General features: G+C 64.2%; 53 protein-coding genes and 1 pseudogene. 27 read left to right on the top strand and 27 right to left on the bottom strand.

The genetic code is table 11. From position 1 onward, the window contains the following. Window positions 1-438, top strand: a pseudogene (locus EV686_RS17985) (hypothetical protein); the annotation flags it as partial. Between the two features lie 3 nt (window positions 439-441). On the opposite strand, the gene EV686_RS17980 reads toward EV686_RS17985, so the two are convergent. The 5 genes from EV686_RS17980 to EV686_RS17960 are packed head-to-tail and all read right to left on the bottom strand — an operon-like array spanning window position 442 to window position 5,059. Next, window positions 442-1,179: an ABC transporter substrate-binding protein gene (locus EV686_RS17980; RefSeq protein ID WP_132478342.1), complete on the bottom strand. Its 738-nt coding sequence runs from the start codon at window positions 1,177-1,179 to the stop codon at window positions 442-444. Between the two features lie 28 nt (window positions 1,180-1,207). Then, window positions 1,208-1,978: an MBL fold metallo-hydrolase gene (locus tag EV686_RS17975; protein ID WP_132478341.1), complete on the bottom strand. Its 771-nt coding sequence runs from the start codon at window positions 1,976-1,978 to the stop codon at window positions 1,208-1,210. A 3-nt stretch (window positions 1,979-1,981) separates the two neighbouring features. Beyond that, window positions 1,982-2,959, bottom strand: a complete 978-nt coding sequence (locus EV686_RS17970) for a Bug family tripartite tricarboxylate transporter substrate binding protein (protein WP_243650952.1) — start codon at window positions 2,957-2,959, stop codon at window positions 1,982-1,984. 34 nt (window positions 2,960-2,993) lie between these two features. Then, entirely contained in the window at window positions 2,994-4,043 is a 1,050-nt protein-coding gene (locus tag EV686_RS17965; protein WP_132478340.1) for an Ldh family oxidoreductase, read from the bottom strand. A 26-nt stretch (window positions 4,044-4,069) separates the two neighbouring features. After that, window positions 4,070-5,059, bottom strand: a complete 990-nt coding sequence (locus tag EV686_RS17960; protein WP_132478339.1) for a Bug family tripartite tricarboxylate transporter substrate binding protein — start codon at window positions 5,057-5,059, stop codon at window positions 4,070-4,072. Window positions 5,060-5,169: 110 nt separating this feature from the next. Here EV686_RS17960 and EV686_RS17955 point away from each other — a divergent pair, with 110 nt between their 5' ends. Further along, the gene (locus EV686_RS17955) at window positions 5,170-6,063 is read left to right on the top strand and encodes a LysR family transcriptional regulator (RefSeq protein ID WP_132478338.1); all 894 of its coding nucleotides are present in this window, start codon (window positions 5,170-5,172) and stop codon (window positions 6,061-6,063) included. Window positions 6,064-6,175: 112 nt separating this feature from the next. Here EV686_RS17955 and EV686_RS17950 read toward each other — a convergent pair whose 3' ends face one another. The 7 genes from EV686_RS17950 to EV686_RS17920 form a co-directional block, all read right to left on the bottom strand. Beyond that, window positions 6,176-6,457, bottom strand: a complete 282-nt coding sequence (locus EV686_RS17950) for a peptidylprolyl isomerase (protein ID WP_132478337.1) — start codon at window positions 6,455-6,457, stop codon at window positions 6,176-6,178. A 73-nt stretch (window positions 6,458-6,530) separates the two neighbouring features. Further along, entirely contained in the window at window positions 6,531-6,947 is a 417-nt protein-coding gene (locus tag EV686_RS17945; RefSeq protein WP_132478336.1) for an HIT domain-containing protein, read from the bottom strand. Between the two features lie 101 nt (window positions 6,948-7,048). After that, entirely contained in the window at window positions 7,049-7,915 is an 867-nt protein-coding gene (locus EV686_RS17940) for an amidohydrolase family protein (protein WP_132478335.1), read from the bottom strand. Window positions 7,916-7,946: 31 nt separating this feature from the next. After that, window positions 7,947-9,005: an isocitrate/isopropylmalate dehydrogenase family protein gene (locus tag EV686_RS17935; RefSeq protein ID WP_132478334.1), complete on the bottom strand. Its 1,059-nt coding sequence runs from the start codon at window positions 9,003-9,005 to the stop codon at window positions 7,947-7,949. Window positions 9,006-9,055: 50 nt separating this feature from the next. Beyond that, on the bottom strand, window positions 9,056-10,060 hold the full coding sequence (locus EV686_RS17930; RefSeq protein ID WP_132478333.1) for a Bug family tripartite tricarboxylate transporter substrate binding protein: 1,005 nt from the start codon (window positions 10,058-10,060) through the stop codon (window positions 9,056-9,058). 75 nt (window positions 10,061-10,135) lie between these two features. After that, window positions 10,136-10,807 carry a GntR family transcriptional regulator gene (locus tag EV686_RS17925; RefSeq protein ID WP_132478332.1) on the bottom strand — a complete coding sequence of 224 codons (672 nt, stop codon included), beginning with the start codon at window positions 10,805-10,807 and terminating at the stop codon, window positions 10,136-10,138. 12 nt (window positions 10,808-10,819) lie between these two features. Then, window positions 10,820-11,794 (bottom strand): tripartite tricarboxylate transporter substrate binding protein, encoded by a 975-nt coding sequence (locus EV686_RS17920; protein WP_132478331.1) that lies wholly within the window; start codon window positions 11,792-11,794, stop codon window positions 10,820-10,822. Window positions 11,795-12,063: 269 nt separating this feature from the next. On the opposite strand from EV686_RS17920, the gene EV686_RS17915 reads away from it, so the two are divergent. The 4 genes from EV686_RS17915 to argG all read left to right on the top strand — a co-directional run bounded on the left by EV686_RS17915 (window position 12,064) and on the right by argG (window position 16,523). Continuing rightward, the gene (locus EV686_RS17915) at window positions 12,064-13,020 is read left to right on the top strand and encodes a Bug family tripartite tricarboxylate transporter substrate binding protein (RefSeq protein WP_132478330.1); all 957 of its coding nucleotides are present in this window, start codon (window positions 12,064-12,066) and stop codon (window positions 13,018-13,020) included. A 19-nt stretch (window positions 13,021-13,039) separates the two neighbouring features. After that, on the top strand, window positions 13,040-13,591 hold the full coding sequence (locus EV686_RS17910; RefSeq protein WP_243650951.1) for a tripartite tricarboxylate transporter TctB family protein: 552 nt from the start codon (window positions 13,040-13,042) through the stop codon (window positions 13,589-13,591). Then, window positions 13,591-15,075, top strand: a complete 1,485-nt coding sequence (locus EV686_RS17905) for a tripartite tricarboxylate transporter permease (RefSeq protein WP_132478329.1) — start codon at window positions 13,591-13,593, stop codon at window positions 15,073-15,075. Before EV686_RS17910 ends, EV686_RS17905 begins: the two co-directional genes overlap by 1 nt. A 107-nt stretch (window positions 15,076-15,182) precedes the next feature. Continuing rightward, window positions 15,183-16,523, top strand: a complete 1,341-nt coding sequence (gene argG / locus EV686_RS17900; protein WP_132478328.1) for an argininosuccinate synthase — start codon at window positions 15,183-15,185, stop codon at window positions 16,521-16,523. Between the two features lie 149 nt (window positions 16,524-16,672). On the opposite strand, the gene EV686_RS17895 is transcribed toward argG, so the two are convergent. The 5 genes from EV686_RS17895 to argF form a co-directional block, all read right to left on the bottom strand. Further along, the gene (locus EV686_RS17895; protein WP_243650950.1) at window positions 16,673-18,283 is read right to left on the bottom strand and encodes a DHA2 family efflux MFS transporter permease subunit; all 1,611 of its coding nucleotides are present in this window, start codon (window positions 18,281-18,283) and stop codon (window positions 16,673-16,675) included. 10 nt (window positions 18,284-18,293) lie between these two features. Then, window positions 18,294-19,517 (bottom strand): HlyD/EmrA/EmrK family protein, encoded by a 1,224-nt coding sequence (locus EV686_RS17890; RefSeq protein ID WP_132478327.1) that lies wholly within the window; start codon window positions 19,515-19,517, stop codon window positions 18,294-18,296. A 20-nt stretch (window positions 19,518-19,537) separates the two neighbouring features. Beyond that, complete coding sequence (locus tag EV686_RS17885) at window positions 19,538-20,950, bottom strand: efflux transporter outer membrane subunit (RefSeq protein ID WP_132478326.1); 1,413 nt, start codon at window positions 20,948-20,950, stop codon at window positions 19,538-19,540. Between the two features lie 91 nt (window positions 20,951-21,041). Next, a complete protein-coding gene (locus EV686_RS17880) occupies window positions 21,042-21,545 on the bottom strand; it encodes a MarR family winged helix-turn-helix transcriptional regulator (protein ID WP_132478325.1) in 504 nt (167 codons plus the stop codon). An 83-nt stretch (window positions 21,546-21,628) separates the two neighbouring features. Then, window positions 21,629-22,570, bottom strand: coding sequence for an ornithine carbamoyltransferase (gene argF, locus EV686_RS17875; protein WP_132478324.1), 942 nt, complete (start codon window positions 22,568-22,570; stop codon window positions 21,629-21,631). A gap of 210 nt (window positions 22,571-22,780) precedes the next feature. On the opposite strand from argF, the gene EV686_RS17870 reads away from it, so the two are divergent. After that, window positions 22,781-23,083, top strand: a complete 303-nt coding sequence (locus tag EV686_RS17870; RefSeq protein ID WP_132478323.1) for a DUF3579 domain-containing protein — start codon at window positions 22,781-22,783, stop codon at window positions 23,081-23,083. A 69-nt stretch (window positions 23,084-23,152) separates the two neighbouring features. Here EV686_RS17870 and EV686_RS17865 read toward each other — a convergent pair whose 3' ends face one another. After that, window positions 23,153-23,905 carry a sulfite exporter TauE/SafE family protein gene (locus EV686_RS17865; protein WP_132478322.1) on the bottom strand — a complete coding sequence of 251 codons (753 nt, stop codon included), beginning with the start codon at window positions 23,903-23,905 and terminating at the stop codon, window positions 23,153-23,155. 189 nt (window positions 23,906-24,094) lie between these two features. Here EV686_RS17865 and EV686_RS17860 point away from each other — a divergent pair, with 189 nt between their 5' ends. The 4 genes from EV686_RS17860 to EV686_RS17845 all read left to right on the top strand — a co-directional run bounded on the left by EV686_RS17860 (window position 24,095) and on the right by EV686_RS17845 (window position 28,249). Beyond that, window positions 24,095-24,616, top strand: a complete 522-nt coding sequence (locus EV686_RS17860) for a gamma carbonic anhydrase family protein (protein WP_207901875.1) — start codon at window positions 24,095-24,097, stop codon at window positions 24,614-24,616. A 516-nt stretch (window positions 24,617-25,132) separates the two neighbouring features. After that, window positions 25,133-26,098: an ABC transporter substrate-binding protein gene (locus EV686_RS17855; protein WP_165972681.1), complete on the top strand. Its 966-nt coding sequence runs from the start codon at window positions 25,133-25,135 to the stop codon at window positions 26,096-26,098. 73 nt (window positions 26,099-26,171) lie between these two features. Next, entirely contained in the window at window positions 26,172-27,032 is an 861-nt protein-coding gene (locus tag EV686_RS17850) for an ABC transporter permease (RefSeq protein ID WP_132478319.1), read from the top strand. Next, on the top strand, window positions 27,029-28,249 hold the full coding sequence (locus tag EV686_RS17845; RefSeq protein WP_132478318.1) for a quaternary amine ABC transporter ATP-binding protein: 1,221 nt from the start codon (window positions 27,029-27,031) through the stop codon (window positions 28,247-28,249). Before EV686_RS17850 ends, EV686_RS17845 begins: the two co-directional genes overlap by 4 nt. Window positions 28,250-28,287: 38 nt before the next feature. Here EV686_RS17845 and EV686_RS17840 read toward each other — a convergent pair whose 3' ends face one another. The 3 genes from EV686_RS17840 to EV686_RS17830 form a co-directional block, all read right to left on the bottom strand. Further along, complete coding sequence (locus EV686_RS17840) at window positions 28,288-29,706, bottom strand: MATE family efflux transporter (protein ID WP_132478344.1); 1,419 nt, start codon at window positions 29,704-29,706, stop codon at window positions 28,288-28,290. A gap of 20 nt (window positions 29,707-29,726) precedes the next feature. Further along, window positions 29,727-31,481 (bottom strand): ArnT family glycosyltransferase, encoded by a 1,755-nt coding sequence (locus EV686_RS17835; RefSeq protein WP_132478317.1) that lies wholly within the window; start codon window positions 31,479-31,481, stop codon window positions 29,727-29,729. 135 nt (window positions 31,482-31,616) lie between these two features. Then, window positions 31,617-31,880, bottom strand: a complete 264-nt coding sequence (locus EV686_RS17830) for a type B 50S ribosomal protein L31 (protein ID WP_132478316.1) — start codon at window positions 31,878-31,880, stop codon at window positions 31,617-31,619. 279 nt (window positions 31,881-32,159) lie between these two features. Between EV686_RS17830 and EV686_RS17825 the strand changes: the two genes are divergently transcribed. Continuing rightward, window positions 32,160-32,777 (top strand): exopolysaccharide biosynthesis protein, encoded by a 618-nt coding sequence (locus EV686_RS17825; protein ID WP_132478315.1) that lies wholly within the window; start codon window positions 32,160-32,162, stop codon window positions 32,775-32,777. A gap of 138 nt (window positions 32,778-32,915) precedes the next feature. Here the strand turns inward: EV686_RS17825 and EV686_RS17820 are convergent, their stop codons facing one another. The 3 genes from EV686_RS17820 to EV686_RS17810 all read right to left on the bottom strand — a co-directional run bounded on the left by EV686_RS17820 (window position 32,916) and on the right by EV686_RS17810 (window position 35,789). Then, window positions 32,916-33,620 (bottom strand): Bax inhibitor-1/YccA family protein, encoded by a 705-nt coding sequence (locus tag EV686_RS17820; RefSeq protein WP_132478314.1) that lies wholly within the window; start codon window positions 33,618-33,620, stop codon window positions 32,916-32,918. 125 nt (window positions 33,621-33,745) lie between these two features. Continuing rightward, window positions 33,746-34,249 (bottom strand): DNA polymerase III subunit chi, encoded by a 504-nt coding sequence (locus EV686_RS17815; protein ID WP_132478313.1) that lies wholly within the window; start codon window positions 34,247-34,249, stop codon window positions 33,746-33,748. A 25-nt stretch (window positions 34,250-34,274) separates the two neighbouring features. Next, the gene (locus EV686_RS17810; protein ID WP_132478312.1) at window positions 34,275-35,789 is read right to left on the bottom strand and encodes a leucyl aminopeptidase; all 1,515 of its coding nucleotides are present in this window, start codon (window positions 35,787-35,789) and stop codon (window positions 34,275-34,277) included. Between the two features lie 114 nt (window positions 35,790-35,903). Here EV686_RS17810 and lptF point away from each other — a divergent pair, with 114 nt between their 5' ends. From lptF to EV686_RS17795, 3 genes are all read left to right on the top strand, one after another. Further along, entirely contained in the window at window positions 35,904-37,028 is a 1,125-nt protein-coding gene (gene lptF / locus EV686_RS17805) for an LPS export ABC transporter permease LptF (RefSeq protein ID WP_132478311.1), read from the top strand. A 111-nt stretch (window positions 37,029-37,139) separates the two neighbouring features. Then, window positions 37,140-38,096, top strand: coding sequence for a CysB family HTH-type transcriptional regulator (locus tag EV686_RS17800; RefSeq protein WP_132478310.1), 957 nt, complete (start codon window positions 37,140-37,142; stop codon window positions 38,094-38,096). 186 nt (window positions 38,097-38,282) lie between these two features. Further along, a complete protein-coding gene (locus EV686_RS17795; RefSeq protein WP_243650948.1) occupies window positions 38,283-38,693 on the top strand; it encodes a DUF2325 domain-containing protein in 411 nt (136 codons plus the stop codon). A 90-nt stretch (window positions 38,694-38,783) separates the two neighbouring features. Here the strand turns inward: EV686_RS17795 and EV686_RS17790 are convergent, their stop codons facing one another. Further along, a complete protein-coding gene (locus EV686_RS17790) occupies window positions 38,784-39,446 on the bottom strand; it encodes a C40 family peptidase (RefSeq protein ID WP_132478309.1) in 663 nt (220 codons plus the stop codon). Between the two features lie 227 nt (window positions 39,447-39,673). Between EV686_RS17790 and EV686_RS17785 the strand changes: the two genes are divergently transcribed. Genes EV686_RS17785 through EV686_RS17775 form a run of 3 tightly spaced genes read left to right on the top strand, consistent with a single transcriptional unit; the run spans window position 39,674 to window position 42,329 of the window. Then, the gene (locus tag EV686_RS17785) at window positions 39,674-40,081 is read left to right on the top strand and encodes a heme-binding protein (RefSeq protein ID WP_132478308.1); all 408 of its coding nucleotides are present in this window, start codon (window positions 39,674-39,676) and stop codon (window positions 40,079-40,081) included. Continuing rightward, window positions 40,081-41,427, top strand: coding sequence for an MFS transporter (locus EV686_RS17780; RefSeq protein ID WP_132478307.1), 1,347 nt, complete (start codon window positions 40,081-40,083; stop codon window positions 41,425-41,427). Before EV686_RS17785 ends, EV686_RS17780 begins: the two co-directional genes overlap by 1 nt. Beyond that, window positions 41,424-42,329 (top strand): DMT family transporter, encoded by a 906-nt coding sequence (locus tag EV686_RS17775; RefSeq protein WP_132478306.1) that lies wholly within the window; start codon window positions 41,424-41,426, stop codon window positions 42,327-42,329. The genes EV686_RS17780 and EV686_RS17775 overlap by 4 nt, the downstream gene beginning before the upstream one ends. A 20-nt stretch (window positions 42,330-42,349) precedes the next feature. Here the strand turns inward: EV686_RS17775 and EV686_RS17770 are convergent, their stop codons facing one another. Further along, on the bottom strand, window positions 42,350-43,996 hold the full coding sequence (locus EV686_RS17770; protein WP_165972679.1) for an electron transfer flavoprotein-ubiquinone oxidoreductase: 1,647 nt from the start codon (window positions 43,994-43,996) through the stop codon (window positions 42,350-42,352). A 272-nt stretch (window positions 43,997-44,268) separates the two neighbouring features. Between EV686_RS17770 and EV686_RS17765 the strand changes: the two genes are divergently transcribed. From EV686_RS17765 to EV686_RS17725, 9 genes are all read left to right on the top strand, one after another. Further along, a complete protein-coding gene (locus tag EV686_RS17765; RefSeq protein ID WP_132478305.1) occupies window positions 44,269-44,967 on the top strand; it encodes a CoA transferase subunit A in 699 nt (232 codons plus the stop codon). Window positions 44,968-44,980: 13 nt separating this feature from the next. After that, on the top strand, window positions 44,981-45,634 hold the full coding sequence (locus EV686_RS17760) for a 3-oxoacid CoA-transferase subunit B (protein WP_132478304.1): 654 nt from the start codon (window positions 44,981-44,983) through the stop codon (window positions 45,632-45,634). A gap of 7 nt (window positions 45,635-45,641) precedes the next feature. Further along, a complete protein-coding gene (locus EV686_RS17755) occupies window positions 45,642-47,435 on the top strand; it encodes an aminopeptidase P family protein (protein WP_279389505.1) in 1,794 nt (597 codons plus the stop codon). Window positions 47,436-47,484: 49 nt separating this feature from the next. Further along, entirely contained in the window at window positions 47,485-49,143 is a 1,659-nt protein-coding gene (locus EV686_RS17750; protein ID WP_132478302.1) for a CTP synthase, read from the top strand. 88 nt (window positions 49,144-49,231) lie between these two features. Then, complete coding sequence (kdsA, locus tag EV686_RS17745) at window positions 49,232-50,071, top strand: 3-deoxy-8-phosphooctulonate synthase (protein WP_132478301.1); 840 nt, start codon at window positions 49,232-49,234, stop codon at window positions 50,069-50,071. Window positions 50,072-50,279: 208 nt separating this feature from the next. Continuing rightward, a complete protein-coding gene (eno, locus tag EV686_RS17740) occupies window positions 50,280-51,566 on the top strand; it encodes a phosphopyruvate hydratase (RefSeq protein WP_132478300.1) in 1,287 nt (428 codons plus the stop codon). Between the two features lie 51 nt (window positions 51,567-51,617). Further along, entirely contained in the window at window positions 51,618-51,947 is a 330-nt protein-coding gene (ftsB, locus tag EV686_RS17735) for a cell division protein FtsB (protein WP_132478299.1), read from the top strand. 82 nt (window positions 51,948-52,029) lie between these two features. Then, window positions 52,030-53,226: an enoyl-ACP reductase FabV gene (gene fabV / locus EV686_RS17730; RefSeq protein WP_132478298.1), complete on the top strand. Its 1,197-nt coding sequence runs from the start codon at window positions 52,030-52,032 to the stop codon at window positions 53,224-53,226. Between the two features lie 51 nt (window positions 53,227-53,277). After that, a complete protein-coding gene (locus tag EV686_RS17725; protein ID WP_132478297.1) occupies window positions 53,278-54,051 on the top strand; it encodes an NRDE family protein in 774 nt (257 codons plus the stop codon). A gap of 201 nt (window positions 54,052-54,252) precedes the next feature. Here the strand turns inward: EV686_RS17725 and EV686_RS17720 are convergent, their stop codons facing one another. Beyond that, window positions 54,253-55,158 (bottom strand): pilus assembly protein, encoded by a 906-nt coding sequence (locus tag EV686_RS17720; protein WP_132478296.1) that lies wholly within the window; start codon window positions 55,156-55,158, stop codon window positions 54,253-54,255. Between the last annotated feature and the right edge of the window lie 299 nt (window positions 55,159-55,457).

Raw genomic sequence — 55,457 nt, 5'->3', positions numbered from 1 at the left:
CGTTCACGGACTTCGGGGGAAAACTTGTTCTGCTTGCTCATAGTGGCTCCATTCTCTCAAAGGTTGGAGCCTCCGCAAAACCCGGGGCGATTCATCCTGGATATTCGCCAGGAGACGGGGGGAAGCTTTGGTGAGTTCATCGCCGATTGGCCGGGCGCCGACATCATCGGCTTGTGGCGTGTGTTGGGCAAGCGCGGCACACGCCTGGGCGGACGTTCGGCTCCGGGCTTCCTGCGTCTGGCAGGGAAGGATACGTTTTTCCTGACCAGCGACGTGGTTGCGCGTCTGACGGCTGCGGGCGTCATCGACCATGAGCCCGGCAGCCAGCGTGACCTGCAGACCGTGCAGGACGCTTTCAATCAGTTGCAGCAGGATTCGGGAAGGCCCTTGTGCCAGCTGTCGTCGCTGCTGGCGTTGAGCATCAATCCGACGTTCTAGCCATCAGGCCCGCCGGCCAGGCGCCACGCTTGCGCCTTCGATGCCATGCCTGTCCATGGCGTCGAGGATGAATCCGCTGCGCTTCATGTCTTCCACGAATGCGGACAGGAATGCCGCCGCCTGTTCTCCCCGGCTGCGCGGCACACCCATCGCCTGGCGGATGGTCATGAAGCTGCCGGGGATCAGGCGCAGGCCTGGATGTTTCGATGCATCGGCCTCCAGTTGCTGGCGCACGCCCGCAGCGACTTCGGTATTCTCGCGCAGAAAGGTTTCGACGACGGCAGGCGACGTCGGCGCTCGCGTGATTTCGGCCTGCCTGATCTCGCGGCTGAGGAACAGATCGTATGCGCTGCCTTTGCCCACTGTGACGCGGATGCCGGGGCGGTCGACTTGCTCCAGCGCGTGTATGGGCGATGCCTCGCGCACGAGATAGGCGCCTTCGATGTGTATGTAGGCATCGGTGAATGCGATGTCGGCGGCCCGCAGAGGGTCTATGGCGAAAAAGCCGATGTCCGCCTTTTCGCCGGCGACGGTTTCGACGGAACGGCCTGCGCTTTCCAGGACGACGAGCTCCAGCGAAACGCCCAGGCGTTCGGCAAAGGCGCGGGCCAGATCGATGGAGACGCCGGCGGGATTGCCGTCGCCGTCGCGTCCGGCCAGGATGGGATTTCCAAGGTTGATGGAGGCGCGCAGATGGCCTGCGGGCGTGAATGCGGAGAGAATCGATGCGTCGGGTTTCATGATGAAGACGGAGCCGATGGCGTGAATGTCAGGCGCTTTGGCGGGCGGATCTTCCACCGCAGCACAGGTCGATGCGCGTGGGTTCCAGCGTATCGCCGAACCAGGCATTGATGGCGGCCAGCCGCTTGCCCAGATAGAAGGGCTGTCCGGACTCATCCAGTTTCATGCTCAGATCGTGGCCCGGAACCAGCAGGGTATCGGGAATGCGTTTCCAGATGTCCCAGATGAGTTCCAGGCTGGCCTTGCTGGTCTGCGCGTCATAGGTGTCGTTGACGCTGAGGGACAGGAGCTCCGCGCGGTTCTTGGCGGCATCGCCGGTAAAGAGGATCGCCTGTCCCGGAAGGTCGACGTGAAACAGCAGATGGCCGGGGGTATGCCCCGGAGAGGCGATGGCCGTCATGCCGGGCAGGAACGTCTCGCCGTCCGCAAGGCGCCTGACTTTCGGCGAAACCGCCAGCTCGCGCACGTACAGTTCAGGCAGGGGATTGAATCCCGGCGGCTGGGCGGCGGCCCACGACAGCTCGTCCGCGCCGATCCAGACAGTGGCGTTGGGGAACAGGGTGAAGTTGACGGCGTGGTCGTAGTGGGCGTGGGTGAGCACGACGTCCGTGATGTCCTCGGGCGAAACGCCGCAGTTCTTCAATTGCTGTTCGAGGAAATGGCGCACGCCGAATGCGCCGACGTCCACCAGTATGCTGTGCTGGCTGTCGCGCAGCAGCGTGGTCGTGCTCCAGCCCAGGCCGCCGTTGCAGACCGAGCGGCCTGGATAGCCTTGCACCAATACGTCGATCTTGTACATGATTCAGTCCGCCTTGACGTTGGCATCGATGATCAGCTTGCGGTACATTTCCAGATCCTCCTTGATCTGGCGGGCGAATTCCTCCGGCGTGCCGGCTATGAGCTCGTTGCCTCCTTCCTTGACCAGACGCTCGATGACATCGGGCTGTCTGGATGCATGGACGACGGCTTCGTGCAGTTTCGCGATGATTTCCGGCGGTGTTCCCGCAGGAGCCAGCAGCCCCTGGAATTGCGTGATATTGAAGCCTTTGTAGTCCAGTTCCTGCATGGTCGGGATGTCGGGCAGCGCCTCCGCCCGGACGGGACCGGTTACCGCGTATCCGCGCAGCTTGCCAGAGCGGATGTGCGGTGTGGCGGTGACGACTGTGTCGAAGGTGAATGACAGCTGTCCGCCCAGAATATCGGTGAGCGCCTGGGCATTGCCTTTGTAGGGAATGTGCGTCAGTTCCGTTTGCGTCATGACGGACAGCAACTCGCCGGCGAGGTGCCCGCCAGCGCCGATGCCGGCCGAGCCATAGGTGAACTCGCCGGGCTTCTCTTTTGCCTTTCGGATCAGGTCGTCGACGCCGGTGATGGGCGAGCGCTCCGGCACGACCAGGACGTACTGGTAGCGCGTGATCTGGCTGATGGGCGCCAGGTCGGCGATGGGGTCATAGGGCGTCTTGTTCTTGTACAGCGATGGATTGACCACGAGAGGGCCGCTGGCCGTCACCGTCAGCGTATAGCCGTCGGGTGCGGCCTTGGCGACAAAATCCGTGCCTATCATGCCGTTCGCCCCGGGCTTGTTCTCCACGACGAAGGATCCTCCCAGTTGCTCCGACATTTTCTGCGCGATCAGCCTGGCGGTGATGTCCGCGGCGCCGCCTGCGACGTACGGGACGATGACGCGTACTGGCTTGGAAGGATAGTCGCCGGCGGCGGTTGCCATCGAGGGAAGCAGGGCGGCCATGGCGAAGGCTGCGGCGGTCATCATTGTCTTCATGGTTTGTCTCCTTGGGTTTGGGCTGGGCAGTCGTTCAGGCAGTCTGGCCGGCGTGCTGCCGCAGCAGGTCCAGCACTTCGGCATCAATGGCGATGCCATGGGTCTTCTGGTGCGCCATCCTGGCCAGTTCGATTTCTCCGGGCTGGATGACGGGGCGCGCGGGATCGGCGGGCTGGCTGTCGTGCAGGATGGAGGCGAAGTCGTTCATGCGCTCCGTCAGCCATTGCGTTGATCCAAGCTTGCGGGTGTCGATCAGGATGAAGAAATGCCCCAGGTTCTGCGGCTCGTCCGGCGCATCGACCCAGGACTTGACATGGGTCAGGTAGGCCGCGTTGGACAGCAGACCGGCGAACAGGTCCACCATCAGCGCCAGGCCATAGCCCTTGTGCCCGCCGATGGGCAGCAGGAATCCGTCCAGCGCTTCCTTGGGATCGCTGGTGGGCTTGCCGGCGCTGTCGGTCGCCCAGGTGTCGGGAATCGATTGGCCGGCCTTCAGGGCATTGCGGATCTTGGCGCGAGCCACCACGCTCATGGCCATGTCGAGCAGGAAATGATTGCCCGAGGGATTGGGCACGGCAAAGCCGATGGGACTGTTGCCGACGCGCGCATCGGTGCCGCCCCAGGGAGCAATGGTCGTCGTCGCGTTGCTGCCGATAATGCTGGCGTAGCCAGCTTCGGCGGCCATCAGGCCGTAAGGGGAAATCGGTCCGAAGTGGTTGCTCTGGCGCGCGAAGGCCATGCCGATGCCGCACGCCTCGGCGGCTTCCATGGCGGCGCGCAGCGCATGCATGCCGACGAGCGGGCCGATGCCGTTGTCGCCGTCCACGAGGCGCAGGCCCGCCGCGGGCTTCTGGATGCTGATGTCGGCTTTTGCGTTGATGCCGCCCACTTGCAGGCGGGAGCCGTAGGACTCGATCCGGCTCAGGCCGTGCGTGGACAGCCCGAACAAGTCCGCCAGCACCAGGATCCTGGCGACATCCGCCGCATCCTGGGGGGGGAGTCCAAGGTTCTGGAAGGCGCGGACGCCGAGGGCGGTCAATTCTTCCTGGGGGACAAGTACCTTGTCGGTCGTTCGGGTGTTCATATGCGGTTTCCTTGGAGGATGGAGGACTATTCGACGGAAAGCCTGGCGCTGCGCACGACTGTGCCCCATCGGCGTTCTTCTGTGTCGATGAAAGTTGCGAATTCGGCGGGACCGGCGCCCGAGATTTCGCTCGAGTCGTATTCCAGGCGTGTGCGGACCGACTCCGATTCGAGGGCGGCCAGGGCGGATCGATGCAGGCGTTCGATGACGCCGGCCGGTGTTCCCGCAGGCGCCAGCAGCCCGAACCATTGAGAGCTTTCGAAGCCTGGATAGCCTTGTTCTTCTACGGTGGGAACGTCGGGTAGGACATCGAGGCGCTGCCTGGAACCGACGGCGATGAGCTTGATCTTGCCAGCCTGCGCGGATGGCAGCAGGCCGGGAGTGCCCGCCGAGGCGGCATCGATGAAGCCGCCGAGAAGATCACTGAGCGCCGCTCCGGTACCTTTGTACGGGACATGCGTAACATCGATTCCCGTGGCCGTCTTGAGCATTTCGAAGGCGAGATGGCCGGCGCTGCCGCTGCCAGCGGAGCCGTAGTTCAGGGCGCCGGGCCTGGATTTCGCGAGAGCTACGAACGACGGCAGGTCGTTCGCATCTACGCCTCCGCCGACGGCGAAGATCATCGGCAGCTTGGCCAGCAGCACGATGGGAGCAAAATCCCGCTTGGGATCGTACGACAGCTTGGCAACCATGGACGGGTTGACCGCCAGCGTGCCGACATGCCCCAGAATCAAGGTGTATCCGTCGGGCCTGGCGCGCGCGACCTCCGTCGTCGCTATCGTGCCTTGTGCGCCTCCCTTGTTCTCGACGATGACCTGCTGGCCCAGGTCTTTCGACATCTCGGCGGCAACGGCCCTGGCCACGACATCGGAGCTTCCTCCCGGCGCATAGGGGACCAGCAGGCGAATAGGGCGCTCAGGCCAGGTTTCCGCCTGCACTGCCGAAAACGGCAGCAAGAGCAGCGTACTGCACAATAGACGACTCAGGATCCGGCTGAGTGGAACTGCTTGCTTCATTGATGGCTCTCCTCATAGTTATTGCGCTCCGTGGCGACTTGCTGTGCATTATGAGAATGGCCAAAGATAGAGTAAAGTGCAAAAATTCGATGGATTTTTGACGAAAACGCATGAAATTCGATCTGGGCGATCTACGGGCATTCCTGGCCGTTGCCGATCTCGGCAGCTTCCGCGCCGCGTCCGAGGCGCTGCATTTGTCACAGTCGGCCCTGTCGCGCCGCGCGGACAAACTGGAGGAAGCCCTGGGGGTGCAGTTGCTGCTGCGCACGACGCGAAAAGTGGAGCTGACCACCGTAGGCCGTGGATTCGTGCCGCGTGCGCGCAGCGTGCTCAATGAACTCGAGAATGCGCTCGTCGGCATCCAGGAGGTGTCGGACCGCCTGTCGGGCCTGGTGACCATCGCCTGCGTGCCGTCGGCCGTCGCCTATTTCCTGCCGGGCGTGGTGCGCAAGTACCACGAGCAATACCCGCGCATCAGCATCCGTATCATCGACGAGTCATCTTCGCAGGTCCTGACGGCGGTGGCGCGGGGCGAGGCGGACTTCGGCCTGACCTATATCGGCGTGAACGATGCGGATATCGACTTCAAGCCTTTGCTGGAAGAGCCGTTCGTCGCGGCGGTCCGGCGCGATCATCCCCTGGCGCAAAGGGATGCCGTCGATTGGGCCGACCTGTGCGACCATGAATACATCAGCCTGGCGCAGGGCAGTGGAAACCGTTTCCTGATCGACCAGGCGCTGGCGCACAGCGGCATGCGGCCGCGTCATTTTTGCGAGGTGCAGCACGTGCCCGCGCTGGTGAGCATGGTGGAGGCGGGGCTCGGCGTAGGCGTGGTCCCCCGGCTCGCCATGCCGGACGAAGAGCATGCGTCGCTGGCGAGCGTGCCGCTGCGCAATCCCGAGGTCAGCCGCACCATAGGCCTGATCCACAGGCGGGGCAAGGCGCTCAACCCCGTTGTCAGGCTGCTCTACGACATGCTGGTGAGCAGCGCCAGCGAACGCTGAGAGCGTCGATACGAAACAGCGAAAGCAAAAGGCCTGCGATGCGGATCGCAGGCCTTTTGCGTTCGCCCGCCGGCGCGGACGCCGGAGGCCTTGCATGGGATCAGGATATGAATCAGTCCTGGCGGCTGGTGACTTCCAGCAGGTGATAGCCGAAGGCCGTCTTCACGGGACCCTGGACTTCGTTCAGCGGAGCGCTGAAGACGACGGTATCGAATTCACGCACCATTTCGCCGGGGCCGAAACTGCCGAGCTCGCCGCCCTGGCGGCCGGATGGGCAACTGGAGTGTTCGCGCGCCAGTTGAGCGAAGTCCGCGCCACCCTCGATGGCGGCCTTCAGTTCGTTGCATTTGTCTTCGGTGGATACCAGGATGTGGCGGGCGGTGGCTTGTGCCATTGATGTTCTCCATTCAGTCTCCAGGGAGGATTCCCTGCATCGGCGTTATGGTAACGCGCTTTGAGCTTTGAGATCAGGCGCGCCAGTGCTCTTCGAGCGCCTTGGCCAGTTGTCCGGTGACCGCCCGGGCCTGCTCGGGCGCATAGGGCAAGGCGGGGTGCCTGCCCCACACGGGGGCGGGCCAGGCATCGTCGTCCGTTTTCCTGGCGATGACGTGGATATGCAGTTGGCGTACGACGTTGCCCAGCGTGGCGATGTTCATCTTGTCGGCGTCGAACAGCCGCTGCATCACGCCGGCGACCAGCGTGGATTCGCTCCACATCTGTTGCTGCTCCTGCTGCGTCAGTTCGAAGACCTCGCCGATATCGTTCCGCTGCGGCACGAGAATGCACCAGGGATAGCGCGTGTCATTCATCAGCAGCACGCGGCAGAAGGAAAGATTGCCGATGAAGAGTGTATCGGCCTGCAGCCGGGCGTCTAGGGAGAACATGGGATGATCCGGATGAATGGCATGGGCGGCGTTTTGCCGGATGCCGCCGGCAAAGCGTATGAGCTGCAAGTATAAGGCCGAGGCGCCGGGCGTCCAGGCGGCTATGCCGGAAACCCGTAAAGCGCCTGTGGGTTCAGATGCAGGATCTGCCGGCGCGTGGCGGCGTCGGGCATCCAGGCCGGCCATTGCGCATGAAGGGTGTCGGACGGGATTTCCCGGAAGCGGCTGACCTCCAGGCGATGCAGGCCGGGCTCCCGGTTGGTGTGGGGCCAGTCGCTGCCCCACAGGCAGCGTTCCGGATTCGACTGGATCAGGCGCTGCGCCAGTTGCACGACCTGCTCGTGCGGCAGGTGCGTGCCTGCGATGCGGTAGGGGGCGGACAGCTTGACGTAGTACTGGCCGCCGGACAGCCGGTCGCAGATGGCGCGTATGCCTGGATGCGCATCCGGCGTATCCGCCGGGATCATGGCGAAGTGATCGAGCACGACGGGGATTCCCAGCTTGTCCAGCCAGGGCAAAGAAGCGACGATCGTTTCGAAGACCGCATACACCTGCAGGTGCATGCTCAACCGCCGCATGGCTGGCAGCCATGCCGCGACCTGCTGCCGGGCGCGGTCGGACTCGCGCTGGCCGCTGCTTTCCAGGTTCAGGCGCAGTCCGGCCACATTCCGCTCGGCCAGTTGCTCCAGCAGGCTGGCCGGACTGTCCTGCGCGATGACGGCAACGCCGCGAGCCGCGTCGCCCAGGATTTCCATGGCGTCCAGCATACAGCCGTTGTCCGTGCCGTAGACGCTGGGCTGCACCAGGACGACGCGCTGGATGCCGCAGGCCTGCATGTGCGCGCGCAGGGCCTGCGTATCCGCTTGCCCCGGCGTGTAGTGCCGGTTCTCCATCATGGGATATTCCCGGCGTTCGCCGAAGACATGCACGTGGCAGTCGGTGGCGTAGTCCTGTGCTGGTGTGTTCACGGTGTCCTCGCGATCGGTGGTTCAGTGCGGATCAGGCGGAAAGGCGCGCGACCAGGGCGTCTCCGGTTTCGCGGGTACCGAGGCGTCCGCCGACATCCTTGGTGGCTTCGCCGTTGGCGATGGCATCGGCGACCGCCTGGAAGATATCGTTGGCCGCGGCGCTGAAGGCGCTATTGCCGGTCTTTCGCCCATACCAGTTCAGCAGCATGGCGGCGGAAATCACCTGGGAGAACGGGTTGGCGATGTTCTGGTCGGCGATGTCCGGAGCCGAGCCGTGCGCCGCCTGGCCCATGGCGTATTGCGTACCGGCGTTCAGGGATCCGCCCAGGCCCAGGCTGCCCGAAAGCTCGGCCGTCAGGTCGGAAAGGATGTCGCCGAACATGTTCGTGGTGACGATCACGTCGAAGCGCTGGGGGGCGCGCACCACGTGGGCCATCATGGCGTCCACGATGAAGTCGTCGACCTGGACCTCGGGGAATTCCTGCGCAACCTTGCGGCACTCGTCCAGGAACATGCCGTCGCCGATCTTCAGCACATTGGCTTTGTGCACCAGGGTGACGTGCTTGCGGCGCGTCATCGCCAGCTCGAAGGCCGAGCGGGCGATGCGTTCGCAGCACTGGCGCGTGATGCGGCGCAGCGATACGGCGACGTCCGGCGTGATCAGCATTTCGCTGCCGCCGGATTCGATATTGCGGTCAGCGTAGAAGCCTTCGGTGTTCTCGCGCACCACGACAAGGTCGAACTCGCCCAGGCGCGCCGGCATGCCGGAATAGGTGCGGGCGGGGCGGATATTGGCGAAGAGGTCCAGGCTCTTGCGGAAGAACTTGGAGGGATTGATCTCGCCCTTGGCTTCATCCTTGAAGTCGTAGGTGGACATGGGGCCGAGCAGCAGGCCGTCGGCCGCCTTGACCTTTTCCAGCAGGGCCGGCGTGACGGTGGCGCCGTGCTGCTTCAGGCTGGCGTGGCCGGCGATATCGTGCTCCAGCACGATGTCCAGCTGGCGGCGCCGGGAGACGGTCTCCAGGACGCGGGTGGCGACTGCGACGGTCTCGGGGCCGATGCCGTCGCCGGGAAGGACAATGATTTTCATGATAGTGAATCTGTCGTGATGGATGAAAAGGGACGCGGGCGAGGACCGCTTCAGTCGATCGTGATGTTGTTTTGCTCGATCAGCGCGCGGTACTTGTCGACTTCGCCGCTGACGAAGGCGCGGAATTCGTCCGGAGTATTGCTTGCGACGGCGCTGCCATCGGCAATGAAGCGGTCGCGCAGTTCCGGCAGGGCAAGCGCTGCGTTGATCTGCTGGTTCAGTGTAGCAATGATGCCGGCATCGGTGCCCTTGGGTGCGAAGACGCCGCCCCAGAGGCTGTAGTTGAATTCGGGCAGGACGGTTTCGTGGATGGTGGGCAGGTCGGGCCAGGCCGGCAGGCGCTCCTTGGTGGTGATGGCGAGCGCGCGCACGGCGCCGGACTTGATGTGGCCGGCCGCGGCGGAAAGGCTGGAGAAGAAGAAGCCGACCTGGCCGCCCATGATATCCGTCATGGCCTGGCCCGCGCCCTTGTAGGGCACATGGATCATCTTGGTCTTGGTGCCGGACTCTAGCGCCACGGCCGCCAGGTGGCCGGGGGTTGCGGTGCCCGAAGAGGCGTAGGCGACATTCTCGGGCGACTGCCTGGCCGCGGCGATCAGTTCCTCGACTGTCTTGTAGGGGGATTGCGGACCGACCAGCAGCACCAGGGGAGAGTTGCCGACCAGGACGACCGGTTCCAGGTCCTTCAGTGTGTCATAGCCGGCGGCCTTGTTCACCAGCGGGATGACCACGGCTTCGCCGGTCTGGCCGAGCAGCAGGGTCAGGCCGTCCGGCTTGCTGCGGATGACCTGGCGCGTGCCGAGCAGGCCGGATGCGCCGGGACGGTTTTCCACCACCCATGTCTGGCCCAGGGAGTCGCCCATGGGCTGAGCCAGCAGGCGGGCGAATACGTCGCCCTGGCCGCCGGGAGCATAGGGCACGATGACGGTGACGGGGTGAGAGGGGTAGTCGTCCTTGGCATGGGCGGCGAAGGGCAGCAGGTTGAGCATCAGGCCGCCGGCGCTGGCGCCGAGAAATTGGCGCCGGCTGGAGCTGTTATGGGATGGGCGTTTCATAGTTTGATCTCCTTGTCGGATTTATGCTTCGAGGGACGAGGCGGACCAGGCCCATGCCTGATGACTGGCCATAGGTCAGTCCGCCTGTTGGATCGGGGGCGTGGGCGCACCGCTTTCGCGATACATCTTCAGCCGTTCCAGATAGGCCTGGCGGATGTGGTGGCGCGCGGCTCCGGCGGCTTCGGCAGGATCGTGCCGCGCAATGGCGGCCAGTATCTGCCGATGCTCCTGGACCGCCTGGGCGGCGCGCTGGTCGGTGCTCAGCGTGCTGCGTCCCAGCAGATAGGTCGTCTCGGTCAGGGACTGCAGCGACTTGATCAGGAACTGGTTGTGGGCCGCGCCGTAGATGGCTTCGTGGAAGGCCAGGTTCAGGGCTACGGCATCGGCGCCGGGCTGTTCCTGCTCCTGGAGGATGGCTTCCATGTTGAGGATCTCGGCCTCGGTCGCATGGCGCGCGGCGAATTCCGCCGCGGCGGCTTCCAGGATCTCGCGCATGGCGTAAAGCTCGCTGACGCTTTTGCGGTCGAGGCTGGTGACGACCAGGCCGCGCCTTGGCTCGTGCGTCAGCAAGCGTTCATCTTCCAGTCGCTTCAGTGCTTCGCGCACGGGAGTCCTTCCCAGTCCCAGCGTTTCCGCGACTTCGACTTCGCGCAGCCGGAGGTTGGCGGGGAAGGCGCCGGTCAGGATGCGATGCTTGATTTCCTGATAGGCGGTGATGAATTGCGTGCTGTTGCGAGCAATGGGCATGGCTGTGGTTTCCTATTGCGTGGGAATCGAAGCCACAACTTTATCCCACATGTCCATTTCCTTATCGAGGTGAGCCTGGAAGTCGGAGGCGGTGCCCGTGAACACATTGCCGCCTTCCGAGGCCAGGCGCTTGCTGATCAGCGGCCTTGCCGTGATTTCGTTGGCCAGTTTGTTGATCTTCTGGACGATCGCGTCGGGCGTGCCCGCCGGAGCCAGGATGCCCCACCAGGTGGAAATGTCGTAATCGGGGATGCCGGATTCCTCCAGCGTGGGAACATCGGGGAACAAGGCGGAGCGCTGCCTGGTCGTGACGGCGAGCAGGTCGACGTTGCCGGCCTTCACGTGCTCCAGCATGGTGGGCATGGTGGCGAAGAACAGTTGGACCCGGCCTGCGAGCAGGTCGAGCGTGGCGGGGCCGCTGCCGCGATAGGGAACGTGCTGGATGTCCAGGTTCGTGCGCTGCTGGAACAGGGCGCCGGACAGGTGGTTGATGCTGCCGGGGCCCGAGGAGCAGTAGTTCAGCGTGCCGGGCTCGGCCTTGGCCAGGGCCAGCAGATCGGGCACCTGCTTGAGCTTGAGCCCCTGTGTAGCGACGAGCATCAGCGGGCCGGTTCCCAGCAAAGCGACAGGCGCGAAGGCCTTGCGCGCGTCATAGGGCAGCGATTTTTCCCATGCGGCGTTGGTGGCGAAGGTGGACGTGGCGAACAGCAGGGTCAGGCCGTCGGGCGAGGCATTGGCGACGCGGGCCGCGCCGATGGATCCGCCGCCGCCTCCGCGATTCTCGACGACGATGGGCTGGTTCACGAGGGTGCCCAGTTCCTGGGCGAATTCGCGGGCGAGACTGTCGGTGCCTCCGCCAGCGGCGAACGGAACGACCAGCGTGATGGGGCGCTGCGGCCAGTTTTCGGATTGCGCCAGCACGGGACTGGCGCAAAACAGCAGGGCCGCGAAGGATGCAGCGGCATAGCGATGAAAGCGTTTGAGCATGATTGGATTCGTCTCCAGGATTTGGTGGAATCGGATATAGGTATTCTTGGATATATTTTTGCATACAAAAATATATCTTTAAAGCGGCAAATGTGGATGGGGAGAAAAAAAGTTATGAGAAATTGCAACGGAACGCCGACGGGATCGGGGAAATCCATAGGGAAGATGCCGCGTTGACAGGCCGGATGCCAGGTCTTAACCTGCCGTCGTGCATTGCGAAAACATGTGGAAATAGAAAGATTCGAATAAGTCCGTAAAGGAGACAGGCGATGAAGATCAGCGGGTTTTTGAAGACCTTTGCCGCAATGGCGGTACTGTGCGCGGGCGCCGCGCAGGCGAAGGTCAGCGTGATGCTGCCGGCCAATCCCGGCGGCGGCTGGGACTCCACGGGCCGGCAGGCGTTCCAGGCCCTGAACCAGGCGGGCATTTATACGGGCACCGTCAACTTCTCGAATCGCGGCGGCGCGGGCGGCACGATAGGCCTGGCGGAATTCCAGCGCTCGCAGAAAGGCAAGGCGGATGCCCTGGCGGTATTCGGCGCAATTACGGTGGGTGCGATCACGCTGAACAAATCACCGATAGACCTGAGCCAGTTCAAGCCCGTGGCGCGGCTCACGGCGGAATACCTGGTGCTGGCGGTCAAGGCGGATTCCCCGCACAAGACGCTGGGCGATTTCGTCAAGGCTCTCAAGGCCAATCCGGGCGCAACGCCTGTCGGAGGCGGTTCCGCCGGCGGCGTCGACCATATCGCGTTGGCGCTGCTGGCCCAGAGCGCGGGCGTGCCAGTGCCTTCGCTGAACTACATCCCGCAGGCGGGCGGCGCCGATACCGTCATCGGCATCGTCAACGGTACGCTGCAGGCCGGCATTTCGGGCATTTCCGAGTTCCAGCAGTTCGCGCAGGAGGGGCGCATCCGCATCCTGGGCGTCACCACGGCGGAGCGCCTGAAGGCGCTGGCCGATGTCCCCACGTTCAAGGAGTCCGGCTTCGATGTCGAGATCGCCAACTGGCGAGGCATCCTGGGTTCCATCGACATGCCGGAAGCCAATCGCCAGGAGTGGATCGAACGCTTCACCAAGCTGAGCGAAAGCGATGCCTGGAAGGCCGTGCTGGAAAAGCAAGGATGGGATCCCTATTTCCTGGCGGGCGACGCCTTCGGCGAATTCATCCAGAGCGAGAGCGGCAGGATCAACCAGATCCTGAAAGATGCCGGGCTGAGCAAGTAATGTGCTGCCGGAGCATGGCATGACCGCGCGTCAAAGCGCAAGCCTCGGCTCCCAGGCCGAGGCCGAGCGAGGCAGTACCCATATGGCTACATCGTGGCTGCGCAAGGGACCATGGTGGCTGGGCCTGGGCGTAATGCTTATGGGAGGCGTTTGCCTGTATGCCTCGTCGGAGCTGGCCGCGACCGCGCAGTACGCCGCCATCGGCCCTGGCATGTTCGTGTCCGGCGTCGGCATCGGGTTGCTAGGGCTGGGAGTGTTGCTGCTGATCCAGGTCGCCAGGGGCGAAGTGTTCGAAGCGCTGGAGGCCGAGAACGCCGCCTCGGACCAGCCCATGGACAAGCGGGCGTTCTGTACGGCCTTGCTGGCTGCGGCGCTGCCTTCCCTGGTCATTGAGATACTGGGGCTTCCCGCCACGGCCATGCTGTCGTTCATGCTGGTGGCGCGCGCCTTCGGCTCGCGGCGCACCGTACTGGACCTGGTCGCGGGGTTTGCGCTTGGCGGCGTCAGCTGGTTCCTGTTCGGCTGGCTGGGACTGCAATTGGGCGGATTCTTTCCGCTGGCGGGCGTGTGATGGATACCCTGGGTCTGCTGCTGCATGGATTCGAGGTAGCGCTGACGCCGGCCAACCTGATGTGGGCCCTGCTCGGGTCGATGCTGGGCACGGCGATCGGCATCCTTCCGGGGATCGGCCCGGCCCTGACCATCGCTTTGCTGCTGCCGGTCACGATTTCCGTCGGGCCGGTATCGGCGTTCATCATGTTCGCTGGGGTGCTGTATGGCGCCATGTACGGCGGATCGACGACTTCCATCCTGATCAATACGCCGGGCGAGGCCGGGTCGATGATGACGGCGCTCGAAGGCAACAAGATGGCCAAGGCCGGGCGGGGCGCCGCCGCGCTGGCGACGGCCGCCATCGGCTCGTTCGTGGCGGGCACCATCGCCACGCTGATGCTGACGTTCGCCGCGCCGGTGGTGGCGGAGCTGGCATTCCTGTTCAAGCCCGCGGATTATTTCGCATTGACCGTGCTGGCGTTCACTTCCGTCGCCGTGGTGATGGGCGCGTCGCGCGTGCGGGGATTCGTCTCGCTCTTCATCGGCCTTGCGCTGGGCGTGATCGGCATCGACGCCATGACGGGGCAGCCGCGCATGACGTTCGGCATCGCCGACCTGCTCGACGGGGTGGAGCTGACCGTAGTGCTGGTATCGGTCTTCGCCGTGGGAGAGATCCTGTACGTGGCCAGCCATTATTCGCATGCGCAGGACCAGATCATTCCGGTCAAGGGCAAGGCCTACATGAGCCGGGAGGACTGGAAGCGCTCATGGAAGCCCTGGCTGCGCGGCACGGTAATCGGCTTCCCGATGGGGGCGATTCCCGGTGGCGGCTCGGAAATTCCCACCATGTTGTCGTATACGCTGGAGAAGAAGCTGGCGAAGCAGCGCGACGAATTCGGCAAGGGCGCCATCGAGGGCGTGGCCGGACCCGAGGCCGCCAACAACGCCGCGGCCGCCGGCATCCTGGTGCCGCTGCTGACGCTGGGCCTGCCCACGTCGGCTACGGCGGCCATCCTGCTGGCGGCATTCCAGAACTATGGCTTGCAGCCCGGCCCCTTTCTGTTCACCAGCAATCCCGAGCTGGTCTGGGGGCTGATCGCGTCGCTCTATATCGGCAACGTCATGCTGCTGGTATTGAACCTGCCCCTGGTCGGCCTGTGGGTCAAGCTGTTGCGCATACCGCGTCCGCAGCTGTATGCGGGCATCCTGGTGTTCGCCATGATGGGTATCTGGGGTGTTTCCGGCTCGGTGTTCGACCTGGGGCTGATGGCGGTGCTGGGCGTGCTCAGCTATGTCATGCGCGCATATGGCTTTCCCATTCCGCCGCTGCTGATCGGCCTGATCCTGGTCCCGCTGGCCGAGAACCAGCTGCGCACGGCGCTGGCGGCGGGGCAGGGCAGCATCCGCGTGCTGTTCGAGACGCCGATTTCCATCGCCTTCCTGCTGATGGCCTTCCTGTTCCTTTTCGTGCCGCTAGTGCTCAGGCGGCTGCGGTCGGCATAGCGCCCGTCCGGGCGGCATGCGAGCGGTTATAATCGACGGCTTGACTTGGCACACTGCCGCATCAGGCATGTGTCCAAACCATCCAACGATCCGGGCAATTCTCAATCATGACCACGATTCTTCAGAACATTCCCGCAGGCCAGAAGGTCGGCATCGCATTTTCCGGCGGCCTGGACACCAGCGCCGCGCTACTCTGGATGCGTGAAAAGGGTGCGATCCCCTACGCCTACACCGCCAATCTGGGCCAGCCGGACGAAGACGACTACGAGGCCATTCCCCGGAAAGCCACCGCCTACGGCGCGGAAAAGGCCAGGCTGATCGACTGCCGCGCCCAACTGGCGGCCGAAGGCATCGCCGCCCTGCAGTCCGGCGCGTTCCACATCTCCACCGCCGGCATCACGTACTTCAATACCACGCCGATCGGACGCGCCGTCACGGGTACGATGCTGGTAGCCGCGATGAAAGAAGACGACGTCAACATCTGGGGCGACGGCAGCACCTACAAGGGCAACGACATCGAGCGCTTCTACCGCTACGGCCTGCTGACCAACCCGGCGCTGAAGATCTACAAGCCCTGGCTCGACCAGAACTTCATCGACGAGCTCGGCGGCCGCGCGGAAATGTCGCAGTACATGCAGAAGGCGGGTTTCGACTACAAGATGTCGGAAGAAAAGGCTTACTCCACCGATTCGAACATGCTGGGCGCCACGCACGAAGCCAAGGACCTGGAATACCTGAACGCAGGCATCAAGATCGTCAAGCCCATCATGGGCGTGGCGTTCTGGCGCGACGACGTCGAGGTCAAGGCCGAAGAAGTCACGGTTCGCTATGAAGAGGGCCGTCCCGTGGCGCTGAACGGCGTCGAGTACAGCGATAGCGTCGAGCTCATCCTGGAGGCCAACCGCATCGGCGGCCGGCATGGCCTGGGCATGAGCGACCAGATCGAGAACCGCATCATCGAAGCCAAGAGCCGCGGCATCTACGAGGCTCCGGGCCTGGCGCTGCTGCACATCGCCTACGAGCGCCTGGTGACCGGCATCCACAACGAAGATACCATCGAGCAGTACCGCATCAACGGCCTGAAGCTTGGCCGCCTGCTGTACCAGGGCCGCTGGTTCGATCCGCAGGCCATCATGCTGCGCGAATCCGCCCAGCGCTGGGTGGCGCGCGCCGTGACCGGCGAAGTGGTGCTGGAGCTGCGCCGCGGCAACGACTACTCCATCATGGATACGCGCTCTCCCAACCTCACCTACCAGGCCGAGCGCCTGACGATGGAAAAGGGCGAGTCCATGTTCTCGCCGCGCGATCGCATCGGCCAGTTGACCATGCGCAACCTCGACATCGTCGATACGCGCGACAAGCTGTTCACCTACACCAAGGCAGGCCTGCTGGCCCCGGCCGCCGGCGCTGCGCTGCCGCGCCTGAAGGACGGCAGCGAAGAGAAGTGAGGGAGTTTCAGCAAGCGGTTAGGAGTCAATACTGACCGACTTGCCGATACCGGCAGAAAACGCCGCGAGATTCACGTCTCGCGGCGTTTTCGTTTTGGGAACCCGGCAAGATCGAGCGGGGGCTCGGCTTGCAAGGCAGTGGGTGGCTTTCAGTGCGCCCCGGCGGCGGCTTCGGACGCACCGCCTCCGCTTCTTGCTGCGGACTTGGGGCGGGCCAGCCAGACCAGGCCGGTGAGCAGCAGGAAAATGACCGCCGAGGCATAGAACACATCGACCGCCGACATCGTGAACGCCTGGGCATTGATGAGGCCGTCGATGGCGCTGAGCGCTTGATGGTCCGACATGCCCAGGCCGTTCAGGGTCTGCAGCGTATGGTCGAACGCCTGCTGGCCCGGCCGCGCCGTTTCGGTGAGTTGCGCATGGTGCAGGGTCGCGCGGTTTTCCCAGAGGGTGGTGGCGATCGAGGTGCCGAAGGCGCCCGCGGTAAGGCGCAGGAAATTCGAAAGCCCGGAGGCGGCCGGTATGCGCCAGGGCTCGATGCTGGAGAGCGTGATGGAAGTCAGCGGCACGAAGAAGGCCGCCATGGCCGCACCCTGGATGATGGTCGGGATCATCAGCGTGCGCACGTCTGTCTGCGTGTTGAAGCCGGCGCGCATGAAGCAGACCAGCGCGAAGACGATGAAGGCGAACGTGACCAGGTAGCGCGGGTCGCGTGTGGCGAGCATCTTGCCGATGATGGGCGTGAGCAGGATCGCCAGCAGGCCGACGGGCGCCGTCACCAGGCCGGCATAGGTTGCGGTGTAGCCCATGTTGCTCTGCAGCCAGAGGGGCAGCAGCACCACATTGCCGAAGAATACGCCATAGGCCACGGCCAGCGTAATGGCTCCCACCGAGAAATTGCGTTCCTTGAAGAGACGCAGGTCCACGACCGGATGGGCGTCGGTGAGCTCCCAGATCAGGAAGAAGACGAACGCCACGACGGCCACGCAGGCCAGCAGAATGATGGTGGAACTGGCGAACCAGTCCAGTTCCTTGCCCTTGTCCAGCAGGATCTGCAGGGCGCCCACCCAGACCACCAGCAGCGCCAGCCCCACTTTGTCGATGGGCAGCTTGCGCGTGACGGATTCGCGCTTGCTGTAGATGCGCCAGCTGATCCAGGCGGCCAGCAGCCCAACGGGCACGTTGATGTAGAAAATCCACGGCCAGCTGTAGTTGTCGGAGATCCAGCCGCCCAGCAGCGGACCTGCTACCGGCGCGACCAGCGTGGTCATCGACCACACCGCGAGCGCCATGCCGGCCTTGGCTTTCGGAAAACTCGCCAGCATCAGCGCCTGGGAGAGCGGGATCATGGGGCCGGCCACCGCGCCTTGCAGCACGCGGAACACGATCAGAGCTTCGAGCGAAGGCGAAAAGCCGCAGAGCCAGGATGCCAGCACGAAAAGCAGGGTGGAGATCAGGAACAGCCGCACCTGCCCGAAGCGCTGCGTGAGCCAGCCCGTCAGCGGCACCGTGATGGCGTTGGCCACGGCGAACGAGGTAATGACCCAGGTGCCCTGGCTCGTGCTCACGCCCAGGTCGCCGGAGATGGTCGGAATGGACACATTGGCGATGGACGTGTCCAGCACGTTCATGAAGACTGCCGTGGACAGCGCCACCGATCCAATGATGCGGGTCGCGCCTTCCAGCGGCGGATAGGTGCCGGAAGGCTGGGCCTGAGGCTCGGGGGCCGACGCGGGCTGCGCGCTGGCGTTCGTGCTCATGGCTAAGTCCTCAGCCATGGACGAGGGCGGTTGCGGCGTCGTCCGAGGCCAGGTTGTCCCGGATGACCTGGCCGACCAGCGCGTCGATCTCGTCGTGCGGCGGTTCAAAGGCGCGCGTGGACCATGCAGGCTCCGTGCGACCGGCTTCGGCCGGCGGCTTGCCGCCGTCCTTGCCGACATCCACCTCGACGTTCATCGACAGGCCTACCCGCAGCGGGTGCCTGGCAAGGTCTTCCGGATCCAGCGCAATGCGCACAGGCACGCGTTGCACGACCTTGATCCAGTTGCCCGTCGCATTCTGGGCCGGCAGCAGGGCGAAGGCGCTGCCGGTGCCGGCATCCAGGCCCGCCACGACGCCGTGATAAGTCACCGATCCGCCATACAGATCGGCCGTCATGGTGACGGGCTGGCCGATGCGCATCCTGCGCAATTGGCTTTCCTTGAAGTTCGCTTCCACCCAGGCCTGATCCAGGGGCACCACGGTCATGAGGGGCGTGCCTGGCGCCACGCGCTGACCGACCTGGGCGCTGCGGCGCGCCACTATGCCGGAGACGGGGGCGGGCAGGACTGTGCGGGAGTTCGCCAGCCAGGCATTGCGCAGGCCGGCTGCTGCTGCGCGCACATCGGGATGGTTTTCGACGGTGGATCCGTGGGTCAGCGCTTCATTGGTGGCGAGTTTGGCGCGCGCGGCCGCCAGGGCGGCCTTGGCCTGCGCCAGCCCGGACTGCGCACTTTTCAGCGCGGCCTGGGCATGCAGGATTTCCTCGCCGCTCACGCCGCCCGATCTGGCAAGCCGCTGGCGGCGGGAGGCATCGCTCTGGGCGCGCGTCAGTTCGGCCTGCGCGCGCTGGATGTCCGCCTGGCGCAGCTCGACATCCGCGGCCAGCGCATCGTTCTGCGCATAGTAGGTGCGCACCTGGCGCACGGTCTGGGCCAGCCTGGCCTCGGCCTGCCTGAGCGCGATTTCCGTATCGGCAGGGTCGAGGCGAAGCAGCGGCTGCCCGGCCTCGACGGTTTCGGTGTCGTCGGCCTCGATGGCCACGATGGTGCCGGGCACCTGCGGGGTGATTTGCACGAGATTGCCGTGCACATAGGCGTCGTCGGTGCTTTCGAAATGCGAACCCACGAGGGCCCACCATAGGCCATAGGCGATGGCGGCCAGGAAAAAGACTCCCGTCGCCATGAGAAGCAGGCGTTTGCGGGCGGGATTGGAAGCGGATTTGACTGCGGTCATGACGTCTGGAGTCCGGTAGGTCAATGAGAGGAAAGGTTGGCGTCGCCAGAGACATAGCCGCCGCCCAGGGCGGTGGCCAGGCCGGCGTCGAATTGGTAGGCGCGGATGCGCAGGTCGGTGTCCAGGCGAGCCTGGGCCAGCACGCCCGTTTGGGCGATCAGCACGGAAAGGTAGCTGCCCATGCCTGCCTTGTAGCGGTCGACGGCCAGTTCGTAGGCGGCATCGATGGCTTCGCGTGCCTGGCGTTGCTCGGCTTTTTCCTGGTCCAGCAGACGCAGTCCGCTCAGTGTGTCCGCTACCTGCTGAACGGCGTCCAGCACGGTCTGGTTGTAATCGGAGACCGCGAGGTCTGCGTCGGCGCGCCGGCCGGCCAGGTTGGCGTTCAGTTCTCCGCCATGGAAGATGGGCAGGGTGATGGCCGGGCCGATGCCCGCCATGCGGCTTCCCGATTCGAGCAGATTGCCCGTGCCCATGGCCTGGAAGCCCACGAAGGCGGCCAGGTTGATGTTGGGATAGAACCGAGCCTTGGCGCTGTCGATGGCGTGGCCGGCGGCCTCGGCGCGCCAGCGCGCCGCTGCCACGTCGGGACGGCGTCCCAGGAGATCCAGCGGCACGCTGGCGGGGATCATGCCGCCGGGCGCCGTCAGTTCGACGGGTGTCAACGACTGCCCGCGCTGCGGGCCTGCGCCGGCCAGCGCGGCGACCTGGTTGCGCAACTGATCGATTGAGGCCTGGTTCTGGGTCAGTTCTACCTTGCCCGAGGCCAGGGAGGATTCGGCCTGCCTGACTTCCACTTGCGTGTCCAGTCCCGCGGCGTAGCGGTCCTTGGTGATCTGCAGCACGTCGGCGCGTTGGCGCAGGATGCGTTCGAGCACCTCGCGCTGGGCGAAGGCATTCTGCAGATTGAGGTAGGAACGGACCACGGCGGCGGCCAGTACATTGCGTGCAGCCTGGGCGTCGGCCTGCGCGGCCTGTTGCCGCGAGACCGCCGCCTGTAGCAGCGAGCGGTTCTTGCCCCAGAAATCCAGCTCATAGCTGAAATCCAGAGCCAGCCGGTTGTCGCTCGCCACGGAGCCTCCCAGCGGCGCCGGGTAGACGTAGTTCTGGGACAGGTGTTCGCGCGTGAGCTGATAGCCGGCGTCCACGCGAGGCAGCAGCGGAGCGCGAGCCGAACCGACGGCGGCATTGGCCTGCGCCAGCCGCGCCTGGGCCGCGCTCATTGATGGGTGGTTGGCCAGGGCTTCGTCCATCAGCGTGTCGAGCTGGACATCGCCGTAGCGCTGCCACCAGCGCATCCGGGGCCACTGCGCATCCTGCTGCGCCAAGCCCAGGCGGGCGGCGTCCAGTTGTTCGACGGGGGCGGGACCGGGCTCCATCATCGCGCAACCGCTCAGGGCCAGTGCCAGGGCGGTAGAAAGAAGAAGTCGTTTCATCCTGACAGTATGCTGAATATAGTTGATTGATCTGTATTTGCCTAGGCAGTGATTATGCCAAAAAATGAGCCGCTTTGCGCGGCTTCTTGGGCTAGGGCGTGAACCCGCCGTCCGAACCGTTGGCCAGCATGCGTCGCAGGTAGTGCATGAGCCGGGTGGCCTCGTCGGCATCGAAGCCTCGCAGGTGCTGGCTGAGCATGCGCGCGATGTTGGCGGGAATCTCCCGCGCCTTGGCCTGGCCTTCTTCGGTCAGCATGATCTTCACCACACGGCGGTCTTCGTGGCAGCGTTCGCGCCGCAGCAGGCCTTTGGCTTCCAGGCGGTCAAGCGTGCGCGTCATGGCGCCGGTATCCACGCCGTTCAGCCGCGCGAGTTCGGCGGGTGTATCGGCGTTTCCCCGGAACAGCATGGCGATGGGCCTCCATTGCGAGGCCGTCAGGCCGAGAGGAGCCATTTGCTGGTCCAGCATCCGGTTCATGGAGAGATAGACCTGCTTGATCAGGTAGCCCGGATTGTCCTCCATAAAGCAGCGCGCATCGACGACGTGGTGTGAAGCGGGCGGGGGAGAAGACGATGGAGGAACGGGAGGATTCATGCCTGTAATTTATCTGACTAGGCAGATATTGTCAAGGCTGCACCATGCCATCCGCGCCGGGCGGCGCGGGCATCATGTGTGCTTCAGGGCAGGCGTCCCAGCAGCAGGAACTCCATGAGCGCCTTCTGTACATGCAGCCGGTTCTCCGCTTCGTCCCAGACGACGCTTTGCGGACCGTCGATGACATCGGCGGTGACTTCCTCGCCGCGATGCGCGGGCAGGCAGTGCATGAATACGGCGTTGCGATCGGCGGCGGCCATCATGCGGGCATTGACCTGCCAGTCGGCGAAGGCGCGGCGGCGCTCTTCGTTTTCAGCCTCGAAGCCCATGCTGGTCCAGACGTCGGTTGTGACGAGATGGGCGCCTTTGCAGGCGTCGGTGGGATTGTCGAACTCGCGCAGGATGCTTTCGGGCGGATTGCCGATCAGGCGGCGGTCCAGGCGGTAGCCTTCAGGGGCGGAAACATGCAGTGTGAAGCCCAGGATCTCCGCTGCCTGCAGCCAGGTGTAGGCCATATTGTTGCCGTCGCCGATCCAGGCCACGGTCTTGCCTTCGATGCCGTCCAGATGCTCGGTGAACGTGAGGATGTCGGCCAGGATCTGGCAAGGGTGGTATTCGTTGGTCAGACCGTTGATGACCGGCACCCGGGAGTGGGCGGCGAAGCGTTCCAGCCGGCTCTGCTCGAATGTGCGGATCATGATCAGGTCGACCATGCGGGAAACGACGCGGGCGGTGTCCTCGATGGGCTCGGAGCGGCCGAGCTGGGAGTCTCCCGTGGTCAGGTGGATGACCGAGCCGCCCAATTGGTACATGCCGGCTTCGAACGAGACGCGCGTGCGGGTGCTGGCTTTTTCGAACACCATGGCCAGCGTACGGTCATGCAGCGTGTGGTGCGGCTCGTAGCGCTTGAATTTCGCCTTGATCAGACGGGCGCGTTGCAGCACGTACAGCAATTCCTCGCGAGTAAAGTCCTTGAATTGCAGGAAGTGGCGCAGCGGGCCGGTTGGCAGGGTGGCGTCGGTCATGGAAAACCTTGGGTGTAAAAGAAGCTTATCTTACCTTGCCTGAAAGGCCGGGGCAAAGGCAGTGCCCTGATCTGGCGCAATGGAATGCCCCGTTGTGGGGCGCCAGGCCGCGGGATTAGGGGAAAGCGGCTTAGATCAGATACAATGCGCATCGCGGTACGGGATGGTCATGCATCCTCGCCATGCCGCCATCTCCAGATCGTCGAGTCAATGTCCAAGACTGTTCAGCAACTCATTATCCATGGCGTGACGCAGGATAATCGCCGTTTTCGTCCCAGCGATTGGGCCGAGCGCCTGGCCGGCGTCATGAGCCAGTTTCGCCCCGCGGGCTCCAGCGCGCATCGCCTGACCTACTCCCCCTATGTATTCCCGACGCGTCTGGAGGACACCCCCTGCGTCATCGTCGATGAGCGCCTGAGGCAGCTGGAGCCGCTGGCGTGGAAGTTCGTCTGCGATTTCGCCAAGGATAATCACTTGCAGACCAGTACCCGCACGCTGGACGGAAAGTCCTGAGCCTCGATTCGCCGATTTCCGTTTATTGCGCCGGCCTTCCGTTTCGCGACTGGGGGCATGAGCCCGCATTCAACCCTGTATCGCAGCCGTCAACAGCGTGATCCCGGACGCGGCCATCAGGGAGGCCACCAGCCAGCGTATGCCTTTCAGGGGAATGCGCGGAGGAAAGCGGGCGTTCAGGTAGGTTACGAGGGCAACCACCGGTGCAGCCATGGCGCCGAGCTTCAGCGCCTCCAGCTGGAATTTGCCGCTGCCTATGACGATGCCGAGCCGCAGCAGCATGGAAATGGCGAAGATGACGAACAGGCACTGGCGTATGGTTCGCTGGTCCAGGGGCTGGCGATAGAGATGGTAGGCCATGGGCGGCCCCGGCGTGGCGAACAGCCCGCCCATCAACCCGGAAAGCAGTGAGGCGCTGTGCATGACGATCGGACTGGACATGGTCTGCCTGGGCTTGCTCTGGATGACGAGCAGCAGCGATGAGGCCACAACCACGATTCCCAGCAGGATGCCCAGGCCGTTCCTGGCGCTTGCACTTAGCCAGGACAGCAGGACGAGGCCGCCGATGAGGCCCGCGATACTGCTTGCCAGGATGGGGCGCAGCAGCTTCCAGTCGGGATTGACGGAGGTGGAGCGCAGGTAAAGGGCGGCATTCACCAGGGCCAGAACCATGGCTACGTTGGCGGACATTGCCACAGGCATGACATCAAGGGCGCCGGCCAGAGTGACGAGAATCAGCCCGAAGGCGAATCCGGTCAGGTTCTGGCAAATGGAGGCAATCGTGATGATGGTCAGGAAAAGCAGGTAGCCGCTTGTATCCATGGGGAAAGATTTCTTTTAATCCTAAATGTAATAAGCTTATTATATATGGAAATATAAAAGAAGGCGGGCAGGCATTCTGGCGCCAGGGCGGGCCGTCGTACGGGGAGGAATGGTTTGCCTGCGGACGCAATGTCCGGCAGAATGCAACGGCTTATATATTAAGGATTCCAGGAAGCGAGGAGAATGACTGTGACATGCTACGAATTGGAGGGCCGGCGGCCGGAAGTGGATGATTCCGCCTATATTGCGCCGCAGGCGACGGTGATCGGCCAGGCGACGCTCAAGGCAAATGCCAGCGTATGGCCCGGCGCCGTATTGCGCGCCGACAATGCCTCCATCACCATCGGAGAGCGCAGCAATGTCCAGGATGGCGCCGTGCTGCATGTGGATCCCGGCTTTCCCTTGCTGGTGGGCGACGATGTCACGATCGGGCACCAGGCCATGGTGCACGGCTGCACGGTGGAGGACGGCTGTCTCATCGGCATTCATGCCACTATCCTGAATGGCGCGGTGATCGGGCGCGAGAGCCTGGTTGGCGCGGGCGCGCTGGTGACGGAAGGCAAGGTGTTTCCGCCGCGTTCATTGATCGTGGGGGCGCCGGCAAGGGCGATCCGGACGCTCAGCGACGACGACGTCGCCAGGATGCGCAAGGGAGTCGATTCGTATGTGCAACGGGCGAAAGCCTACAGGGCGCATTTGAAGGCGGTCTGACCACGAGCCTGAGTGCAAGTCCCGGACTGCAGTCCGGGAGCAAGCAGGGGATGGATACATTTTGCTGCGTTTCCCCGGTGAAATGCAGTTACATCCGGCCTTTGCAAGTGCGCGCGATGCGCATTTTCCGATCCCGGAACAGAGGCTTTTCCCAGGCGGCGCGCCCGTCCGCCTGGCTGCCACGACCGACTCCGCCATACCGGTGCAAAGATGGGTTTGGTTTCAATTGACGTCATTCTCGGTTAAACTGGGTCGAATTCTTTGCAGTTTCGTCAATTCTGGTCATGTGCATCATGGCCTGCCACAGAGTGCGGTTTTACTCTTCAAGCTAGTGACGGTATGTATTGGCGGTTTTGCCCGTCTTCCGCACACCCCCTTAGCGAATGGGATCCGGCGTCAGGTTTGCCGGGTCATCCCAGTAACCTTAAGGAGGCAAAAGCCATGTCTTTCAATCGAGAACAAGTTTTCCATCGTGCCGGCGGGGCACACGTATCCCCGGCAGTCCTGAAAGCCGGAATGGGCGCCGTATTGCTTGCGCTTGCCGGAACCGCCAGCGCCGCGCCCGCCTGCGAACTCGACCGGCCTGTCCGCTTCGGCGGAATGAACTGGGAGTCCAACCTGGTCCTGGTGGAGGCCGAGCGTTTCATCATGGAAAAAGGCTACGGCTGCAAGACGGATGTGCTGCCGACGGAAACGCTGCCCGCGCTGGCGGCGCTGGAACGAGGCGACCTGGACATCAATACCGAGGTCTGGCTGAACAGCGTGGCCGAGCCCTGGGAAAAGGCCGAAAGCACGGGCAAGGTCAAGCGCATCGGCGATATTTACATGGGAGGCGAGGCATGGTTCATTCCTCGCTATACCGCGGAGCGTCTGCCCGAACTGAAGAAAGCGGCCGACTTGCCCAAGTACAAGGACGAGTTCCGCGATCCCGAAGAGCCGGGCAAAGGGCGCTTCTACGGCTGCCCGGCCGGCTGGGGCTGCGAGGTCGTCAGCGGCAACCTGTACAAGGCGCTCGGCCTTGAGGATTCCTTCACGCTGTTCTCTCCCGGCACGGGCGCAACGCAGAAGGCGGCGCTGACGGCCGCCTACCAGCGCAAGGAAAACATCGTCTTCTACTACTGGTATCCGACGCCCCTGGTGGGCAGCATGGATCTGGTCAAGCTGGAGCTTCCCTCTTACGACAAGGAAGCGCATCAGTGCCTGACCGACCCCAACTGCGCAGATCCCAAGCCCAGCGATTATCCCGAGAACCCTGTTTTCACGGCGGTTTCGACGCAGTTCACCCAGGACGCGCCCAAGCTGACGGAGTTCCTCTCCAAAGTGGCCGTCGAGCTGTCCATCATGGACAAGGTGATGGCGCACATGGAAGAAACCGAAGAGGAGCCCGACGAGGTCGCACGCTGGTTCCTGCAGAATGAGGAAAGCACCTGGGCGCAGTGGGTGCCTCAGGACGTGGCCGAACGCGTGAAGGCGGCTCTGTAGCACTTGCAGGTGGATGACCTGTCCGGAGGCCTCCCGGGGGAGGCCTCTCCGCGAGTTCTATGGAGTGCCTTTCATGTTTCCTGAAATCATTGCGCCTCGGGCGCTGCGCGCGCCGATCGACGAGTTCGTGGGCGGTCTTGTCGCCGAATACTCGGACCTCCTGCGTGCGCTGACACAACCTTTGCTGGACCTGCTGATCTGGATCGAGGCCCTTGTGCGCCAGTCGCCGTGGTGGGCCGTGGTCATCGCCACCGTGGTGCTGGCATGGGCGGCTTCGCGCCGCATCGGCTTCAGCATCGCGATGGGGGCGTTGCTGTGCGTCGTGGGCGCCATCGGGCTATGGGACGCGACGATGCAGACCCTGGCGTTGATGATCGTGGCCGTATTCCTGTCGGTCGCCATCGGCATCCCCATGGGTATCCTGATGGCGAGCTTCAAATGGGTCCGTTCGGTCATGATGCCTGTACTGGACATCATGCAGACCATGCCCAGCTTCGTCTATCTGATACCTGTGGTCATGCTGTTCAACCTGGGCAAGATCGCGGCGCTGATCGCTACCGTCATCTATGCGGTGCCGCCGGTCATCCGGCTGACGGACCTTGGCATACGACTGGTCGACAGCGAGGTCCTGGAAGCTTCGCGCGCGTTCGGCGCAAGCCGCACGCGCCAGCTCTTCGGCGTCCAACTGCCGCTGGCGATGCCCAACATCATGGCGGGCATCAACCAGACGACCATGATGGCGCTGGCCATGGTGGTCATCGCCTCCATGATCGGCGCGCGCGGTCTGGGCTACGAAGTCCTGCAGGGCATCAATCGTCTTCAGGTCGGACGCGGACTGCTCGCCGGTCTTGGCATTGTGATACTTGCCGTAATCTTCGACCGCATCACGCAGTCCTTCGGTCAGCGCCACAGCCGGAAGGGAGAGCGACAATGAGCAAGATCGAAGTCCGCAATATCTACAAGATTTTCGGCGCCCATCCGGGGCGCTGGCTGGATGAGGCCCGCAACGGCATCAGCAAGGAAGAACTGCTCGCGAAGAGCGGGCATACGCTGGGCCTGCGCGACATCAGCCTGTCCATCGAGGAAGGCAGCATCTATGTCGTCATGGGTCTGTCCGGGTCGGGCAAGTCTACGCTGATCCGGCATTTCAACCGGCTGATCGAGCCCAGCGCGGGCCAGATCCTGGTCGACGGCGAGGACGTGGTGTCGCTGTCTCCCAGGCAGCTGGAGCAGTTCCGCCAGCGGAAAATGAGCATGGTGTTCCAGCGCTTCGGCCTGTTTCCGCACCGCACGGTGCTGGAAAACGTGGCGTACGGCCTGACCGTGCAGGGCATGAAGAAGCCGGAACGCACCGAAAAGGCGCAATACTGGCTGGAGCAGGTGGGTCTGTCCGGATTCGGCGAGCAGTATCCACACCAGCTTTCCGGCGGCATGCAGCAGCGCGTGGGCCTGGCCCGGGCGCTGGCGACCGACGCCGAGATCCTGCTGATGGACGAGGCGTTTTCCGCGCTGGATCCGCTCATCCGCCGGGAAATGCAGGACCAACTGCTGCAACTGCAGGCGCAGCTGAACAAGACCATCGTGTTCATCACGCACGACCTGGACGAAGCGCTGCGGCTGGGCAATCGGATCGCCATCCTGAAGGATGGGGAGCTGATCCAGGAAGGAACGCCGGAAGACATTCTCCTTGCGCCCGCCAACGATTATGTGCAGTCGTTCCTGCAGGATGTGAACCGCAGCAAGGTGCTCAACGCCGTGCATGCCGCCAATGAACCGTCCCTAACGCTGACCATGCGCTCTCGTCCGGCGCATGCGCTCGAGCGCATGGCGGCGCTGCGGTTCGAGTATGCCGCGGTGCTCGACGGCAAGCGCCTCGCCGGCGTCATTACGCGGGAAAAGGTGCAGGAAGCCGTTTCCAGAGGCGCAAGGGACATCGCCGGCTATACCGACGAAATGGCGACCATCCCGGCTACGGCCGGCCTGGACGAGGTGCTGGGCCGCTTGTTGCGCACGACCGAGCCCGTCGCTGTGACCGGCGAGGACGACGAGTTCCTTGGGCTGGTGTCGCGCAGCAAGGTGATGGAGCTCGTGACGCCCGTGCTGGAGGAGACTGCAGCGGCGCAGGAGTCGGGAACTGACGAAGCCGCGTAGCGGCTGAGGCTGTCCAGGGCTTGCGCTCCGGCGCGTGGTCAGCCTGCGGAATGAAGGCGGACGACGCGCCAGTACCACAGGTTCAGCAGCATGGCGGACAGGGCCAGGCCGGCGCTGGCCATCAGCCACATCGAGGCGATTCCGGCAGGCGCGTTCGGCGTGAACCATTCGAGGGCCGGCCGCAACGCGCCTGCTGCGGGCCCATAGCCCAGCAGCCAGCCGCCGGCCAGGCCGAAGCCCAGCAGCGCCACGATCTGCAGCAGCATGGGCACCACCGCCACCTTGTAGGCGCGCAGCAGGTACGAGTTGATGCACTGCAGCGCATCGCACAGATGGAAGAGCGGGATCAGCTGCAGCAGCGTGGCGGCGACCACGGCGACCTCGGGGTCGCTGGTGTAAAGCTGCAGGATCCACGGCTTGCCTATGATCAATACGAGAATCGTCAGCACGGCGCCGGAAAGCGCCAGCGCCAGCCCGGCCAGTCCCGCCATCCGTGCGTGCTGGCCGTGGCCCGCGCCGACGGCCTGCGCCGTGAGGGCGGCCGCGGCGATGCCGATGGACATCGGCATCATGTAGCAGAGCGCAGCCAGGTTCGCCATGATCTGATGGCCGCCCGAAACGAGCGTGCCTTCCCGGGCCGCCAGGAGCGCCATGATGCTGAAGGCGCAGATTTCCACCAGATAGGACGCGCCCATGGGCAGGCCGAGCCTGAGCAGTTCCTTCTGGTCGCGCAGCCTGGGCCTGCCGAGCGTCGGCGACAGCCGGCGGTAGAAGGGGCTGCGGAAAATGACGCACAGTCCCGCCGCAAGGGAGAGCCAGCTGACGACCGCCGTCGACAGCCCCGCGCCCGCGGCGCCCATGGCGGGCAGACCGAACTTGCCGAAGATGAATATCCAGTTCAGCAGCAGCTTGACCAGCACGACGGCGAGGTTGATCAGCATGACCGGCTTGGGACGGGAGACGGCCGCTCCCAGGGCGTAGATGGAGCGGAAGACCAGCGCGGCCGGCAGCGCCAGGACGAGGGCGCGCATATACCATGTGACGCCGTCGACGACGCGGGGATCGAGGTCGCCGGACAGCGACAGCCACAGTCCGGGAAACAGCATGACGCCGCAGCCCACGGCCGACAGGCCCAGCGCAAGCCAGACGCCCTGGCCCCAGGCTCGCCCCGCTTCGGCAAGGCGGCCCGCGCCGAACAGTTGCGCGATGATGGGAATGAGGGCGTGGATGACGCCCATCAGGCCGATGTAGACAGTCAGGTAAATGGCGATGGACAGCCCCATGACCTGCAGGTCGATGGCGCCCGCGTGGCCGGACATGGCGGTATCCATGACGCCGAATGCGAGGCTGGCCCAGGAGGTGACCAGCACAGGCCAGGCCTGCCTCAGGGTTTCCGCGATCTGCCGTCCGAAGGAAATGCGCGGCGTGTCATGCGGCGCGGGCCGGCTTTCCTGCATGCGGCCGGCTTGTCGCAGGCTCATGGACGCAGGCGCAGCAGGCGGAACATTTCGTGGCGATCCGGCGCGCGCTTGCCTTCCCAGAGCACATGCTCGGACTGGTCGGAATAGGGCGCCGTGCCGTCTTCCAGCGCGCGCGGGGACACTTGCTGGAGAATCAGGCTGCAGTCGCTGGAAAAACTGAATTCAATGCCCTGGAATACATAGAGCGACGCGCGTTGGCCAAGGCCCAGCATCAGCGGACGCACGCATTCTCCCGGCCTCACGTGCTGCTGCAGGGCTTCTTTCATCTGGAAGGAAACGTCGCGGTAGCTGCGCGCGTAGTCGATTGCGGGCATCCACAGCGAGGCCAGCAGCAACCAGGTGGCGATGAGCCCGCCGGAGGACAGGATGGTGCCGCGCCAGAGCGCGGCGGGGTGAGTATGCAGGCGCCAGCGCACGAGGCCGACCCAGAACAGGGTGCCGATCGCGGCGATGAACAGCGCTGGCCAGGAGATGACAGCTTCGTAGCCGCGGGTCTGGAGCGCGATGTTCTCCGAAATCTGGTGCGGCCATCCGCTGTGCAGTGCTATCCATCCCAGCCATACGGTAGCGATGGCCAGCGAGAAGCACATGACGGAGAACCAGTCCAGCGAATTGATGATGCCGCGCCTGAGCGTGGGCAGGGCAAAGGCGGCCAGCAGTGCGCTGGGGATGACGAGCATACTGTATTCCGGCTCGAATACATCCGCCAGGAACAGCATGAGCAGCAAGGGGAGCAGCAGGAATGCCAGAGGAATCCGGATATGCGGCGCGGACATCCAGTCGCGCCAGCGCCACAGGGCCAGCAAGGCGAACGGCCAGGTGGGCCACAGGAACCAGGGCAGATCGCGCAGCAGGCTGGCGATGACGCCGAGAGACGGCCAGGAGATCGAACTGGTGTGCCAGAACAGCCACTGGTCGGTCCAGTAGGTGTCGGCCAGCCGGGCCGGAATCCACCAGGCCAGCATGAGCGCCGCCGCGGAAATAAGCGCGTGCGGCAGGTAGCGGCGGCGCGAGGCCAGCGGATTGCGGGGGAGGAACAGCCAGAGGGACGCCAGGAGCGCGGGCAGCAGGCCCAGCCATCCGCGGGTAAAGAACAGGCAGGCCAGGGCGAGTCCCAGCGTCAGCGCGCCCGACAGCGGCCGGTCCAGCATGCGGGTCACGGCATAGAACGCCAGCGCCTGGAAGGCCAGCATCGCGGGAACGCTGGAGGTCTCGTGCATGCGCAGCAGGATGCCTACCGTGGCCAGCAGCAGCAGCAGGGCGGCATCTGCCAGGATGCGGCCATAATCCTGGGGAGGGGGCTCTCCGCCGAACGGCAGGGCGAGCGGCTGCGCTTCGGGGCGGCGGCCGAGCAGATAGACGCCATACCAGACGGAGCACGACATCATCAGCATCCACAGGAGATTGGGGATGCGCGAGGCGATGATGGCGGCATCCAGCTGGCTGGTGAACAGCGACAGCAGGGGAGAAAAGACGACGATGCAGATTGCGCCCGCCCAGGTGACCATCGGGCCGTTCTGGGCATAGGCGAGGGAACCGATCTGCGGCAGCAGCCAGGCATTGTTGTCGCTTTGCAGGGCGGTCATCATGGTGGCCAGCCCGATGACGTCGTCGGCCTTCCAGGGGTCGCGGAAATACAGGCCGGCAATGATGTACACGAGCCCGATCAGCAGCAGGATCGGGCGGGGCAGCCGCTGGGCGGCAATGGACGTCAGGCGTGCTGGCGTGGAACGGTAAACATCAGGTGACACGGCAGATGCGCAATAGTGGGAGAAAACGGCTGTATGTTAAAGGAAAAAGGCAGTCGCCTGACTGCCTTTTTGCTGCCGGATGCCGAAGGCAAACCGTATTCGAAGAGAATGGCGGCCCGCCGGGGGCCATGGGCCTTACGCCTTCTTGACGGTGCCCGAGGTGCGTGCGAAACGGGCGCGGAACTTCTCGACGCGGCCGGTTTCGACGATGCGCGTTTGAGCGCCGGTATAGAAGGGGTGCGATTCGGATGTCACGTCGCACTTGAACAGCGGGTAGGTCTTGCCGTCGAGTTCGATGGTGTCGCGCGTGTTCAGGGACGAGCGCGAGATGAACGTCGAGCCGGTCTGCTGATCCAGGAAGACCACTTCGCGGTATTCGGGATGGATGCCTTCTTTCATGATGTTGTCCTGTGGGTTTTCGAATGGCGGGTCGCCAGCTGAGCCCGATGTTCAGCCACGTATCCAGGTTAGCCTGCGATTCTAGCATGAAAACAATGCCTTGGCGTGGTTCTTTGACCACGCGCCAAAGCGCAAGCTTCGGCCTTCAGGCCGGAGTTCTTCACCACGCCTGCGAATGCCGGGCTTTCCATAGTGTAATGCGCCTGGCGGGTTCCGGGCGGGCGCAGGCATGGCGGAAGCTGTTACCATGCGATTTTTACCGTCAGGCCGGGGAGCAGGATGCAGCTACACGATACGACCATACCGCTGAGCGAGACATTGACGCGCACGATCGACGGAATCCAGGGCGAGACCGTGACGCTGCGGGAACTGATGGCCGCCATCGGAGAGCAGGGCCTGCTCATGCTGTGCGCGGTCGCTACCCTGCCCTTCCTCATTCCCGTATCCATTCCCGGCGTGTCCACGGTGTTCGGCGCCGCCATCGTGCTGCTGGCGATCGCGGTGACGCTGAACCGCATGCCGTGGATGCCGAAGCGCATCCTGGACCGCGAACTGTCGACGGCGTCGCTCGTGCCAGCCCTGCGCAAGGGGGTGCGCATCGTGTCGCGCATCGATACCTGGGTAAAGCCCCGCGCACTGTTCCTGAGCGACGGGCATATGGCGCGCTTCAACGGCATGGTGCTGCTGTTCGGCGGCGTATTGCTGATGGCGCCGTTCGGCTTCGTGCCGTTTTCCAATACCGCGCCCGCGGTCGGCATCCTGTTGCTGACGATCGGCATGCTGCAGCGCGACGGCCTGTTCGTGCTGCTGGGCTATCTCGGCACCATATTGACCGTCGTCTATTTCACGGTGTTGATCTACGGCGCCTGGAGGGCGGGCGGAGCGCTGTTCGGCTGATGCAGGGCAGGCGGCGCGAGTTTCGGAGAAGCGCGTCGAGAAGAAAGGAAGACGAAAAAAAACCTGGTGGATGCCAGGTTTTTTTGTTCTGTCCGCCTGCCCTCGCGCCACGGCGGGAAGGGCAGGCGTTTTCCGGCGTCAGTCGCGATCGCCGCCGAAGATGCCGAGCAGCATCAGCAGGTTGGCGAAAATGTTGTAGACGTCCAGGTAGACGGCCAGGGTGGCGCTGACGTAGTTGGTCTCGCCGCCGTTGACGATGCGCTGCAGGTCGACCAGCAGCAACGCCGAGAAGATGCCGATGGCCATGACGGAGACCGTCAGCATCAGGGCCGGCAGTTGCAGCCAGATGTTGGCCAGCGAGGCGACGATCAGGATGATCACGCCCATGATCAGGAACTTCTGCATGCCGGTGAAGTCGCGCTTGCTGGTCGTGGCGACGCTGGCCATGACGCCGAACACGGCGGCGGTGCCGCCGAAGGCGAACATGATCAGCTGGGCGCCGTTGGCCATGCCCAGGACGAAGCCCAGCAGGCGCGACAGCATGATGCCCATGAAGAAGGTGAAGGCCAGCAGCAGGGCGACGCCCAGCGAGCTGTTTTTGTTTCGCTCGATCAGGAACATCAGGCCGAACGCGCCGGCCAGGAACAGGATGGCCGTCATGCCGGGGCTGGCGGCCATGACGCTGTTGATGCCGGTGCTCAGGCCGACGAGGGCGCCGAACACGGTCGGTACGAGCGACAGCGCCAGCAGCCAGTAGGTATTGCGCAATACACGATGACGTACGACGGCACCGGCATTGGACTCATACCCGGAGGGCATGGAGGAGTGTTCGAAGTTGCTCATGTGGTTTTCCTCTTGGTTGCGGCAGGCAGGCGGAACCCGTCGCCTTGCCCGGATGGTCAAAGAATAACTGACAACAAGCTGAACATGCAAGATCCATCCGAAAGCAGGGATGAAGGCGCTTGCGCTCAGTCGCGGCTGCGTCCCGATGCCGCCAGATCGTGCGCCCTGGGCGTAATGCCGGCGGCGACATACTGGCGCCAGCGCTCTCGCGCCGCATTGCGGTCTTCCGGCTGGGACGAGACGATCTCCAGGATACGCTCGAACCGCTCGAATCCCGGCGGGCAGGCGAGATCCAGGTTGATCAGCCAGGGCAGATCGGAAAACAGGCGCTCCGCCTCGGCCAGAGGCGGGGAGCTGCACAGGACGACGCAGGCTTGCCCCGTCTCGGCCTCGGGGGCGAACGCATGCGGAATGAATGCCGTCGGCTCGAACGACCACAGCAACCGGTCGAACGCCTGCAGGGTTTCGGCGTTGCAGCCGTAGACGAGCAGGCTGCGCCCCGCCAGGTAGTGCCTGTGCACTACCTGGCAGGCGGTGCGCAGGCGGTTCGGGGCTCCGAAGGCGAAATCGATGCGGGTGGCCGCGCCCTCGGGCTTGATGCCTGTGCCGGTGTCGGACGATGCTGTCATCGGGCAAATACTGCGGCGGGCCGCATCAGGCCTGCGCCTGTTCCAGCAGGTAGCGCATCAGCAGGGGAACCGGACGGCCCGAGGCGCCCTTGTCCTTGCCGCTGCGCCATGCGGTGCCCGCGATGTCCAGGTGCGCCCAGGGATAGGCTTCGGTGAAGCGCGACAGGAAGCATGCCGCGGTCACGGAGCCGGCGGGAGGGCCGCCGATGTTGGCGATATCGGCGAAATTGGAACGCAGCTGCTCCTGGTAGGCGTCGTCCAGCGGCAGGCGCCATGCGGTATCGCCGGTGTCGCGGCCGGCGCGCAGCAGGCTGTCGGCCAGGGCGTCGTCCTTGCTGAACAGGCCTGTATTGACATGGCCGAGCGCGACAATGCAGGCGCCCGTCAGCGTGGCGATGTCGATGACGGCGGCCGGCTTGAAGCGTTCGGCGTAGGTCAGCGCGTCGCACAGCACCAGGCGGCCTTCGGCGTCGGTGTTGAGGATTTCGATGGTCTTGCCCGCCATGCTGGTGACGACGTCCCCGGGCTTGTTGGCCTTGCCGCTGGGCAGGTTCTCGCAGGACGGGATGAGGCCGATGACTTCGCGGTCGAGCTCCAGTTCAGCGGCGGCCCGCAGCGTGCCCAGCACGGTGGCGGCTCCGCACATGTCGTACTTCATTTCGTCCATGGTCGCGGCCGGCTTGATGGAAATGCCGCCGGAGTCGAAGGTGATGCCCTTGCCGACGAGAACGATGGGGGCCTTGCGGGAGGAGCGGCCCTTGGCCGGGGCCGCAGGCGTGTGGCGCAGCACGATGAAGACCGGCGGCTCTTCGGAGCCCTTGGCCACCGAGAGGAAGGAGCCCATCTTCAGGGCTTCGATCTGCTTGCGGTTGAGGATTTCAGCCTTCAGGGACTTGAATTCGCGCGCCAGCTTGCGGGCGGTGGAGGCCAGGTAGGTCGGGGTGCAGACGTTGCCGGGCAGATCGCCCAGCAAGCGGGTCAGGTGCATGCCGTTGGCGATGGCGCCGCCTTCGCGCAGGCCCTTCTGGATTTCGGCCGACTGGTTGCGGGCCGCCCATTGGGCGATCTTGCGCAGCTTGGGGCGCGCGTCGTTGTCGGGCTTGCCGAAAGTGGCGTCGTAGCGATAGCTGGCGCGTCCTGCTGCGATGGCGGCATTGCGCGCCCGGGACTGCAGGGTGGAGTCGGGGTAGTCGATGGCCGCGAGGCTGCTGACGGCCTCGCTCAGACCGGCCTGCACGGCATAGGCGGCGAAGGCCTGCTCCGCCGACATATGCGCGGTCTGGCCGTAGGCCGCCTGCGAGCCCAGCCCGGTGAGTACAATGCGGGCGGCGGTGACGCCGGGGAGGTTGCGCAGCACCAGGTGGGAACCGGGCTTGGCCTTGCTGAACTCGGATTTGACGACGGCGCGGACGGCGCCCTGGCTGGCCTGGTCGATGATGTCGGCCGCCGGGGTGAGGATTCCGTCGGAGAAAACACCAACGGCCAGTGCTGCCGTTTTCACCTGATGCAAAGAGGTGCTCGTCTGTGTGCTAAATTCCATGCGTAATTCCCGTTAGTGCTGTACGGGTGGTCTCGCCGGCTTTGCCGGCGCGGCCACCATGAAAGGGTTGCGAACCGCTTGCGGATCGCGCTCCATTATCGCGCATATTCTCTCATGTCTCTATTCAAGCGTTCTGTCGTATCCGAAGTGGCAAGCCATGGCGGCGTGGTGTTTTCCACGCTGATCGTGGTGTGGCTCAGCGTCCTGCTGGTGCGCTTGCTGGGGCAGGCCGCAAGCGGAAATATCGGCGCGGATGTCGTGCTGGGGCTTGCTGTTTTTTCCAGCATCACCGCCTTGCCCGTGATCCTGGCCGTGTCGCTTTTCATCGCCGTGCTCGCCACGGTGACGCGCAATTACCGCGAATCGGAAATGGTGGTCTGGTTCGCCAGCGGCCTGTCGCTGAAGAACTGGCTCAATCCCGTGCTGCGCTGCGCCGTGCCTGTGGCCGCGCTGATCGCCGTGCTGACTTTGGTGGCGTCTCCCTGGGCCTATCGCCAGATAGAGGAATACCGCGAACGCTATGCGCAGCGCTCGGACCTGTCCAAGGTGACGGCGGGACAGTTCATCGAGACCGAGGGCGGGAACCGCGTGTTTTTCGCGGAAGAGCCGACCAATGCGGACGACGAACTGGGCAAGGTGATAGCCCGGGTCAAGGACCAGGAGTGGCTCAGCGTAGTAACAGCGGAGAGCGCACGCATCGAGTCGCAGGAGAACGGCGACCGGTTCCTGGTGCTGTCCAGCGGACATCGCTACGACCTGAAGCCCGGCAAGGCCGAGTTCCGCATGATCGACTTCGAGAGCTACGGCATACGGCTGGAAAACCGCAATGACGACAATTCTCCGGAGTCCATCCGGCAGCGCGCGGAAAACAGCATCAAGGCGCGTCCCACCTCCTACCTGCTGACGGACGACAACGACAATTCGCGCTCGCAGATCATGTGGCGGCTGGCGCTGCCCCTGGCGGCGCTGAACCTGGCATTGCTGGCCATTCCGCTAGGGGCGGTGAATCCGCGCCTGGGCAAGTCGGGAGACTTCCTGCTTGCGGGGCTGGTGGGGCTGCTGTACATGAACCTGATCAATCTGTCGCGCGGCTGGATCCGTTCAGGGGTGCTGGAGTTCCACCTGGGAGTCTGGCTGGTGCACGTCCTTTTCGCCGGTCTGGTGGCGTTCCTGTTCTGGCGGCGCTTGCGCGTGCGCAAGCCGCGCGAACAGCAGGACCCGGCGCCAGGCCCGGCCTGACCGCGGAGGAGGCGGGCGCAAGTTGGTCCGAAGGTGTATACATATTTCTAAAAGTCATAATAAGAGTATTCTATATGACTATACAATGGCTTCATCTTCAGAGGCTTAGATATGAACCTTCAGCAATTCCGCTTCGTGCGCGAGACCATACGCCGCAATTTCAACCTGACCGAAGCGGCGCGCTCGCTGTATACCTCGCAGCCAGGGGTGTCCAAGGCCATCATCGAATTCGAGGATGAGCTGGGCATCAAGATCTTTGAGCGGCACGGCAAGCGGATCAAGGGGCTGACCAAGCCCGGACTGGCCGTTGCCCAGGTCATCGAGCGCATCACGAGGGAAATCGACAACCTCAAAAAGGTCAGTGACGAGTTCGCTCACAAGGACGAAGGCGGACTGGTGATCGGCTGCACCCACGCGCAGGCCAGGTACGTGCTGCCGCGGGTCATTCCCGCATTCAAGGCGCGGTTTCCCAAGGTGAGGGTGTCGCTGGCCGAGGGCAGCCCGCCCAACCTGGCCAAGATGGTGCTGCACGAACAGGCGGATGTCGCCATCGCAACCGAAACGCTTGCGCTGACGCCCGGCCTGGCGGCGCTGCCCGTGTACTCGTGGGACCACACCATCGTGATCCGGCCGGATCATCCGCTGGCCGAACTGACTTCCAGCGAGGCCCGCAGGCTGACGCTGGAGCAACTGGCGCAATATCCCATCGTCACCTACGACAGGGCGTTCTCGGGGCGCTGCACTATCGACGAAGCCTTTGCCGCCAACGGCATCACGCCGGACATCGTGCTCGAGGCGCTGGACGCCGACGTGATCAAGACCTACGTCGATGTCGGCCTGGGCATCGGCATCATCGCGGGCATGGCGTTCGATCCCAGGCGCGATAAGGGGCTGGTCGGATTGCCGGTGGGCCATCTGTTCGGCACGCATATCACCAGGGTGGCGCTGAAGTCTGGCGTATTCCTGCGCGACTACGTCTATGTATTCCTGGAGATGCTGGCGCCCAGCCTGACCAGGGACGTGGTCGACGATGCGCTGGAGCGCACCCAGAAGCCCGATCACGCCTGAACCCGCGTGTCGGGATCCCTCCTTCTTGAATGCAGAGCGGCACGGTGTCGCGCCTGCCGTTCCCGCGTTTCTCCACCCTCGGCAGCAAAAAGACACATAAAAAGTCGTAATTTCTTCCGATATGCTATTGACTTTGATAATAGGAATTATTATCGTTAGCTATCCTCACAACCGGAGTCAATCGACATGTCGCAAATCGTCAGTGCCGTCGTGGTGGGAGCGGACCGGCTAGGCAATATCCCGGACCTGCTCAAAGGCCACAATATCTCTATCAAGCATCACATCAGCGGCCGGGATCCTTCGCACCAGAAGAAAACCCTGCAATTGCCCTCGGGCACGGACCTTCTGATCCTGCTGACGGACTTTCTCGGCCATAACGTCATGAAAACCTTCCGTGCGGCCGCGCAGCGCTCGGGAATCAAGGTGCTGGCCTGCCGGCGTTCCGTCTGCAGCATGAAGCAGGCGCTGACGCAAAGCGGCTACTGCGAAATCTGTCAGGAGCAGTGCCCGAAAAAGGGAAAGAACGATCTGAAGATCGTCAATTTCGTTGGAGGAAATGCAGGAAATCGCAAAGGCTACAAGGCGTACGCCAATTGACGATATTCCTGCGATCATGTTGAAAACGAAAACGGCTCCTTTCCAGGAGCCGTTTTCGTTGCCGGAGCCGCGCGGCGGCGCCTGGAGGGATCAGTCCTGGATCAGGGCGGCGATGTGCTCGGCTTCCAGGCGGCGGGCGCCGTTGTAGCGCTTTTTCCAGTAGGCGGTCTCGATGCTTTCGATGCGCACGACGGCGCCGGTGCGCGGAGCGTGCACGAACATGCTGTCGCCCAGGTAGATGCCTACATGAGAGAAGCGACGGCCGAGAGTATTGAAGAAGACCAGGTCGCCTTCCTTCAGTTCGGCGCGCTTGACAGATGTGCCGATGCCGGCCAGTTCGGCCGAGCGGCGGGGCAGCTTCAGGCCCAGGGATTTTTCCGCGGCATAGGCGACCAGGCCGCTGCAGTCGAAACCGGTGTTGGGCGTGTTGCCGCCATAGCGGTACTTGATGCCGAGATAGTCCAGCGCAGTGCTGGCCAGCGCCTTGCTGTCGGCGTTGTCGGTTTCGAGGAATGCGAGATTGCTGGTGCGCGGATATTTGTAGTTGCGTTCCAGGTAGGCGCCCAGCGGATCCGAGCGTATGTCGGACAGATGGCGGTCGCGGATGGCCTGCAGGGAGTTGCTGTCGGGGCTGGTGGTGGCGCAGCCCGTCAGGAACAGGGCGGCGGCAAGGCCCAGGATTGCGGGCAGGCGTGACCGGAGGGAGTGACTGGGCGGGTGGATGGCAATAGGCGCGGCGTGCTGGGGCGGCATGATCGGATGTTTTCGGGTTGGCAACGTGTCACGGGCGTTTGCCGACTGTTGATAACAGCCGACCACCGGGGCATGGCCTGACCCGGTGTGGATGACGTAAAAAAAGGAACTCTCCCGATTTTAACAGAGACTAACGTTTTGACAAGATGTCGGGTAAATGTGGCATGATTCGGAATCGGCCTGCGCTTTTGCGGGCTGTTTGTCATTCAAAGAGGGGGAAGTCTTTCATGAAAACAAAACCGGTCCTGAGCCTGTCCGATGCGCAGCGCATGCTGGAGGCGGCCAAGCGCCATGCCGAAACGAATAATCTGGCGGTTGCCATTGCCGTCGCTGATGACGGCGGCCATCTGCTGGGCCTGATCAGGCTGGACGGCGCCGCGCCTCTCACTTCCCACATTGCTCCGGCAAAGGCGCATGCCGCAGCGCTGGGCCGCAGGGAAACCAAGGGCTTCGAGGATATGATCAACCAGGGGCGCACGGCATTCGTCACCGCTCCGGCCATCCAGGGCATGCTCGAAGGCGGCGTTCCCGTCGTGGTCGACGGACAGGTCATCGGGGCCGTGGGCGTTTCGGGCGTCAAGCCCAATGAGGACGCGGAAGTCGCCCGCGCCGGCATTGCCGCCCTGGGCGCCTGATGCGGCACGGGTCCGGGCCTGACGACTCGGCGGAATCCGGCGCGGGCTTGAAGTCCGCCTTGCGGCCGGGCGTGTCGCGCCGGGAGGTCTGGGCCTGGGCCATGTATGACTTCGCCAATTCGGGCTATACCACGGTCATCCTGACCACGGTATTCAGTTCCTATTTCGTGGCGGTGGTGGCCGAGGGCAAGAGCTGGGCGACACTGGCATTCACTTTTGCGCTCTCGGTTTCCTATCTGCTGGTCATGCTGAGCATGCCGTGGCTCGGGGCGCGCGCCGATGCCGGGGCGGCGAAGCGACGCCTGCTGTTCACCAGCACGCTGGCCTGCGTCGGAGCCACGCTGCTGCTGTCGTTTACCGGACCGGGCGACATTGTCTGGGGCATGCTGCTTCTGGCTTTGTCCAACTATGCGTATTGCGTGGGGGAGTCCGTCATCGCCGCCTTCCTGCCGGAACTGGCACGGCCGCGGGCGCTGGGCCGCGTATCCGGCTGGGGCTGGGGTTTTGGCTATTTCGGCGGCATGCTGGCGCTGGGGCTGTCGCTATGGCTGGCCGTCAGGTCGGAGGCCCAGGGCATGCAGGCGTATGAGTTCGTCCCTCATATCGTCGTGCTGACCGCCGCGCTGTTCGCCCTGGCGGCCATCCCTTCCTTCCTGTTCCTGCGCGAGCGCAGCGTCGCCTCCGGGCGCAGGCCGGCGGGCATGCTGGCCCGCCTTGGAGAGGCCTGGCGCGAAACGCGGCTGCGCTTCCCCGATTTCCGGCTGCTGCTGCTTTGCGGCGCGCTCTACCATTCGGGCATTTCGGTCGTCATCACGCTTTCGGCGGTCTATGCCAGTCAGGCAATGGGCTTCACTATGGCCCAGACCATGATGCTCATCTTCACCGTGAACATCGCGGCGGCTGTCGGAGCCTTGCTGTTCGGCCATGCGCAGGATCGCATCGGACACAAGACGGCGCTGGGCGTCACCCTGGCGGGCTGGATCCTGATGGTCCTTCTGGCCTATGTCGCGACCGGGCCGAGGCTGTTCTGGGTGGCGGCGACCGTGGCCGGTCTCTGCATGGGAACCAGCCAGAGCGCGGGCAGGGCGATGGTCGGCGCGCTGGCGCCCGCCGACCGGCTGGCGGAGTTCTATTCTCTGTGGACATTCGCCACGCAACTGGCGGCGGTTGTCGGGCCGCTGAGCTATGGGCTCATCACCTGGGCGTCCGGCGGCAACCACAAGCTGGCGCTGCTGTGTACGGGGCTGTTTTTCGTGGCCGGCGGGCATGTGCTGCGGCGGCTGGATTTCACGCGCGGCGCGCAGGCGCGCCTGGCGGGCGGGCAGGAGGCAGGAAACGAGAGATGACGAAGCATTCGGGACTGGATCGCGTGGCGCTGGGGCTGCTGGTGGCCACGGTATTGATCTGGAGCAGCAACTGGGTCGTGATGAAGCAGATGGCGCACTACATCGGCCCGTTCACCCTGGTGGCGCTGCGCTATCTGCTCGCGTTCGTGCTGGTGGCGCCCATCACGCTGATGATGGGCCGGTCCATGCGCTTTCCGCCATTCTGGCTGACGGCAGGCGGCGCGCTGGCCCAGATGGCGGGGTTCCAGTGCCTGTCACAGTATGCGCTGATTTCCGGCGGGGCGGGCCATGTCGTCATGCTGGCCTACACCATGCCGTTCTGGGTCGGCCTGTTCGCCTGGCTGTTGCTGGGCGAAAAAATAACGGCCAGGTTCCTCTGCGGCCTGGCGGTCTGCGCCGTGGGGCTGCTGGCAATCATTGCGCCGTGGCAAGGGCTGGGGGGAATGGAAAGCTCGGTCGCCGCGCTGGCGTCCGGGTTCTGCTGGGGGCTGGGCGTGGTGATTTCCAAGCGCACGCTGCAGAAGCACAAGGTGGATGTCATGGGGCTGACTGCCTGGCAGATGCTGCTGGGCGGCCTGTTTTGCCTGCCGTTGATATGGATCTTCCCGCAGCAGGAAACCGTCTGGGCGCCGCAGCTTTATTTCGGGATGGCGTACATGACCATTATGGCCACGGCGGTCGGCTGGCTGTTGTGGATGAGCGTGGTGCAGCGCGTCAGCGCGAGCATCGCGGGCATGTCCAGCCTGCTGGTGCCTGCGCTGGTGCTGCTGCAGGCGTGGTTCTGGCTGGACGAGTTTCCTTCGTGGCTGGAGTGGGGCGGCATCGCCCTGATCATGGCCGGGCTGCTGGTTGTAACCATGCCCGTACGACAAGGCAAGGGCCGCGCGACCGTGAAAGCGTAGTGCGGCCCGGCCGGCGGTGATCACATGCCGTTGTAGACCGGGCCTTCTCCGCCTTGCGGCGCGATCCAGATGATGTTCTGCGTGGGATCCTTGATGTCGCAGGTCTTGCAGTGCACGCAATTCTGCGCATTGATCTGCAGGCAGTCTGAGCCGGTTTCATCCTTGACGAATTCGTAGACGCCGGCAGGGCAATACCGCGTCTCGGGGCCGCCGTATTGCGCCAGGTTGACCTTGACGGGGACGGAGGCGTCCTTCAGCGTCAGGTGCACGGGCTGGTCTTCTTCGTGGTTGGTATTCGAGATGAAGACCGAGCTCAGGCGGTCGAAGGTCAGCTTGCCGTCGGGCTTCGGGTAGTCGATGCGGGGGCATTCGGCGGCCGGCTGCAGGCTGGCATGGTCGGGCTTGTTGTGGCGCAGCGTCCAGGGCGCCTTGCCCTTGAACAGGGCCTGCTCGACAAAGGTCATTACCGTGCCGATGGTGCGTCCTTTCTTGAACCACTGCTTGAAGTTGCGCGACTTGTACAGTTCGTCGTGCAGCCAGGAGGTCTCGAAGGCCGACGTATAGGCGGTCAGTTCGTCGTGGCTGCGTTCGGCGGCCAATGCCTCGAAGGCAGCTTCCGCCGCCAGGCTGCCTGTCTTGATGGCCGCATGGCTTCCCTTGATGCGCGAGGCGTTCAGCGTGCCGGCTTCGCAGCCTACCAGCGCGCCGCCCGGGAAGGTCATCTTGGGCAGCGACAGCAGGCCGCCGGCGGTCAGCGCGCGCGCGCCGTAGGCGATGCGCTTTCCGCCCTGGAACGTGGTGCGGATGGCGGGGTGCGTCTTGTAGCGCTGGAATTCCTCGAATGGGGACAGCCAGGGGTTGGCGTAGTCCAGGCCGACGACCAGGCCGACCATGACCAGGTTGTCGTTCAGGTGGTACAGGAAGGAGCCTCCGTAGGTATCGGAATCCAGCGGCCATCCCGCGGTGTGCATGACCAGGCCAGGATGGGACTGGGCGGGATCGACTTCCCACAGCTCTTTGAGGCCGATGGCGTAGCTTTGCGGATTGCGCCCTTCGTCGAGGCGGTAGCGCGCAATGAGCTGGCGGCCCAGATGGCCGCGCGCGCCTTCGGCGAAGATGGTGTAGCGGGCGCGCAGCTCCATGCCGGGCTGATAGTGCGGAGTGTGCGTGCCATCGCGCGCCACGCCCATGTCGCCCGTGGCCACGCCCGCAACCGCGCCGTCTTCCGTGTACAGGACTTCGGCCGCGGCAAACCCGGGGAATATGTCCACGCCCAGGCTTTCCGCCTGTTCGCCCAGCCAGCGGGTCACGTCGCCCAGGCGGACGATGTAGTTGCCTTTGTTGTGGAAACAGGCGGGCAGCAGCCAGTTCGGGGTGCCGCGGGCGCCTTTCTCGGTCAGGAACAGGAAGCGGTCTTCGGAAACGGGCGTGTTCAGCGGCGCGCCTTTTTCCTTCCAGTCGGGGATCAGTTCATTCAGGGCGATGGGGTCCATGACCGCGCCGGAAAGGATGTGGGCGCCGATTTCCGCGCCTTTTTCCAGCACGCAAACACCGATGTCGCGATTGTTGTCCGCCGCCAGCTGCTTCAGGCGTATCGCACAGGAAAGCCCGGCCGGACCGCCGCCGACGATGACGACATCATATTCCATGGATTCGCGTTCTGACATGAATGAAATCCCCTTATCTTGCTCTGGTCATGTTTTATTGATGGACTGCGGGGGCGGCCGAAAGCCCGGCCTTGCCCCGGCAGGATATAACGAATAATTGTAATGGAGTCCGCTCTTCCGTGCCGCGCGGATCTGCGGATTGATGTGGATCAGACCGCAGCGCGGCTGCGCTGCGGGCCCGGGGAAAATTCCGTATGATTATCCTTGGCGCATGCCGGAGGAGCATGCATGCGGCCGACCAGAGACAGCAGCGATTCAAAAAAGGGTGATGTATGGATAAAGTCTATGCAAGCGCGGCCAGCGCGCTTGAGGGAGTGGTGGCCGACGGGCAGATGATCGGCGTGGGCGGGTTCGGGCTGTGCGGCATTCCGGAGGCATTGATCGCCGCCCTGCGCGATTCCGGCGTCCGCGATCTGACCTGCGTCAGCAACAATGCGGGCGTCGACGGCTTCGGCCTGGGCCTGCTGTTGCAGACGCGCCAGGTGCGCAAGATGATCTCCTCTTACGTCGGCGAAAACAAGGAATTCGAGCGCCAGTACCTGAGCGGAGAACTCGAGCTCGAATTCACTCCCCAGGGAACGCTGGCGGAAAAGCTGCGCGCCGGCGGCGCCGGCATTCCGGCGTTCTTCACGCGCACCGGCGTCGGCACGATCGTGGCCGAAGGCAAGGAAGTGCGGGAATTCGATGGCGAGACATACGTGCTGGAGCGTTCCCTGACGCCGGACGTATCGTTGGTCAAGGCTCATACCGCCGATCGCAGCGGTAACCTGATCTTCCGCAAGACGGCGCGCAACTTCAACCCGAACGTGGCGATGGCAGGCAAGGTCACGATCGTCGAGGTCGAGAATATCGTGGAGGTCGGCGAACTGGATCCCGATCAGATCCATCTGCCCGGCATCTATGTGCATCGCATCGTGCTGAATGCCTCGCCTGAAAAGCGCATCGAACAGCGCACCATCCGCAACGCCTGAGGAGACAAGAAACATGGCATGGAATCGTGACCAAATGGCCGCGCGCGCGGCGCGGGAACTGCAGGACGGCTTCTACGTCAACCTGGGGATCGGGCTGCCGACGCTGGTGGCCAATCATGTGCCGGCAGGCGTGGAGGTCTGGCTGCAGTCCGAAAACGGGCTGCTGGGCATCGGCCCTTTCCCGACCGAAGACGAAATCGATCCCGATCTCATCAATGCAGGCAAGCAGACCGTGACTACGCTGCCGGGCTCTTCTTTCTTCTCCTCGGCGGACTCGTTCGCCATGATCCGCGGCGGCAAGATCAACCTGGCCATCCTGGGCGCCATGCAGGTGTCCGAGAAGGGCGACCTCGCCAACTGGATGATTCCCGGCAAGATGGTCAAGGGCATGGGCGGCGCAATGGACCTGGTGGCCGGCGTGGGCAAGGTGGTGGTGCTGATGGAGCACGTGGCCAAAAAGAAGGACGGTACGGAAGACATCAAGCTGCTGCCGGAATGCACGCTGCCGCTGACCGGCATCGGCGTCGTGGACCTGATCATCACTGACCTGGGCGTGTTCGAGGTCGGCGAGAACGGGCTGAAGGTGCTGGAACTGGCCGATGGCGTATCGCTGGACGAGATCAAGGCCAAGACCGGGGCAAAGCTGGACGTATCCGCGGTTGCATGAGATGACATTGGCGGCGCAAGCGGTGGCGCGTATCGGGCGGTTGCGCGCCGCCATGAAAGAGGCCGGGCTGGACGCTTATGTCGTCCTGTCGGCCGATCCCCATCTGTCCGAATACCTGCCGGACCGATGGGCGTTCCGCGAGTGGCTTAGCGGCTTCGGCGGCTCGGCCGGCACATTGGTAGTGACGGCGTCATTCGCCGGGCTGTGGACCGACAGCCGCTACTGGGTGCAGGCCCAGGGTGACCTCGATGGCACGGGCATTGCGCTGATGCGCGCCGGCCATCCCGACGTTCCCGGCGTATCGGCCTGGCTGGCGCAGAATCTGCAGCGCGGGCAGACCGTGGGTGTCGACGGGCATACGCTGGCGCTGGCCACGCATGCGCAATGGCTGCAGGCGTTCGAGGCGCCGGGGCTGGCGCTGGATACGCGGCATGACCTCGCCGACGCCATCTGGCGGGACCGTCCGCCTGCCCCCCGCGCGCCGGTGGCCGAGCACCTGCCTCCCCATGCCTGCCGCACGCGCCGGGACAACCTGGCCGAGGTCAGGCAGGCCATGGCTGGACACGGCGCCGACTGGCACTGGTTGTCGGCGCTGGACGATATCGCATGGCTGCTGAACCTGCGCGGCAGCGACGTGGATTACAACCCGGTGTTCCTGGCGCATCTGCTGCTCGGGCGGGACGAGGCCCGACTGTTCATCGCGCAAGGCAAGCTGGATGCCGGGCTGTCCGGGCGACTGGCGCAGGATGGCGTCGTCGTGTGCGATTACGCCGATGCCGGTGCGGCGCTGGCCGCGCTCCCCCGGCCGTCCACCCTGCTGGTGGATCCCGCGAGAGTAACGCACGGGGCGCTGGAGGCGGGCGAAGGCTTGACGAGGGTCGAGGCCATCAATCCTTCGCAATTGCTGAAGTCGCGCAAGACGGAGCAGGAACTGCAGAACGTGCGCCAGGCCATGGAACAGGACGGCGCGGCCCTGTGCGAATTCTTCGCCTGGTTCGAGCAGGCGCAGCCGGCCGGCGGCATGACGGAGCTGGCGGTGGACGAGCACCTGACCGCGGCGCGCGCTCGGCGTCCGGGCTTCGTCTGCCCGAGCTTCGGCACGATCGCCGCGTTCAATGCCAATGCCGCCATGCCGCATTACCATGCGACGCCGGCCGCGCATGCGATGATCGAGGGCGACGGCCTGCTGCTGATCGATTCCGGCGGGCAGTACCTGGGCGGCACGACGGACATCACGCGCATGGTGGCCATCGGCCATCCGACGGACGAGCAGCGCAAGGACTGCGCCGCCGTGCTCAAGGGCATGATTGCGCTGTCCGGGCTGGTGTTCCCCGAGGGCATTTCGTCGGGCGCGCTCGATGCCGTTGCAAGAGCGCCGATCTGGGCGGCCGGGGCCGATTACGGCCATGGCACCGGACACGGCGTCGGTTATTTCATGAACGTGCACGAGGGGCCGCAGTCGATTTCGCACCGCTCGGCCAACCTGCCCAATACCGCCATGCGCGCGGGCATGATCACCTCCAACGAGCCCGGGCTCTATCGCGACGGGAAGTGGGGCGTGCGCATCGAAAACCTGGTGGCCGCGCGTGTCGAGCGGGAGACGGAGTTCGGCCAGTTCCTGGCCTTCGAGACGCTGACGCTGTGCCCGATCGACACGCGTTGTATCGAAACGTCATTGCTGACGGATGCGGAGCGCGCGTGGCTCAACGCCTATCATGCGGAAGTCAGGAAAAGGCTGGAACCGCTGCTCGAAGGAAATGCGCTGCGCTGGCTGTCGGAGCGCACAGCGCCGATCCGATGATCTATAATTCCAATTTCCCACTGGGCCCGCTAGCCACGGGCTTGCATCAATGACCAAGTACGTATTTGTGACCGGCGGGGTCGTATCCTCTCTCGGTAAAGGCATTGCGGCCGCTTCCCTGGCGGCCATTCTCGAATCCCGCGGCCTGCGCGTGACCATGCTGAAGCTGGATCCCTACATCAACGTGGATCCGGGCACCATGAGTCCCTTCCAGCACGGCGAGGTCTTCGTCACCGAGGACGGCGCGGAAACCGATCTCGATCTTGGCCACTACGAGCGCTTCGTCTCCACCCCCATGCGCAAGGTGAACAACTTCACCACGGGCCAGATCTACGAATCGGTCCTGCGCAAAGAACGCCGCGGTGACTACCTGGGCAAGACCGTCCAGGTCATTCCGCACATCACCAACGAGATCCAGGACTTCGTCGCGCGCGGCGCCAAGGCGGCGTGGGGCGAGCAGACCGACGTGGCCATCGTCGAGATCGGCGGCACCGTGGGCGATATCGAATCGCTGCCTTTCCTGGAGGCCGCGCGCCAGATGAGCCTGCGCCTGGGCCGCAACAATGCGGCGTTCGTGCACCTGACGCTGGTGCCATTCATCCCGTCCGCCGGCGAGCTCAAGACCAAGCCCACGCAGCACTCCGTGCAGAAGCTGCGCGAGATCGGCATCTATCCGACCGTGCTGCTGTGCCGCGCCGACCGTCCCATCCCCGACGACGAGCGCGCCAAGATCTCGATGTTCTCCAATGTGCCGCTGGATGCCGTCATTTCCGTCTGGGATGCCGACTCCATCTACAAGATTCCTTCCATGCTGCACAAACAGGGTGTCGACAGCCTGATCTGCGATGCGCTGAACCTGACGCCGCCGCCGGCTGATCTGGCGGTATGGGATCGCCTGGTGCATGCCATCGAGAACCCCAGGCACGAAGTGCGCATCGGCATGGTGGGCAAATATGTCGATCTTACCGAATCCTACAAATCGCTGACCGAGGCGCTGGTGCATGCCGGCATTCACACGAACTCCCGCGTCGTCGTCGAATACCTGGATTCCGAGGTGCTCGAGAAAGAAGGCACGGACGGCCTGAAGGGTCTGGACGCCATCCTGGTGCCTGGCGGCTTCGGCAAGCGCGGCACCGAAGGCAAGATCGCCGCCATCCGCTATGCCCGCGAAAACGGGGTGCCTTACCTGGGCATCTGCCTGGGCATGCAACTGGCCGTGGTCGAATTCGCCCGCCACGTGGCCGGGCTGGGCGGCGCCAACAGCACGGAATTCGATCCCTCCGCGCCGCATCCCGTGGTCGCCCTGATCAGCGAATGGCAGGACCGCGAAGGCAAGGTCGAACGCCGCGACGCCGATTCCGACCTGGGCGGCACCATGCGCAAGGGCGCGCAGCGCTGCCCGGTGACGCCGGGCACGCGCGCCTATTCCATCTACGGCAGCGAGGTCAACGAGCGCCATCGCCACCGCTACGAAGTGAACAATGTCTATGCCAAGCGCCTGGAAGACGCCGGCATGGTCATCAGCGCCCGCACGCCCACCGAAAACCTGCCGGAAATCATGGAGCTGCCCGATCACCCCTGGTTCATGGGCGTGCAGTTCCACCCTGAATTCACTTCCACGCCGCGCAACGGCCATCCGCTGTTCACCAGCTACATCAAGGCGGCGATCGAGGCCCAGGAAAAGGCGGCGAAGGCCGGCAAGGCCTGATCCGGAGACATGATGCCCGCCCGGGCGGCAGGGGCGGGCATCGTCCGGCGCAGCGCCTTCGAAGCAATGCAATACAAGGAGCATACTCATGCATCTATGCGGTTTTGAGGCGGGACTGGATCATCCGTTCTTCCTGATTGCAGGGCCTTGCGTGATCGAGTCCCGCCAGATGGCGTTCGATACCGCCGGCGTCCTGAAAGAGCTGACGGATGAACTGGGCATCCCCTTCATCTACAAGAGCTCCTTCGACAAGGCCAACCGCAGTTCGGGCGGCTCCTATCGCGGCCCGGGGCAGGACGAGGGACTGCAGATCCTGGCGGACGTGCGCAGCACGCTGAAGGTGCCTGTGCTTACCGACGTGCATACGGTCGAGCAGGTAGATGCCGTGGCGCAGGTCGTCGATGTGTTGCAGACTCCCGCCTTCCTGTGCCGCCAGACCGATTTCATCCATGCCTGCGCGGCCACGCTGAAGCCGGTCAACATCAAGAAAGGCCAGTTCCTCGCTCCGCACGACATGACGCAGGTGGTCGCCAAGGCGAAGGCCGCCGCCGTGCAGGCGGGCGGCGACGGCTCCAACATCATGGTGTGTGAGCGCGGCGCTTCGTTCGGCTACAACAACCTGGTGTCCGACATGCGTTCGCTGGCCATCATGCGCGAAACCGGATGTCCGGTGGTGTTCGACGCCACGCATTCGGTGCAGCTGCCGGGCGGGCAGGGGACCAGTTCCGGCGGGCAGCGCGAGTTCGTGCCGGTGCTGGCGCGCGCGGCGGTCGCCGTCGGCGTGGCGGGCCTGTTCATGGAAACCCATCCCGATCCGGCGCAGGCGCTCTCCGATGGGCCCAATGCGGTGCCGCTGCATGAAATGCGCAGGCTGTTGACATCGCTGCAGGCCATTGATCAGTGCGTGAAGCAGGGCGGCTGGGTATAAGCGGTTTTTTACTTTTTATTTCGTTACCGCGTACCGTCCATAACCTGGGCCGGCGCAGGTACAATCCCGGTTTATCGTCATGGATTTGGCGCTGTCGGGCGCCAGGCCCCGGCGGCTGAATCAGAGGCCGGAACCGATACGGAGGCAGCGCATTCCGGGCCGGTTTCGCGGGAAGACAACCATCCTTTCAGGCAGGACAACCAATATCATGAGTGCAATTGTAGATATCATCGGGCGTGAAATTCTGGATTCTCGCGGCAACCCCACAGTCGAGTGCGACGTGCTGCTGGAATCCGGCGCCATGGGCCGCGCATCGGTGCCTTCGGGCGCCTCTACCGGCACGCGCGAAGCCATCGAATTGCGCGATGGCGACAAATCGCGCTATCTGGGCAAGGGCGTGCTGCGCGCCGTCGAGAACCTGAATACGGAAATTTCCGAGGCGCTCAACGGCCTGGATGCGCAGGAGCAGACGTTCGTCGACCGCACCCTGATCGACCTGGACGGCACCGAAGACAAGAGCCGCCTGGGCGCCAATGCCATGCTGGCGGCCAGCATGGCCGTGGCCCGCGCCGCGGCTGATGACTGCGGCCTGTCCCTGTACCGCTATTTCGGCGGCAGCGGCCCCCTGCAGATGCCGGTTCCCATGATGAACGTGATCAATGGCGGCGCGCATGCCAACAATATGCTGGACCTGCAGGAATTCATGATCCTGCCGGTGGGAGCGAACAGCTTCCGCGAAGCCCTGCGCATCGGCGCCGAGATCTTCCATGCGCTGAAGAAGCGCATCCACGACCAGGGCATGTCCACGGCCGTGGGCGATGAAGGCGGCTTTGCGCCCAACCTGGCCAACCACGAAGCGGCCATCCAGTTGATTCTGCAGGCTATCGAGGATGCCGGCTACGAGGCCGGCTCGCAGGTCGCCCTGGGCCTGGATTGCGCCAGTTCCGAGTTCTACCGCGACGGCAAGTACCACCTGGCCGGAGAGGGCGGCATCAGCCTGAGCTCGGCCGACTTCGCCAACCTGCTGTCGGCATGGTGCGACAAGTATCCCATCATCTCCATCGAGGACGGCATGGCCGAGGACGACTGGGCCGGCTGGAAGATCCTGTCCGAACAGCTCGGCCGCAAGGTGCAACTGGTGGGCGACGACCTGTTCGTGACCAACACCAAGATCCTGAAGCGCGGCATCGACGAAGGCATCGCCAACTCCATCCTTATCAAGATCAACCAGATCGGCACCCTGACGGAAACCTTCGCCGCCATCGAGATGGCCAAGCGCGCCGGATATACCGCCGTCATTTCGCATCGTTCGGGCGAAACCGAAGACTCCACCATTGCCGACATCGCCGTGGCGACCAACGCGATGCAGATCAAGACAGGTTCCCTGTCGCGTTCGGACCGCATGGCGAAGTACAACCAGTTGCTGCGCATCGAAGAAGAACTGTCCGAAGTCGCGTCCTACCCCGGCCGCGATGCCTTCTACAATCTGCGGTAATCCCATTGTTGCGCCCGGTCCTTGCGGCCGGGCGCATGAGTACCGTTTCCCATGCGCCTGCTCTTCCTTGCTCTGACATTGCTGACGCTGATGCTCCAGTATCCGCTATGGTGGGGCAAGGGCGGCTGGTTGCGTGTGCGCGAACTGCAGGCGATGCAGGTGGCGCAGCAGGAAACCAACCAGGCCCTGATGGCGCGCAATGCCGCGCTGCAAGCCGAGGTGCAGGATCTGCGCTCCGGCACGCAGGCGCTGGAAGAACGCGCCCGGGGCGAAATGGGCATGCTGAAAGAAGGGGAAATCTTCGTCCAGTTCCTGGAGCCGGGCGAGCCGGAGCCGCAACTGCGGCCGGTGCAGCAGCCGCACAGGCGTCCCGGACGTTGACGATACAAAGATACGAAACCCATGCCGCATGAACGGCATCCGGCCGTCGGACGTCCATCATTCCAATATCCGAGAAAGCACCATGATCATCAAGCCCCGCGTACGCGGATTCATTTGTGTGACAGCGCATCCCGCGGGTTGCGAAGCCAATGTCAGGGAACAGATCGCCTATGTGCGCAAGCAGGGGGACGTTGCGGACCGCCCCAAGCGCGTGCTCGTGATCGGCGCCTCTACAGGCTACGGCCTGGCGGCCAGGATTACCGCCACTTTCGGCTGCGGCGCCGATACGCTGGGCGTGTTCTTCGAGCGGCCGGGCGAAGGAAGCAAGCCAGGCACGGCGGGCTGGTACAACAGCGCGGCCTTCACCAGGCTTGCCAATGAGGCGGGCCGCTATGCGGGCAATATCAATGGCGACGCTTTCTCCGATGCGGTGAAGGCGCGCACGATCGAGATGATCAAGGCCGACCTGGGACAGGTGGACCAGGTGGTCTACAGCCTGGCATCGCCCCGGCGCCTGCATCCGCACACAGGAGAGCTTTTCTCTTCCGTGCTCAAGCCCATCGGCCAGAGCATCAACCTGCGTGGGCTGGATACCGACAAGGAAATAATCCGCCACACCTTGCTGGAGCCGGCGACCGAGAAAGAAATCGCCGATACGGTTGCCGTCATGGGCGGCGAGGATTGGCAGATGTGGGTCGATGCCTTGCTGCAGGCCGGCGTGCTGGCGGAAGGGGCGACCACGACGGCTTTCACCTATATCGGGGACGAGATCACGCACGGTGTCTATTGGGACGGCACCATCGGTGCGGCCAAGAAGGATCTCGACCGCAAGGTGCTGGAAATCCGCGCCAGCCTGGCGAAGCTGGGCGGTGACGCGCGTGTTTCCGTGTTGAAGGCAGTGGTGACGCAGGCCAGCGCCGCGCTGCCCATCATGCCGCTGTACCTTTCGCTGCTGTTCAGGCTGATGAAGGAGCGGGGCACGCACGAGGGCTGCATCGAACAGGTATACGCGCTGTATCGCGACAGTCTTTGCAGCGATACGCCGATACTGGACGACGAGGGCAGGATGCGCGTGGACCAGTGCGAACTGGATCCCGCCATCCAGAAGCAGGTCGAAGCGCTGTGGGATACGATCGATACCGATAACTTCCGCGAAAAAACCGATTACATCGGCTACAAGACGGAATTCCTGCGTCTGTTCGGCTTCGCCATGGAAGGCGTGGACTATGATGCGGATGTGTCTGCCGAGGTAAGCATTCCCGGCCTGGTCCAGGTCTGATCGGCCGGCTTCGCGCGGGAGGCCTCGCTTCATGATAGCCCCAGCCTTGCCATGTGTCTCGCCGTTCTTGCGCTGAATACGCGCCCCGACCTGCCTCTGCTGATCGTCGCCAATCGCGACGAGTACCATGCGCGCCCCAGCGCCCCGGTTCGGCCCTGGGAGGATCCGCCGGGCATCTATGCCGGCAGGGATCTCGCCGCCGGCGGCACCTGGCTGGGCATCACGCGGCAGGGCCGCTACGGTCTTATCACCAACTACCGCGATCCGGCGCACGTCGTTCCCGACGCGCCCAGCCGCGGTGCGCTGGTGCTGGACTACCTTGCAGGCGGGGATGCGCCTCTCGATCATGCCCGGGCTGTGCTCGAGTCGGGAGGCCGCTACAACGGCTTCAATCTCATCGTCGGCGATGCCTCCACTTGCGCCCTTGCCGCCAACCGTTCCGGCGAGCCGGCCAGGCTGCTCGACTCCGGCCTGTACGGACTGTCCAATCGATTGCTGGACACGGCGTGGCCCAAGCTCTTGCGCCTGCGCCAGGAGGTCGGACACATGCTGCGGCAAGGCGGCCAGCCGGATGCGGGCGGGTTGCTGGACCTGCTGGCCGACCGCACGCCGGCCCCGGACGACGCCTTGCCCGACACAGGGGTGGGATTGGAGCGCGAACGCCTGCTGTCACCCATCTTCATCGCCGGCGAACACTATGGCACCCGTTGTTCCACTGTGATTGCCGTGCATGCGGACGGCAGGATTCGCATGAGCGAGAGGCGCTTCGGACCGGGCGGCGCGGTGGAGGGAGAAAGCCGCTGGGAGTTCCTGCGCGAGCGCTGATGAAAGAGGGCAGGGAGTCTGCGTAGCGGGCGAGATGTGAGGCCCTTTTTACCGCGGCCGCCCCAAGGTAAAAACGCCCCCTTGGGGATGAGCCCGGACACAGGACAGTCCTCTGCGGACTGTCCCGTGCCTGGCGAATCCGAGCGGCATGCAGGCCGCGAGGTGGAGCGCAAGCCGAAGGCGCAGCGTGGGGGCCCTTCTTCACATGCCTGTTTCGCACACGGGGAACTCATCCTCCCCGGGAAGAGGCTCGCCCGGCGGAGTGGATGGCTCCGTGCCGTGGCCGCCAGGCAATGGCGCCTGCTCATCCGGGAGGGGAGGCGTGGGGCTGGAACCGCCGGAATCCGGTCCGCCAGGAGTTGGGTCCGTAATCGCTTGCTGGGGTTGCAGGCACCAGCCGCCGGAACAGGAAAAGGCGGGCGGCTTAGCCTCGGCGGCCGGTGGCAGCTTTGCCGCGCCCATGACGACGCGTCCGTCCGGCAGCCCGGGCCACCGCAGCGGATGGGACTCCATGCCGAGCTGCAGGTAGCGCATCATGGGCAACAGGCCGTGGCGCATGGCCTCGTCGGCGTAGCCGCCGGTTTCCGAGCGGATGGATCGCAGCAGGACGGCGATGCCGGGCAGCAGGGGGCGGTGCAGGTAGGTCAGCCGCAGGCTGAGCGTGTTGGCCTGGTAGATGGTGGGGCCGTCCGGCGGGACAACGGGATTCAAACGATATTGTTCGTACTGGTAATCGTTGTCGATGGCCGGCATGCCCGTGCTCTTGGCAAGAGGCAGGTTCGGCGATCCATACTGGCGGAAGCTGCCCGCGTCCGGCTGCAGGATCTCGATGCGCCATGGCGGCCCGCCGGTTTGACTGCGATGCCGTTGCAGGCTCGCCTGAAGGCGGGCGGCGGCATTTGCGCCCGCGCCGGCATGCAAGGGACGCAGGCCTGTTTCAAAGGCTGCCGCAATGGCCTGTGGGCTGGCATGCTGCGTGCTGCCTGCGCGGGCGGCTTCCAGCAGGGCCAGGCTGACCGCCTGGCGGGTGAACAGCCACCAGGCGGTTTCCAGACCGCCGAGCCCCAGCAGGAAGACGAGAATGGCCATCGGCAGGAACTCGCTCATGGCGCCGCCCTGCTGCGGGCGGTACGGAGAACACGGGGCGTTGGATGGCGGCAGGGGCATGGCACGAGTATGCCGCCGAGCCGGGGCCGCGTCGATTGTGGAAACTGCGCAAGGACGGGAATATCCCCGGGAGCTTGTGTTTATCCCTGCCTGGAGGAAATGGCCGAGGGATCCCGGCCTGAAGATCGGGGTTTGCTTCTTGGCGGGGGGTGCCCCTATGTTCCTTGTCAAGGATTAGGGATAGGTTGAGGTTGATATAAAGCGCCATCGCGCAGCATGGCGAACAGGACATCACAACG

Origin of the sequence: Paracandidimonas soli (assembly GCF_004342005.1) — a bacterium.
Classification (GTDB): Bacteria; Pseudomonadota; Gammaproteobacteria; order Burkholderiales; family Burkholderiaceae_B; genus Paracandidimonas; species Paracandidimonas soli.
The sequence above is the reverse complement of the archived record's forward strand: the minus strand, read 5'-3'. Positions and strand labels throughout refer to the sequence as shown.

Coding starts and splice junctions, on each gene's coding strand:
- EV686_RS17890 (WP_132478327.1), bottom strand. CDS start 19,517: ATGACCGCAGTCAAATCCGCTTCCAATCCCGCCCGCAAACGCCTGCTT.
- EV686_RS17750 (WP_132478302.1), top strand. CDS start 47,485: ATGACCAAGTACGTATTTGTGACCGGCGGGGTCGTATCCTCTCTCGGT.
- EV686_RS17785 (WP_132478308.1), top strand. CDS start 39,674: ATGAAAACAAAACCGGTCCTGAGCCTGTCCGATGCGCAGCGCATGCTG.
- EV686_RS17870 (WP_132478323.1), top strand. CDS start 22,781: ATGTCCAAGACTGTTCAGCAACTCATTATCCATGGCGTGACGCAGGAT.
- EV686_RS17850 (WP_132478319.1), top strand. CDS start 26,172: ATGTTTCCTGAAATCATTGCGCCTCGGGCGCTGCGCGCGCCGATCGAC.
- EV686_RS17910 (WP_243650951.1), top strand. CDS start 13,040: ATGACCGCGCGTCAAAGCGCAAGCCTCGGCTCCCAGGCCGAGGCCGAG.
- EV686_RS17925 (WP_132478332.1), bottom strand. CDS start 10,807: ATGCCCATTGCTCGCAACAGCACGCAATTCATCACCGCCTATCAGGAA.
- EV686_RS17945 (WP_132478336.1), bottom strand. CDS start 6,947: ATGTTCTCCCTAGACGCCCGGCTGCAGGCCGATACACTCTTCATCGGC.
- EV686_RS17770 (WP_165972679.1), bottom strand. CDS start 43,996: ATGTCAGAACGCGAATCCATGGAATATGATGTCGTCATCGTCGGCGGC.
- EV686_RS17795 (WP_243650948.1), top strand. CDS start 38,283: ATGTCGCAAATCGTCAGTGCCGTCGTGGTGGGAGCGGACCGGCTAGGC.
- EV686_RS17935 (WP_132478334.1), bottom strand. CDS start 9,005: ATGAAAATCATTGTCCTTCCCGGCGACGGCATCGGCCCCGAGACCGTC.
- EV686_RS17815 (WP_132478313.1), bottom strand. CDS start 34,249: ATGACAGCATCGTCCGACACCGGCACAGGCATCAAGCCCGAGGGCGCG.
- EV686_RS17865 (WP_132478322.1), bottom strand. CDS start 23,905: ATGGATACAAGCGGCTACCTGCTTTTCCTGACCATCATCACGATTGCC.
- EV686_RS17915 (WP_132478330.1), top strand. CDS start 12,064: ATGAAGATCAGCGGGTTTTTGAAGACCTTTGCCGCAATGGCGGTACTG.
- kdsA (WP_132478301.1), top strand. CDS start 49,232: ATGCATCTATGCGGTTTTGAGGCGGGACTGGATCATCCGTTCTTCCTG.
- EV686_RS17720 (WP_132478296.1), bottom strand. CDS start 55,158: ATGAGCGAGTTCCTGCCGATGGCCATTCTCGTCTTCCTGCTGGGGCTC.
- EV686_RS17775 (WP_132478306.1), top strand. CDS start 41,424: ATGACGAAGCATTCGGGACTGGATCGCGTGGCGCTGGGGCTGCTGGTG.
- EV686_RS17955 (WP_132478338.1), top strand. CDS start 5,170: ATGAAATTCGATCTGGGCGATCTACGGGCATTCCTGGCCGTTGCCGAT.
- eno (WP_132478300.1), top strand. CDS start 50,280: ATGAGTGCAATTGTAGATATCATCGGGCGTGAAATTCTGGATTCTCGC.
- argG (WP_132478328.1), top strand. CDS start 15,183: ATGACCACGATTCTTCAGAACATTCCCGCAGGCCAGAAGGTCGGCATC.
- EV686_RS17895 (WP_243650950.1), bottom strand. CDS start 18,283: ATGAGCACGAACGCCAGCGCGCAGCCCGCGTCGGCCCCCGAGCCTCAG.
- EV686_RS17800 (WP_132478310.1), top strand. CDS start 37,140: ATGAACCTTCAGCAATTCCGCTTCGTGCGCGAGACCATACGCCGCAAT.
- EV686_RS17760 (WP_132478304.1), top strand. CDS start 44,981: ATGGCATGGAATCGTGACCAAATGGCCGCGCGCGCGGCGCGGGAACTG.
- lptF (WP_132478311.1), top strand. CDS start 35,904: ATGTCTCTATTCAAGCGTTCTGTCGTATCCGAAGTGGCAAGCCATGGC.
- EV686_RS17825 (WP_132478315.1), top strand. CDS start 32,160: ATGCAGCTACACGATACGACCATACCGCTGAGCGAGACATTGACGCGC.
- EV686_RS17840 (WP_132478344.1), bottom strand. CDS start 29,706: ATGCAGGAAAGCCGGCCCGCGCCGCATGACACGCCGCGCATTTCCTTC.
- EV686_RS17975 (WP_132478341.1), bottom strand. CDS start 1,978: ATGTACAAGATCGACGTATTGGTGCAAGGCTATCCAGGCCGCTCGGTC.
- EV686_RS17820 (WP_132478314.1), bottom strand. CDS start 33,620: ATGAGCAACTTCGAACACTCCTCCATGCCCTCCGGGTATGAGTCCAAT.
- EV686_RS17810 (WP_132478312.1), bottom strand. CDS start 35,789: ATGGAATTTAGCACACAGACGAGCACCTCTTTGCATCAGGTGAAAACG.
- EV686_RS17845 (WP_132478318.1), top strand. CDS start 27,029: ATGAGCAAGATCGAAGTCCGCAATATCTACAAGATTTTCGGCGCCCAT.
- EV686_RS17970 (WP_243650952.1), bottom strand. CDS start 2,959: ATGAAGACAATGATGACCGCCGCAGCCTTCGCCATGGCCGCCCTGCTT.
- EV686_RS17765 (WP_132478305.1), top strand. CDS start 44,269: ATGGATAAAGTCTATGCAAGCGCGGCCAGCGCGCTTGAGGGAGTGGTG.
- EV686_RS17920 (WP_132478331.1), bottom strand. CDS start 11,794: ATGCTCAAACGCTTTCATCGCTATGCCGCTGCATCCTTCGCGGCCCTG.
- EV686_RS17780 (WP_132478307.1), top strand. CDS start 40,081: ATGCGGCACGGGTCCGGGCCTGACGACTCGGCGGAATCCGGCGCGGGC.
- EV686_RS17980 (WP_132478342.1), bottom strand. CDS start 1,179: ATGAAACCCGACGCATCGATTCTCTCCGCATTCACGCCCGCAGGCCAT.
- EV686_RS17830 (WP_132478316.1), bottom strand. CDS start 31,880: ATGAAAGAAGGCATCCATCCCGAATACCGCGAAGTGGTCTTCCTGGAT.
- argF (WP_132478324.1), bottom strand. CDS start 22,570: ATGACCGACGCCACCCTGCCAACCGGCCCGCTGCGCCACTTCCTGCAA.
- EV686_RS17905 (WP_132478329.1), top strand. CDS start 13,591: ATGGATACCCTGGGTCTGCTGCTGCATGGATTCGAGGTAGCGCTGACG.
- EV686_RS17885 (WP_132478326.1), bottom strand. CDS start 20,950: ATGAAACGACTTCTTCTTTCTACCGCCCTGGCACTGGCCCTGAGCGGT.
- EV686_RS17790 (WP_132478309.1), bottom strand. CDS start 39,446: ATGCCGCCCCAGCACGCCGCGCCTATTGCCATCCACCCGCCCAGTCAC.
- ftsB (WP_132478299.1), top strand. CDS start 51,618: ATGCGCCTGCTCTTCCTTGCTCTGACATTGCTGACGCTGATGCTCCAG.
- EV686_RS17880 (WP_132478325.1), bottom strand. CDS start 21,545: ATGAATCCTCCCGTTCCTCCATCGTCTTCTCCCCCGCCCGCTTCACAC.
- EV686_RS17965 (WP_132478340.1), bottom strand. CDS start 4,043: ATGAACACCCGAACGACCGACAAGGTACTTGTCCCCCAGGAAGAATTG.
- EV686_RS17725 (WP_132478297.1), top strand. CDS start 53,278: ATGTGTCTCGCCGTTCTTGCGCTGAATACGCGCCCCGACCTGCCTCTG.
- EV686_RS17930 (WP_132478333.1), bottom strand. CDS start 10,060: ATGAAACGCCCATCCCATAACAGCTCCAGCCGGCGCCAATTTCTCGGC.
- fabV (WP_132478298.1), top strand. CDS start 52,030: ATGATCATCAAGCCCCGCGTACGCGGATTCATTTGTGTGACAGCGCAT.
- EV686_RS17855 (WP_165972681.1), top strand. CDS start 25,133: ATGGGCGCCGTATTGCTTGCGCTTGCCGGAACCGCCAGCGCCGCGCCC.
- EV686_RS17950 (WP_132478337.1), bottom strand. CDS start 6,457: ATGGCACAAGCCACCGCCCGCCACATCCTGGTATCCACCGAAGACAAA.
- EV686_RS17960 (WP_132478339.1), bottom strand. CDS start 5,059: ATGAAGCAAGCAGTTCCACTCAGCCGGATCCTGAGTCGTCTATTGTGC.